Source organism: Burkholderia sp. BCC1998, from assembly GCF_905339875.1.
Lineage (GTDB): Bacteria > Pseudomonadota > Gammaproteobacteria > Burkholderiales > Burkholderiaceae > Burkholderia.
Genome location: NZ_CAJPHE010000026.1, coordinates 1 through 57671 on the forward strand (window position 1 = coordinate 1; position 57671 = coordinate 57671).

Annotated in this window: 50 protein-coding genes and 1 pseudogene (1 of these 51 running past the window's edge); 12 read left to right on the forward strand and 39 right to left on the reverse strand. The window is 57.2% G+C overall.

The features are described 5' to 3' along the window. Window positions 1-281 precede the first annotated feature (281 nt). The 14 genes from U5A56_RS31550 to U5A56_RS31615 form a co-directional block, all read right to left on the reverse strand. Entirely contained in the window at window positions 282-1853 is a 1572-nt protein-coding gene (locus U5A56_RS31550) for a methyl-accepting chemotaxis protein (protein WP_321926388.1), read from the reverse strand. A 33-nt stretch (window positions 1854-1886) separates the two neighbouring features. Then, on the reverse strand, window positions 1887-2915 hold the full coding sequence (locus U5A56_RS31555; protein ID WP_321926390.1) for an FAD-binding oxidoreductase: 1029 nt from the start codon (window positions 2913-2915) through the stop codon (window positions 1887-1889). A gap of 4 nt (window positions 2916-2919) precedes the next feature. Continuing rightward, the gene (gene dmpG, locus U5A56_RS31560) at window positions 2920-3957 is read right to left on the reverse strand and encodes a 4-hydroxy-2-oxovalerate aldolase (protein ID WP_124523229.1); all 1038 of its coding nucleotides are present in this window, start codon (window positions 3955-3957) and stop codon (window positions 2920-2922) included. 13 nt (window positions 3958-3970) lie between these two features. Further along, window positions 3971-4921, reverse strand: coding sequence for an acetaldehyde dehydrogenase (acetylating) (locus U5A56_RS31565; protein WP_321926392.1), 951 nt, complete (start codon window positions 4919-4921; stop codon window positions 3971-3973). Window positions 4922-4942: 21 nt separating this feature from the next. Continuing rightward, window positions 4943-6802 carry a feruloyl-CoA synthase gene (locus U5A56_RS31570; protein WP_321926394.1) on the reverse strand — a complete coding sequence of 620 codons (1860 nt, stop codon included), beginning with the start codon at window positions 6800-6802 and terminating at the stop codon, window positions 4943-4945. Then, window positions 6799-7587, reverse strand: a complete 789-nt coding sequence (locus U5A56_RS31575) for a 2-keto-4-pentenoate hydratase (RefSeq protein ID WP_124523223.1) — start codon at window positions 7585-7587, stop codon at window positions 6799-6801. Before U5A56_RS31575 ends, U5A56_RS31570 begins: the two co-directional genes overlap by 4 nt. A gap of 39 nt (window positions 7588-7626) precedes the next feature. Beyond that, on the reverse strand, window positions 7627-8634 hold the full coding sequence (locus U5A56_RS31580; RefSeq protein WP_062883981.1) for an NAD(P)H-dependent flavin oxidoreductase: 1008 nt from the start codon (window positions 8632-8634) through the stop codon (window positions 7627-7629). A 31-nt stretch (window positions 8635-8665) separates the two neighbouring features. Continuing rightward, on the reverse strand, window positions 8666-9475 hold the full coding sequence (gene hcaB / locus U5A56_RS31585; RefSeq protein ID WP_175926053.1) for a 3-(cis-5,6-dihydroxycyclohexa-1,3-dien-1-yl)propanoate dehydrogenase: 810 nt from the start codon (window positions 9473-9475) through the stop codon (window positions 8666-8668). Between the two features lie 2 nt (window positions 9476-9477). Next, window positions 9478-10029, reverse strand: coding sequence for a 3-phenylpropionate/cinnamic acid dioxygenase subunit beta (locus tag U5A56_RS31590; RefSeq protein WP_208453251.1), 552 nt, complete (start codon window positions 10027-10029; stop codon window positions 9478-9480). Continuing rightward, window positions 10026-11348: an aromatic ring-hydroxylating dioxygenase subunit alpha gene (locus U5A56_RS31595; RefSeq protein WP_221624318.1), complete on the reverse strand. Its 1323-nt coding sequence runs from the start codon at window positions 11346-11348 to the stop codon at window positions 10026-10028. Before U5A56_RS31595 ends, U5A56_RS31590 begins: the two co-directional genes overlap by 4 nt. 92 nt (window positions 11349-11440) lie before the next feature. After that, complete coding sequence (locus tag U5A56_RS31600) at window positions 11441-11785, reverse strand: non-heme iron oxygenase ferredoxin subunit (RefSeq protein WP_124523219.1); 345 nt, start codon at window positions 11783-11785, stop codon at window positions 11441-11443. Window positions 11786-11804: 19 nt separating this feature from the next. Further along, complete coding sequence (locus U5A56_RS31605) at window positions 11805-12644, reverse strand: protocatechuate 3,4-dioxygenase (RefSeq protein ID WP_124523217.1); 840 nt, start codon at window positions 12642-12644, stop codon at window positions 11805-11807. A 6-nt stretch (window positions 12645-12650) separates the two neighbouring features. Next, window positions 12651-12947 carry an extradiol ring-cleavage dioxygenase gene (locus tag U5A56_RS31610; protein WP_062883976.1) on the reverse strand — a complete coding sequence of 99 codons (297 nt, stop codon included), beginning with the start codon at window positions 12945-12947 and terminating at the stop codon, window positions 12651-12653. Further along, on the reverse strand, window positions 12944-13774 hold the full coding sequence (locus U5A56_RS31615) for an alpha/beta fold hydrolase (protein WP_208453250.1): 831 nt from the start codon (window positions 13772-13774) through the stop codon (window positions 12944-12946). Before U5A56_RS31615 ends, U5A56_RS31610 begins: the two co-directional genes overlap by 4 nt. A gap of 189 nt (window positions 13775-13963) precedes the next feature. On the opposite strand from U5A56_RS31615, the gene U5A56_RS31620 reads away from it, so the two are divergent. Then, window positions 13964-14572: a TetR/AcrR family transcriptional regulator gene (locus U5A56_RS31620; protein WP_062883975.1), complete on the forward strand. Its 609-nt coding sequence runs from the start codon at window positions 13964-13966 to the stop codon at window positions 14570-14572. 418 nt (window positions 14573-14990) lie between these two features. Here U5A56_RS31620 and U5A56_RS31625 read toward each other — a convergent pair whose 3' ends face one another. From U5A56_RS31625 to U5A56_RS31700, 16 genes are all read right to left on the reverse strand, one after another. Continuing rightward, window positions 14991-15926: an electron transfer flavoprotein subunit alpha/FixB family protein gene (locus tag U5A56_RS31625; protein WP_321926402.1), complete on the reverse strand. Its 936-nt coding sequence runs from the start codon at window positions 15924-15926 to the stop codon at window positions 14991-14993. A gap of 16 nt (window positions 15927-15942) precedes the next feature. Continuing rightward, complete coding sequence (locus tag U5A56_RS31630; protein ID WP_321926404.1) at window positions 15943-16692, reverse strand: electron transfer flavoprotein subunit beta/FixA family protein; 750 nt, start codon at window positions 16690-16692, stop codon at window positions 15943-15945. Window positions 16693-16769: 77 nt separating this feature from the next. Then, window positions 16770-18563, reverse strand: a complete 1794-nt coding sequence (locus U5A56_RS31635; protein WP_321926406.1) for an acyl-CoA dehydrogenase — start codon at window positions 18561-18563, stop codon at window positions 16770-16772. A 66-nt stretch (window positions 18564-18629) separates the two neighbouring features. Further along, window positions 18630-19448: an SDR family NAD(P)-dependent oxidoreductase gene (locus U5A56_RS31640; protein WP_208453249.1), complete on the reverse strand. Its 819-nt coding sequence runs from the start codon at window positions 19446-19448 to the stop codon at window positions 18630-18632. Next, window positions 19445-20470: an NADP-dependent oxidoreductase gene (locus U5A56_RS31645; RefSeq protein WP_062884025.1), complete on the reverse strand. Its 1026-nt coding sequence runs from the start codon at window positions 20468-20470 to the stop codon at window positions 19445-19447. The genes U5A56_RS31640 and U5A56_RS31645 overlap by 4 nt, the downstream gene beginning before the upstream one ends. A gap of 23 nt (window positions 20471-20493) precedes the next feature. Beyond that, window positions 20494-22050, reverse strand: a complete 1557-nt coding sequence (locus tag U5A56_RS31650; RefSeq protein ID WP_321926410.1) for a class I adenylate-forming enzyme family protein — start codon at window positions 22048-22050, stop codon at window positions 20494-20496. A gap of 41 nt (window positions 22051-22091) precedes the next feature. Next, on the reverse strand, window positions 22092-23372 hold the full coding sequence (locus tag U5A56_RS31655) for an acyl-CoA dehydrogenase family protein (RefSeq protein WP_321926412.1): 1281 nt from the start codon (window positions 23370-23372) through the stop codon (window positions 22092-22094). A 76-nt stretch (window positions 23373-23448) separates the two neighbouring features. After that, window positions 23449-24297 carry an enoyl-CoA hydratase/isomerase family protein gene (locus U5A56_RS31660; protein WP_321926414.1) on the reverse strand — a complete coding sequence of 283 codons (849 nt, stop codon included), beginning with the start codon at window positions 24295-24297 and terminating at the stop codon, window positions 23449-23451. A 78-nt stretch (window positions 24298-24375) separates the two neighbouring features. After that, entirely contained in the window at window positions 24376-25599 is a 1224-nt protein-coding gene (locus U5A56_RS31665) for a thiolase family protein (protein ID WP_321926416.1), read from the reverse strand. Between the two features lie 17 nt (window positions 25600-25616). Further along, window positions 25617-26732 carry a saccharopine dehydrogenase family protein gene (locus tag U5A56_RS31670; protein WP_062883967.1) on the reverse strand — a complete coding sequence of 372 codons (1116 nt, stop codon included), beginning with the start codon at window positions 26730-26732 and terminating at the stop codon, window positions 25617-25619. 100 nt (window positions 26733-26832) lie between these two features. After that, window positions 26833-27747 (reverse strand): SDR family oxidoreductase, encoded by a 915-nt coding sequence (locus U5A56_RS31675; protein WP_080465461.1) that lies wholly within the window; start codon window positions 27745-27747, stop codon window positions 26833-26835. A gap of 66 nt (window positions 27748-27813) precedes the next feature. Then, complete coding sequence (locus U5A56_RS31680) at window positions 27814-28551, reverse strand: OmpW/AlkL family protein (protein ID WP_080465472.1); 738 nt, start codon at window positions 28549-28551, stop codon at window positions 27814-27816. A gap of 292 nt (window positions 28552-28843) precedes the next feature. After that, a complete protein-coding gene (locus U5A56_RS31685) occupies window positions 28844-31531 on the reverse strand; it encodes a LuxR C-terminal-related transcriptional regulator (RefSeq protein ID WP_321926420.1) in 2688 nt (895 codons plus the stop codon). A 199-nt stretch (window positions 31532-31730) separates the two neighbouring features. Further along, window positions 31731-32906: an acetyl-CoA C-acyltransferase gene (locus tag U5A56_RS31690; protein ID WP_062883965.1), complete on the reverse strand. Its 1176-nt coding sequence runs from the start codon at window positions 32904-32906 to the stop codon at window positions 31731-31733. A gap of 15 nt (window positions 32907-32921) precedes the next feature. Then, window positions 32922-35048, reverse strand: a complete 2127-nt coding sequence (locus U5A56_RS31695; RefSeq protein WP_321926422.1) for a 3-hydroxyacyl-CoA dehydrogenase NAD-binding domain-containing protein — start codon at window positions 35046-35048, stop codon at window positions 32922-32924. A 403-nt stretch (window positions 35049-35451) separates the two neighbouring features. After that, window positions 35452-36477, reverse strand: a complete 1026-nt coding sequence (locus tag U5A56_RS31700; RefSeq protein WP_230391218.1) for a LysR substrate-binding domain-containing protein — start codon at window positions 36475-36477, stop codon at window positions 35452-35454. A gap of 321 nt (window positions 36478-36798) precedes the next feature. On the opposite strand from U5A56_RS31700, the gene U5A56_RS31705 reads away from it, so the two are divergent. From U5A56_RS31705 to U5A56_RS31725, 5 genes and pseudogenes are all read left to right on the forward strand, one after another. Then, complete coding sequence (locus tag U5A56_RS31705) at window positions 36799-38589, forward strand: FAD-dependent oxidoreductase (RefSeq protein ID WP_080465459.1); 1791 nt, start codon at window positions 36799-36801, stop codon at window positions 38587-38589. Between the two features lie 141 nt (window positions 38590-38730). Next, complete coding sequence (tnpA, locus tag U5A56_RS31710; RefSeq protein ID WP_080410267.1) at window positions 38731-39093, forward strand: IS66-like element accessory protein TnpA; 363 nt, start codon at window positions 38731-38733, stop codon at window positions 39091-39093. Then, window positions 39093-39440 carry an IS66 family insertion sequence element accessory protein TnpB gene (gene tnpB / locus U5A56_RS31715; RefSeq protein WP_321926492.1) on the forward strand — a complete coding sequence of 116 codons (348 nt, stop codon included), beginning with the start codon at window positions 39093-39095 and terminating at the stop codon, window positions 39438-39440. Before tnpA ends, tnpB begins: the two co-directional genes overlap by 1 nt. Window positions 39441-39469: 29 nt before the next feature. Beyond that, window positions 39470-41033 (forward strand): annotated as a pseudogene (gene tnpC, locus U5A56_RS31720) (IS66 family transposase). Between the two features lie 39 nt (window positions 41034-41072). Then, complete coding sequence (locus tag U5A56_RS31725; protein ID WP_321926426.1) at window positions 41073-41669, forward strand: plasmid pRiA4b ORF-3 family protein; 597 nt, start codon at window positions 41073-41075, stop codon at window positions 41667-41669. Between the two features lie 435 nt (window positions 41670-42104). On the opposite strand, the gene U5A56_RS31730 is transcribed toward U5A56_RS31725, so the two are convergent. From U5A56_RS31730 to U5A56_RS31745, 4 genes are all read right to left on the reverse strand, one after another. Continuing rightward, on the reverse strand, window positions 42105-43274 hold the full coding sequence (locus tag U5A56_RS31730; protein ID WP_321926428.1) for an MFS transporter: 1170 nt from the start codon (window positions 43272-43274) through the stop codon (window positions 42105-42107). A gap of 276 nt (window positions 43275-43550) precedes the next feature. Next, a complete protein-coding gene (locus U5A56_RS31735) occupies window positions 43551-43961 on the reverse strand; it encodes a PaaI family thioesterase (protein ID WP_321926430.1) in 411 nt (136 codons plus the stop codon). A 201-nt stretch (window positions 43962-44162) separates the two neighbouring features. After that, entirely contained in the window at window positions 44163-45728 is a 1566-nt protein-coding gene (locus tag U5A56_RS31740; RefSeq protein ID WP_062883961.1) for a bifunctional 3-(3-hydroxy-phenyl)propionate/3-hydroxycinnamic acid hydroxylase, read from the reverse strand. Between the two features lie 39 nt (window positions 45729-45767). Next, the gene (locus U5A56_RS31745) at window positions 45768-46637 is read right to left on the reverse strand and encodes a fumarylacetoacetate hydrolase family protein (protein ID WP_062883960.1); all 870 of its coding nucleotides are present in this window, start codon (window positions 46635-46637) and stop codon (window positions 45768-45770) included. 1253 nt (window positions 46638-47890) lie between these two features. Between U5A56_RS31745 and U5A56_RS31750 the strand changes: the two genes are divergently transcribed. Beyond that, window positions 47891-48031, forward strand: coding sequence for an ATP-binding protein (locus U5A56_RS31750; protein WP_409364209.1), 141 nt, complete (start codon window positions 47891-47893; stop codon window positions 48029-48031). Window positions 48032-48197: 166 nt separating this feature from the next. Here the strand turns inward: U5A56_RS31750 and U5A56_RS31755 are convergent, their stop codons facing one another. Further along, on the reverse strand, window positions 48198-48890 hold the full coding sequence (locus U5A56_RS31755) for a GntR family transcriptional regulator (RefSeq protein WP_062883959.1): 693 nt from the start codon (window positions 48888-48890) through the stop codon (window positions 48198-48200). A gap of 194 nt (window positions 48891-49084) precedes the next feature. Next, complete coding sequence (locus U5A56_RS31760; RefSeq protein WP_321926433.1) at window positions 49085-50311, reverse strand: acyl-CoA dehydrogenase family protein; 1227 nt, start codon at window positions 50309-50311, stop codon at window positions 49085-49087. A gap of 89 nt (window positions 50312-50400) precedes the next feature. Here U5A56_RS31760 and U5A56_RS31765 point away from each other — a divergent pair, with 89 nt between their 5' ends. Continuing rightward, complete coding sequence (locus tag U5A56_RS31765; RefSeq protein WP_321926435.1) at window positions 50401-50724, forward strand: hypothetical protein; 324 nt, start codon at window positions 50401-50403, stop codon at window positions 50722-50724. 43 nt (window positions 50725-50767) lie between these two features. On the opposite strand, the gene U5A56_RS31770 is transcribed toward U5A56_RS31765, so the two are convergent. The 3 genes from U5A56_RS31770 to U5A56_RS31780 all read right to left on the reverse strand — a co-directional run bounded on the left by U5A56_RS31770 (window position 50768) and on the right by U5A56_RS31780 (window position 53071). Continuing rightward, window positions 50768-51148 (reverse strand): nuclear transport factor 2 family protein, encoded by a 381-nt coding sequence (locus U5A56_RS31770; protein WP_080465456.1) that lies wholly within the window; start codon window positions 51146-51148, stop codon window positions 50768-50770. A 110-nt stretch (window positions 51149-51258) separates the two neighbouring features. Next, window positions 51259-52140 (reverse strand): 3-keto-5-aminohexanoate cleavage protein, encoded by an 882-nt coding sequence (locus tag U5A56_RS31775; protein ID WP_062883958.1) that lies wholly within the window; start codon window positions 52138-52140, stop codon window positions 51259-51261. 145 nt (window positions 52141-52285) lie between these two features. Further along, window positions 52286-53071 carry a VOC family protein gene (locus tag U5A56_RS31780; RefSeq protein ID WP_321926438.1) on the reverse strand — a complete coding sequence of 262 codons (786 nt, stop codon included), beginning with the start codon at window positions 53069-53071 and terminating at the stop codon, window positions 52286-52288. Between the two features lie 725 nt (window positions 53072-53796). On the opposite strand from U5A56_RS31780, the gene U5A56_RS31785 reads away from it, so the two are divergent. From U5A56_RS31785 to U5A56_RS31800, 4 genes are all read left to right on the forward strand, one after another. After that, window positions 53797-54666: a fumarylacetoacetate hydrolase family protein gene (locus U5A56_RS31785; protein ID WP_321926440.1), complete on the forward strand. Its 870-nt coding sequence runs from the start codon at window positions 53797-53799 to the stop codon at window positions 54664-54666. 116 nt (window positions 54667-54782) lie between these two features. Beyond that, window positions 54783-55874: a porin gene (locus U5A56_RS31790; protein WP_321926442.1), complete on the forward strand. Its 1092-nt coding sequence runs from the start codon at window positions 54783-54785 to the stop codon at window positions 55872-55874. 89 nt (window positions 55875-55963) lie between these two features. Next, a complete protein-coding gene (locus U5A56_RS31795; protein ID WP_321926444.1) occupies window positions 55964-57163 on the forward strand; it encodes an acyl-CoA dehydrogenase family protein in 1200 nt (399 codons plus the stop codon). A 3-nt stretch (window positions 57164-57166) separates the two neighbouring features. Then, window positions 57167-57671, forward strand: the 5' portion of a protein-coding gene (locus U5A56_RS31800; protein ID WP_062883954.1) for a flavin reductase family protein. The gene runs 8 nt beyond the window's last position; the window shows 505 of its 513 coding nt (coding positions 1-505); its start codon is at window positions 57167-57169; its stop codon lies beyond the right edge, outside the window.

Below are 57671 nucleotides of genomic sequence, written 5' to 3' on the forward strand. Positions count from 1 at the left end.
TCCTTCAAATCGCCGATTGGATTGAACTTCGCTAATACCTGTACTTGCTGCGTACCTCGATCGTGATGTTGCCGCTGCCAAGACCGATCGCTCTATTGAACGCCTTACTGCATCGCGCTTCACAGTCGCTGCCCGGCTACACGTCTCATCATTCAGCACCATAGTCTTTCGCCAGCGCCGGCTTACACTGACACCAAAAGAGAATCTATCAAGTGCAACGTCGCTGTGATACGGCCTAACAGCTCATCAATCGAGACGCCATTACGTAAGCAATGCCGTACTCATGCAGATACGGTCACCAACGATTCTCGCCCCGAAATCCGAAACACCGATACGGCTGACTCCAACGTCTTTGCCTGCCCCTCAAGCGATCGCGTTGCTGCTGCAGCTTGTTCGACCAGTGCGGCGTTTTGCTGTGTAACGCGATCCATTTGAATGACAGCCTGGCTGACCTGTTCCACGCCATGACTCTGCTCTTCTGAAGCCACCGCGATCTCGCCAATAATATCCGACACCTGTTTGATCGCCAGCTTCACATCCAACATCGTGGAACCAACCGCCGTCGCTTGTTGAGCGCTGTCCCGAATCTGAGCGACCGACGTCCCAATCAGTTCGTTGATTTCCTTCGCCGCCGCAGCAGCGCGTTGTGCCAAACTACGCACCTCACTCGCCACAACTGCAAAGCCACGCCCCTGCTCGCCTGCTCGAGCGGCCTCTACCGCGGCATTGAGTGCAAGTATGTTTGTCTGAAAAGCGATGCTCTCGATGACGCTAGTGATCTCTGACACCTTGCCAGAACTGGCGCTTATCCGGCCGATCGACGTAACCATCCCTTGTACTGCTTCGTTCCCGATATCAGCGAAGCCAGTGGCCCGTTCCGCGAGCGTATTTGCCATCCGAGCGTTATCGGCATTTTGTTTCACTGTTTCGGTCAATTGCGTCATGCTCGCAGCGGTTTGCTCGATGGACGCGGCGTGCTCTTCCGTACGCGCAGACAAGTCCATATTTCCGGCAGCGATCTCGCGCGATGCACCTTTGATATGCTCGGCTGCCACCTGGATTCCCCGAACCGTTCCTTCAAGCTGTTGATCCATTCGCGACAGAGACGTCAGAAGACGGGCCAATTCATTGCGAGATGCGATCGCAACGCTGTTTCCCAATCTTCCTCCTGCTATCTCGTTCGCGACCTCCACCGCGCTTCCTAGGGGCCCCAGCATTGTCCGCATGCCGTAGATGGACGATGCCAATGCCACCAGCACGCTGGCCAGAACCAAACTCGCCACAACGAAACGTGAGGTGCGGAACGCTGATTCGCCCGCTGCAACAAAATCATTTGACCGTGAGTCGATCAGTCGAGCCTCCGACTCCAATGATTCATTCAATTTCCCGACTGCGGCGACGAACTCCGGCACGGCGAGGCGGATGACATTGATGTCGCCTGTATCAAGCACCTTTCTCAGTCGACTCGTTAGAGTCAGGAATTGGTCGAGATTGGCCGCGGTCGCTTGAGTGACCTCACGCGCCTGGGGACTAGCTTCGCGTTGCAAATAGAGAGCACGTGTATGTTCTATTTTCTCCTCGTCAGCGTGAATCCTTTCGATGGCTGCCCTCATTCCGCCCAAATCGCCAGCTAACGTTAGCGTATGCAATTGCAACAACAGATCGACCTGTGTGGCACGGACTTGTGATAACTCACCGATCGACGCCGCACTTTCCGCGCGCAGATCGGCCAGATAAGATCTCACTTTCGAAAGGCCATGTATTCCCGAAATACCGATACCAATCACAAATAGCAGGAATATAACGGCACAAATCGCCATTTCAATCTTGATACTGCGCGACACATAGCCCATCTGATCCTCTGATGCTCGATTCGGAAAACTAAATTACACGCTGACGCCAGCATCCGCTTTTCTGGAATTTGCGTGACTGACAAATGCATCGCTGAAGAAGCTTGTCTCTGGCAGGCCGTTGTGCTGCGTGAAGGTTTCGCGAGCAGCATCCACCATCAGCGGATTTCCGCATGCATAGACCTCATGATTGGACAGATCGGGGAAGTCCATCGCAACCACTTCGTGGACGAATCCGGTGCGTCCGGCCCAGTCCGGTTCATTGCCGGACAGTACCGGAATGAACCGAATACCATCATGATCTTGCCCCCAACCTAGGGCCTCATCGTACGCGTACAGATCCGCCAGCCGAACTCCTCCCCAGTACAACACTGCGCCCCGACGCTGGATGGCCGCTCGATGAGTCTTGAGCATTGCTGCTATCGGCGCATAGCCCGTTCCAGATGAAAGGAAGATGATCGGTGCGGTCGAATCACGCAACGAGAATGTTCCAAAGGGTCCCTCTATACGGAGCATATCCCTAGGCTTGAGCGTGTTATATACAAAATTGGAGAATCGCCCACCCGGAACCGCACGTATATGCCATTCGACCACTCCTTCTTCGTCAGGCCCATTCGCCATTGAATAACTACGGCGCGAGCCATCACGTAGAATCACTTCGACATACTGCCCGGCTTCGAACGAAAAACCCGACGTGGGCGGAACGCTCAATACGACGCGCGCCACGTCGGCACTGACGCGCTCGACTCCCGTCACTCTTGCGCCAATTTGGATGATACGCCGCCCCGGTGTTCCAAGAACCTCAGGGGCGTCTATCGTGACGTCCGTCATTGGCTGAGCGCGACAGGTCAAAATATGACCATCGCGAACGCCCTCCGGCGTGAAGTCATTTGGATAACTTACTTCTCCTGAAACGACTCGGGTTTCACATGCGTTACACTGACCTCTACGGCAGCTGTGGCGCGGAAAATAACCCGCAGCCAACGCAGCATCAAGGAGGCTGGTCTCAGCGGAGCACGGAATCTCGACGCCGGCGGGCTCGATCTTTAGTTTGAATTCTGTCATCAGGCTACCCGATCGTGTGAACAGTCTCGCGGGCCTTGAGCAAGTCAAGTGCAACGTCGACGATCATGTCCTCCTGACCACCGACCATACGGCGACGGCCAAGTTCAACCAGAATATCGACAGTCTTAAGGTCGTACTTCTTCGCTGCTGCCTCGGAGTGGCGTAGAAAGCTTGAGTAAACGCCGGCATAACCGAGCGCTAGCGTCTCGCGATCGACCCGGACCGGTCGATCCTGCAATGGGCGCACGAGATCGTCGGCGGCGTCCATCAACTTGTACAAGTCACATCCGTGATTCCAGCCGAGCCGCGCAGCCGCGGCGACGAAGACTTCGAGCGGCGCATTGCCGGCACCTGCGCCCATACCGGAGAGGCTTGCATCAATGCGGTCACATCCCTCCTCTACTGCGACGATACTATTTGCTACCCCCAGACTCAGATTGTGGTGAGCGTGGATACCGGTTTGTGTTTCCGGATTCAGCACATCCTTGAACGCCCGGAAGCGCTCGCGCACATCATTCATACCGAGCGCACCGCCGGAGTCGACAACATAGCAGCACGTCGCGCCGTAGCTCTCCATCATCTTCGCCTGCTGCGCGAGATGCTGGGGGGTCGTCATGTGACTCATCATCAGGAAGCCGACTGCCTCCATCCCGAGCTCGCGTGCATATTCGATATGCTGCCGTGATATGTCGGCCTCGGTACAGTGCGTCGCGACACGAACAATGCGCGCACCGGCGTCGTATGCGTTGCGCAAGTCGTGTGTCGTTCCGATGCCCGGCAACAGCAACGTAGCGACTTTCGCGTGTCTAACCACTTCGGCTACGGCCGCGATCCACTCAATATCGGCATGCGCGCCAAATCCGTAATTGAAACTCGAACCCTGCAAACCATCGCCGTGGGCCACTTCGATTGAGTCGACTTTGGCTTCGTCGAGAGCTTTGGCAATCTCGGCAGCTTGCTCGATGCTGTATTGGTGCCGAATCGCATGCGAGCCGTCGCGCAGGGTGACGTCGGAAATATAGAGTTTTTTGTCGAATGTCATGTCATCTCTCCAGTCAGGCAGGGGCGTTAGCCAGCATTTCAGCAGCCATCCGTTCAGCGCAGGCTTTGGCCGCAGATGTCATGATGTCGAGGTTGCCGGCATACGACGGCAAATAATGTGCAGCCCCTTCCACTTCGAGGAAAACTGATGTCCTGAGGCCGCTCATGCGCTCCCCGACACCAGGAATATTCAATGGTGAGTCGGGTTCAATTCGGTCGAACTGCACCGCTTGCTTGAGACGGTAACCCGGTACATAGCGGTTAACCGCTGCAACGGTCTCCTCGACAGAGCGAGAGATCGCATCCTCGTCTGCAAAGTCGGACAGGCAATAGACAGTGTCACGCATGATAAGCGGAGGCTCTGCAGGATTGAGGACGATGATCGCCTTGCCTTTCGTCGCCCCGCCGATCCGCTCGATCGCCTTCGACGTCGTCTCGGTGAACTCGTCGATATTCGCCCGCGTGCCAGGCCCTGCTGATTTGCTAGAGATTGAAGCAATAATTTCGCCGTAATGCACCTTCGCTACGCGCGATACCGCGGCTACGATCGGAATCGTTGCCTGTCCGCCGCAGGTGACCATGTTGACGTTACGTGCATCGATATGCGCGTCCAGATTTACTACCGGTACGCAGTACGGCCCGATCGCAGCTGGAGTTAGGTCGATCATCCTCACATCAGGCTTGAATTGCCGCAGGAACGCGTCGTTCCGAACATGTGCGCTGGCGCTAGTCGCATCGAACACAATGTCGATCTCATCGAAAGTCGACAAACGCGTGAGACCCTCCCCCCCTTCGTGCGTGGTCGCCACGCCCATGCGCTCGGCACGCGCCAAGCCATCTGAAGCCGCGTCGATACCTACCATTGCTCCCATTTCGAGATGTTCACCATGCCGCAGAATCTTGATCATAAGATCGGTGCCAATATTGCCCGATCCGATGATCGCAACCTTGATTTTCTTTGCCATCGCTCGTCCTTCGCTAGTGCGTTAATTTATGACGGGGGTTATTACGGAACAGCCATCGCCAAATAGCCGTGCAACTTCATTCGTACGTGAAACCAAGACTTGCCGTTGGTTCACGTATCCCTTGTCCGTGATTTCACCGTCAGCAAGACACGGTGGGGCACCCAGAATCACAGCGCGGGCGACGCACGCCGACGAACTCCTACCGACATTGATGTGGGCGAGAGCGACTGCCACGCATCGACGAACTTCGGCGTGCAAGGACAACTGCTCGCCCGTCATCACATTCTTTTCGTCACCGGACAGCGCACGTAATGCCGGGGACGGGAAAATCAGGATGCCGACCTCATCGCGATCGTGGCCCGCGATAACAACATCTTGTGCATAGGGTGCCAGCGCGGCTACGGCGCGCACGCGCAGCGTGCCGACCGAGACCCAGGTTCCCGTTGTCAATTTGAAGTCCTCGGCTACGCGACCATCAAACAAGATGCCCTGACTTGGGTCCGCGGGATCGGCAAGCCGGCCGGCATCGCCGATGATGTAAAAACCGTTCTCGTCGAATGCGCTATTAGTAAGAGCGGGGGCCCCCCTGTATCCGGGAAAGACTTGTTTGCCGCGAACGCGCATCTCGAGCTTCTCGCCATTCGGAACGAACTTAATCTCGGTTCCGGGAATCGGCACGCCGAGATTACCGGGCGTCTGATGATGAAAATGCACACTGGTGACGAGTGGAGATGTCTCCGTCGCCCCCCAACCCGAACTAAACAACAATGGCGTAATGCAGTACCGATCTGCGAGCGCGCGAATGCGATCCCACGACGACTGTGGCAACGCGGCGCCTGCGAAGAAGATCGCGTTCAGCCCGCCAAAAAAGTGCGACGCGAGAGATTCGCTCTGCTCCAGGTACGGTAGCAACGCGTCAAAGCCGCGTGGCACGTTGAAATAGAGCGTCGGAGAAAGCTCACTCAGATTCCGGACAGACTTTTCTATCGATCCGGGCATTGGGCGTCCGTCGTCGATATATAGCGTGCCACCATTGCGCAGTATCAGATTGAAGTTGTGATTGGCGCCGAAGGTATGGCTCCATGGCAGCCAGTCGAGTACAACCGGGCCGGTCAGATCGACGAACGGCCAGATCTGAGCGATTGCCTGTTGGTTTGCGCACAACATCCCATGCGTATTGATCACCGCTTTCGGCGTCCCGGTCGACCCCGATGTCAGCAGATATTTGGCATGTGTGTCCGGAGTGATGCGCGAGAAAGCCTCCATCACAGCGGCGGTCTCGCGTGTCTTGAGCAGCCGGCAGATATCCAGCGCGCCTATCGGTGCATTGCGCGAGAAAACCCGTGGACAGTCGGTACCCCCCGCGTCCATCGCGGCTGCATGAACCAGACCGTCTTCCGCATATAGAAGTTGCGGCCCCAGTACCGTCAACAGTGCACGGAGTTTTTCATAATCGCCGTTCGTACGCGCGTATGCGGATGAAATGACGGATACGGGCAAGCCAATGTGCATCCCGGCCAGCATTAGAAGCGCGCCGTCGACACTGTTGTCCGACAAAATGACGATCGGCTTTGCCGGCGTCGCATCTAAATCAAGCAGCCCTTGTGCGATCGCACCGACCGCTGCGCGCGTCTCGCCATAGGTGATGCGGCGCCATTCACCCGAGTCGGCAACTCGTTCAGCCAGGAACACACGGTCCGGCGCACAGCGATTCCAGTGCTCGAGCCACTCCCCAATGCACCGAGCGCTCGGTCGAAGGGCATCGCGCGATCGCAACACGAAACTACCGTCGGGCGCATCGATCCGTTCAATATTGGGTGCGGCCAAGGAGAGATCGAAAGGGGAACGACCCAGTCGACCGGGAATGGAAAAATCGTTCATCGCGCATCGCCCAATGAACACGTCACTCGGCCCAGTCCGCTGATTTCGACCTCGACGTGATCTCCCATCGTCACCGGGACCATAGGTCCAAGCGCTCCCGACATCACAATATCGCCCGCTCGCAGCGGCTGGCCAAGCTCCGCCATTTTTTTTGCCAACCAGTAAGTCGCCGTCAACGGATTCCCAAGACATGCAACACCGGCACCGACCGACGCCGTGTTACCGTTTTTACGGAAATCCATCCCGCATCCAGCCAGGACCACATCTCCTATGCGACGCGGTTCGAGGCCTAGGACATAAACACCGCACGACGCATTGTCCGCCACGGTGTCAACGAGCGTAATGTTCCAGTCGTTAATCGCGCTATCGACGATTTCGATGGCGGGCAACGCATATTCGAGTCCGACCAGGAAGCGCCCCCAACTCAGCTCAGTCTCATCGAGATCGCGACCAACAACGATTGCGATCTCGCCCTCGGCCTTCGGCTGAATCAATGCATTAGCCGGCAGCATGGCACCGCTCACGAATTCCATGTCGGCAAATAGCACGCCATAGTCGGGTTGGTCTACACCAAGCTGCTGCTGCACAGCCTTCGACGTCAAGCCGATTTTCTTTCCGCAAACCCTCGCGCCACCGGCAATCGAGCGTGCGACGTTTGCTTCCGCAACCGCATATGCATCCTGCACCGTCCGAATCTCAAACGTCTCCGAGATGCGAGCGATGGTCTGTCGCGTCGCACGCGCCTGCCACAATGCATCGGCAGCCGCCTGGATGTTCTGTTTCATGCTTTCGTCTCCTCGTTTTGTTAGCCGACTCGTAGCCCGCTACCTTGCCGCCGCATGCCAGGCATCAAGCAATGCATCAGCGTGGGCGTGCTCGATACTCAACGTGTCGAGATACTCACATTCGAGTTGCCCCACGATCTCGTCGACCGTACTGACACGATCGATCGAGCCGAGCCCCTGACCCGCAGACCACACATCCTTCCATGCCTTCTTGCCTGCACTAATATCTCCCGAGAAATCAATCGCCTTGGATGCGCTACCGCTGGACGCATCGATTCCAGCCGCATCGAGCGTTGGTCTGAGCCAGTTCGCCAGCACGCCAGAAACTGCTTTAGACTCCACGAGATCTTCGATATGGCTCTGCACTACGAGATCGCGATATTCGGGCGAGGCCATGCTTTCTCGCGCAGAAATAAAGCGAGTGCCCGCGACGACGAAATCTGCACCCATCAGTTGTGCGGCACGAATGTCACGACCATGCGTAATGCAACCTGCGAGGCCGAGCGGACCGCTCCAGAAGCGTCGCACCTCAGCGATGAACGCGAAGGGGTTGTAATAGCCAGTGTGGCCGCCTGCGCCTTGCGTCACCAGGATTAATGCATCCACTCCTGCGTCGATTGCCTTGCGCGCAAGCGTTGGTGTTACGACGTCGGCCATCACGAGGCCACCGTATTCGTGCACGTGGTCACGCACCCGCGCAGGACTGCCCAGTGCGGTAGAGACGATCCTTGGGCGATACTTCGCGATCAAATCAAGCTCACGACCGAAGCGGTCATATGTTCCGTGCACGATCATGTTCAGTGCCCAAGGTGCGGCGTCTGATGCATCGCCGAGCGCCTCGGACACCTGCGCAAGCCACCCGTCGAGAATGTCGACGTTGCGCGCGTTCGGAGCTGGAAAGCTGCCGACGATCCCGGCCTTCGCACAGGCAATCGCCAGCTCTGGCCCCGACACGAGAAACATCGGCGCGGCCATCAACGGCAATCGGCCTGTCGGAAACAAAGTTTCGAGGCATCCGCGGTTAAATCCGTCTTCCATATCGATCATGTCTCCCGGTTGAATCACGCCACTCGTTGAGTCACGCGTTGCGCCGCGGCCGACCGCGCACTTCCCAACCACCATCGCTCTGCAAGATCGCCGCGGTGGTCGCAGGTGAGTTGGTCCGCGACGCGAGCAACACGTAATGCGCTGCGTGGTCCTCGGGCCGCGCTATGAAACCCAGCGGCACTGCGTCTGCGACCGCATCTGAAAAGCCGGGAATCTCGGAAAGCTTCGCGTCCTGCTTGCCTAACGATTCCGGCCCCTTCAGAGGTGTCACGGTACCGCCCGGTGCGACGCCATTTACGCGGATTTCGGGGGCAAGCTCATACGCGAGCTGGCGGATTACTCCCACGCATGCGTGCTTCGACGCGACATAAGTTGGCCCGCCACCTCCCGCATAGAACGCCGCATTCGACAACGTGAAGATCATGTTGCCCCGCGTCTCGCGAAGTGACGGTGCCGCCGCATAGGCTGCGAGCAGATACGCCATGACGTTCACGTCGAATACCTCGCGGAAGGTTTCGGTCAACTGTTGCCCACTCACGAATCGGCGCAGCGATGCGAAGTGATCCCACACACCTGCGTTGCCAACGAGGGTGTCGAGTTTGCCGAACGCCTTCACGGTCGCCGCAACCGCCTCCTCGTTGGCCTCTGGTGAACGGACATCACCGACCGTCACCATCACGCGGTCGCCAAACATCTGGCGCAGTTTGTCAGCGCCGTCACCACTCCGCACCAGCGCTCCGACCCCCGCGGCCCCTTCATCGAGGAAGCGCCGCAGTACTGCGAGCCCGATACCTGAATTCGCGCCCGTGACGAGCGCCACATCGTTGACTAGCCAGCCCATGGTCACAGAAATGTATTGAGGTTCTTGGACATCAGCAGCGACTGCGTGATGACGATCTTGCGACGTGCGACACGGAAGTCCCCGCCGACCTCCCGTATCAAGTCTTCCCGCCGCCCGAGCAACAGATCGTTGTCCGCTTCGCCCCGACTACGGTAGTTGACGAATACTGAATGCACGAGATACTCGCCCGCTTGCGACCCGTGCAGTGCCTCGACGTTGCTGATGACATGAACATGCCGCGTCGGCGGATCCTCGGCCCATGCGGACGGTTGCTTGAACCGCGCGACGCGTCGCTCCAAATCATGAAGGCTGTCGTCGAAATAGGCTCCGCGACCAGGCGCATACGCACCTAGCTTGTCGGCACGCCGACGGTTTTCGATTGCCGGCATCCAATAGTGGATATCTTCAGCCATCAACCCCAACCACTCGTCCCATGCCTCACTGTCCAGCAACCTTGCCTCGCGATATAAGAACTGCTCGATGCGGTGAGCAGTTGCGTGCTCGACCGGGCCAATACCATGTGCCTCCAAGGCCTGCATCGCTACGGCGTTCATGCGTCCTCCTTAGCGACCGTTTCGTGGTCGAAAGCACTATCGTCCAGACGTGCTACATCTCGCCGAGGCACATCACCCCACGCCCGCGCCTGCATCAAATCGAGCCAGCGCCGATAGAAGGCGCGATGATTCGCTTCGTTAACTTGATTGCGGTAGACGTTGCCGGGCAGGCCGCTGCCCTCGAGTCGCGTCCCGCGGCCGAGCCCCATGTACAGATCTTGCTGACGTGTAACGAATCCAGAGTTGGTTCGGGTCGAAAACTCGAAATTCTCGCCGTCGTCCATCTCGAACACGCCGGTAGGCGAGAACGTCATCATCGTCCCTTTCAACCACCGATCTTTGATTTCCTGCGGGGCGCTCTTGTTGACAATCGTCCAAGTGTGAAGCTCAATCTTGCCGGGACCGCGCGGGTGCCAGACACGGAACGTGTTCTGTCCGGGCAGAAACGACAGGTTCGGGAAGACGCTAACCGACGAGATTGAGCCGATCATTTTCGATCGGAACTCGCCGAGCCGCTGCGCGACCTGAGGCTGAATGCCATACAGGTACTTGCGGATATCCTTGTCGCCCAGCGTAGCGGCGTTGCCGACCACATCGAGGTTGAATTCCCACCCGTGGCCGTTGAAATTGACGTGATAAGAATCCGGGTCCTTATAAACTTCAGCAACCGGCCCACCCAGCATCGCACGCGCAGCAGAATCATGCGTCCACAGCGCGTGGTAAATGTCACCGATGAAATTCTCCACCGGCACCTTCCAGTTGCAGTTGATTACCGACTTCACGCAGCCGCCGATAAACTCGGTTCCCTGCCCGTCCATATCGAGGATCACATCGAGGTAGTACCGAAAATCTCCGAGGTACTCCGCCAAAGAGGGTGCGTCGGGGTCCATGTTTCCGAATACCAACCCCTTGTAACTGGCAATCTGTGCGACCGGATGCAGACCATGCTCGGCACGGTTCATGCCGCTACTCTCGAATAGTTCCTGGCCCGCCATACCGCGAAGCGCACCATCGATCCCGAAAGCCCACCCATGGTAGTTGCAGACAAACGTGCGTGCGTTTCCGGCGTCCGTAAAATTCAGCTTGTTTCCGCGGTGGGGACAAGTGTTTAGGAATGCCTTGATCGATCCATTCTTCTGACGCACCACAATGACGTTATCTTCTGCCATGTAGGTGGTAAGGTAATCGCCGGAATTGGGAATCTGCGACTCATGCGCAAGAAACAGCCAGCTCCGCGCAAAGATCTTCTCCAGCTCTTGATCGTAAATTTTCTGATCCCAATAGAGCCGCCGCGACATGCGCCCTACTTCGAGATCCACAAGCCGCTCCAATCCGGGCAACGGCTCACCGGCCGGCTCCTTATGAAGGCGTGTACAGCTCCCGGTACATTCGTCAGTCATGACAACTCCCCTCAAATCGCCGATGAAGCTGATTCGGATTCCTGATCGAGATCGGCATAAATTTCATCACCCTCTTCGATCACCTTGTACGTCCTCAAATCAACCGTGCATGGAAAAGCCATGGCTTGCCCAGTCGGGATATGAAACTGCCCGTCATGGAGCGGACACGCGATCATGTCGCCATCGACGATTTCCCCATCGGACAACGATGCCGTCGCATGTGTACACGTATCGGAAGTTACGTAGAATTCTCCGTCGACGTTATAGACCGCCAAGGGACAATCCGACGACTCAACCTTACACACCTGACCAGGCCGCAATTGGTCACGCTTAATCAGAAAAATCTTGTTGCTCATTTCGAACTTCCTTCCCACATCACTTCGGATGCAGTTGCATAAAGCCTAGCCCAGTCACCCATTCGGGTACGGCTTCGTACGCGATCAGCTCGCCTCGTGCCCCTTTCAGTGCCCCCATCGCACACGCCCAATTGCGGATTTCCATCGCACCTTCTCCACCGCATTCAAGGATGTAGCCATCCGATAGCGCGCACATCCCGTCCAGATCTCCTCTCTCCGTATAGCCGATGATTTTCCGGTCGAACATTTCGTCGACGCGCCCCATCTGCGCGGACCCGACCCAATGACTAATGCCTCCGCTTCCGATGATGACGACACGCTCACCGTCATCACACACTTCCACCGACTTGCGAATCTGTTCACCGAGTTCACTGGCGCGCCGCATCGTGATATAAGGATCGACTCCGCACGCCAAATAAACGGGGATTGTTTTAACGTCAATGCCATCCGCCCGGAGGGGATCGACGATGAGTTGCTGAGGTATTGCCACGGAATGGTCGACCGTGAACGCGCGCGCGACAGTCCAGTCGAATCCATTTTCTCTTCCATGACTCGCGATATGTATCGCAAGCGCCTCGTTGTTTTTAAAGACCCCGCGCTTCAGTCCCGGAAGCTGGTCAATCGGTCCATCGACATCGCCGGTCGCGATCAGATAGCTCGGCAGACATTGCGGCCCGAACAAGATGTAGTGATCACACCCGACGATGACGACCGTGGTAGGCTCGAGCGCCTTGAGACGCTCCGCGCATTCCCGGTAAGCCCCCCACACGGCATCGCGCTGTTCCTTTGGCGGCGCATCAGGCGCAACATACATGACCGGATCATGCGGAACCAGAAATGCACCTACGATTTTTCCCATGATCGCTTACCCTTTCAGTGCGGCAGAAAAGACTGCTTCGCCGCGGTCGACGCTGCGCAGTTTGGCCATGTAGGTCCTCATATCGCGCTGCGGCGAAAGCTCTTGCCAATACCCCATGGTCAGCATGCTGTTGACGCCATGTTCTTGCAGCCCCTTCACGTCGAACGACACGATCATTGCCCGCTCCGCGTCCGTCAGCTGGAACCGGTCGAGAAACTGCTCGGCAGCCTCCTTGAAACGCTGCTTTGCAGCGCGATCGACGCACAGCTGGTGAAGGACGCGCTCAACCGTATTTCGACTCATGACGGTTGACCGATGAAATCGGCAACGAGCCGCAGAAAATCGGCCCGGCGCTCTGTCTGAACCCAATGACCACACTTCGCGAACAAGTGCAGGTCGGCATTCGGAATGTGTTGCGCGAGAAGAAAGCCACACTCCGGCGGCACGACCTTGTCCTCGCGGCCGTGCAACACCAGCGTTGGCGCCTCGATGCCAGCTACTGCGGAAGCGGGGAATCCGCGGACGACCGTCGCCCCCTCGTCGCTAGGCTTTGGAATCAGTTTGCGCAAGGCATCCTGTGCGCCTGGCCGCGCGCTTGCTTCATAGCGCGCTCGCACCATTTCTTCGGTGATGATCGACTGGTCATATGGAAACAGACGCATCGTCTGCTCCATGTTTTCGAGCGAAGGTTCATACGTCCAGGCTGACCGCAGCCCAGGCGTCTGCTCGAACTCCCCTGCCGGCGTACCCAGCAAGACCAGGCGTTCAACCCGCGTCCTGTCGAACAGCGCGAGTCCAATCGAGAGAGCACCACCGAAGGAATTCCCGACGAAAGACGCTTTTTCGATACCAAGCGCGTCCATGATCCCGGTCAGATGGCGCACCCACAGCTTGATGTCGTATTTGTTGCCTTCCTTGAATTCGGTGAATCCAAAGCCAGCGATGTCGGGCACGATCACGCGGAAATGCCGGCCCAACTCGTTCATCACACCCTTCCAGTTGGTCCAACCCGAAACACCCGGACCAGAACCATGCAGCAGAAACAGCGGCTTTCCTTGTCCGACCTCGTGATAGTTCGTCTGATGATCTGCCGCTACCAGCATCTTGCCAACGCCCGCCAACCCGTCCATGCCTGCGCTCCTCTTACGATTCGTCCATACACATACGTATGTGTATGGACGAATCGTAGAAGATGGACGAACACATGTCAATCTCTTATCCAAGAGAGGTTTACCGGTGTAAACACCAAGTCAAGAAACAAGACATATATGTATGTTCAGATCGGCTAGAATACGGATTTCGACACATCCAACACTCCGATGGCCTCCGCCTCCTCATCGCGCGCGACAGAAGCATCCAGCAAGATTCAACTCACCCCTGACGACTGGATACACGTTGCGGCCGAAATTTTGGTCGACAAAAGCGTCGAAGCCGTCAGGGTTGAGGTCCTGGCTAAGAATCTGGGCGTAACGAGAGGCAGCTTTTACTGGCATTTCAAGGACCGCGATGACCTCTTGCGCCGGCTGCTCATCTCATGGCGCGATACCGCGACCGAACAAATCATCGATCGATTTGAAAAGCGCAATATCAAACCACGCGACTTGCTTCGCGATCTGTTAGCGCTCCCCTTTCACGGCGAGGCCGCACAAACGGCCGCGGCGACAGAGTTGGCTATACGGGGATGGGCACGACGTGACGAAATGGCACGCCAGTTCGTCGACGAAGTCGACGGCAAGCGCTTGTCTTACATCGCGCAATGCTTTAGCGCACTTGGCTTTGATGTTGCAGAAGCACGTATGCGTGCGTTCGCTCTTTATAGTTATGAGCTCGCGGAATCCATGTTGTCCAATCAAGGAACCCAGAAACAGAAGGACGAACGCCGCGCATTCATGGAGCACATTCTATTGCAGGATACCCAGGACATTTAGCAAATACGCAGCACGCGTCCGACCATGCTCACCTCGAGCAAGATGCACGAGGCCAGAAGGCACCCGCAATTGCCGGGGAATACTTTAGGTGACTCTATTTCGTCTTGGTTGCACTTTGGATACGACTAGAGTCACGCCTTATCGGGTGTACCTTGGACTGCATCAAATTCCAATCTCGAGCGTCCGCGGTAGCCTTTGCCTCTCGAACCGCACGATCGAAGGTCTCCTCGGTCGCGACATGGGTTCGATCGACATACACGAGCCAACTGTTGAACTGCCACCGCCAGCGAATGCGTCTTTCTTCCAAGAGATAAGCAAACCACCGCCAAAGCGACGCATCTTCAGCGTTTGCGGCCAATGCCGCCTGACGACGGACCTGTTGCATTACATCCATAAGCCGTACTTTCTGTGCAAGGAATCATGACAAAGCATCGACGAACTCCGGCACGAGCGCGAACAGATCGCCGACGAGGCCATAGTCGGCCACGCTGAAGATCGGCGCGTCGGGATCCTTGTTGATCGCGACGATCACCTTCGAATCCTTCATGCCGGCCAGATGCTGGATCGCACCCGAGATGCCGACCGCGATGTACAGTTGCGGTGCGACGATCTTGCCGGTCTGGCCGACCTGGTAGTCGTTCGGCACGTAGCCGGCGTCGACTGCCGCGCGCGACGCGCCCAGTGCTGCCGACAGCTTGTCCGCCAGCGGTTCCAGCACTTTCGTGTAGTTCTCACCGCTACCCAGACCACGGCCGCCCGACACGATGATGCTCGCCGACGTCAGTTCCGGACGGTCCAGCTTCGTCACTTCACGGCTCACGAACTGCGACTTGCCTGCGTCCGCCGCGGCTTCGATCTTCTCGACCGCTGCGCTACCGCCTTCCGCTGCCACCGGATCGAAACCCGTCGCACGCACCGTGACGACCTTGATCGGGTCGCTCGACTGCACCGTCGCGATCGCGTTGCCTGCATAGATCGGGCGCTCGAACGTATCGGCACTGTCGACCGCCGTGATGTCCGAGATCTGCGCGACGTCCAGCTTCGCGGCAATGCGCGGCGCGATGTTCTTGCCGTAGGCCGTCGCCGGCGCGAGGATGTGCGAGTAGTCCTTCGCGATGTTCAGCGCGGTCGCTTCGACGTTCTCTGCGAGGCCCGCTTCGAGTTGCGACGCATCGGCCAGCAACACCTTCGACACACCTGCGATCTTCGCTGCTGCATCGGCCGCGCCTTGCGCGTTGTGACCCGCGACCAGCACGTGAATGTCGCCACCGATCTTCGCCGCCGCTGCCACCGTGTTCAGCGTCGCGGCCTTGATCGACACGTTGTCGTGTTCTGCAATCACCAGAATCGTCATTTCTTTGCGCTCCCTCTTACAGCACCTTGGCTTCGGTCTTCAGCTTCTCGACCAGCGTCTTCACGTCCGGCACCTTCACGCCGGCCGCGCGCTTCGGCGGCTCGGCCACCTTCAGCGTCTTCAGACGCGGCGCGACGTCCACGCCGAGGTCTTCCGGCTTCACCGTTTCCAGCGGCTTCTTCTTCGCCTTCATGATGTTCGGCAGCGTCACGTAACGCGGCTCGTTCAGGCGCAGGTCCGTGGTCACGACTGCGGGCAGTTGAAGCGACAGCGTTTCCGCGCCGCCGTCGACTTCACGCGCAACCGTGGCACGGCCGTCGGCGATCGTCACCTTCGACGCAAACGTCGCTTGCGGCAGACCTGCCAGCGCGGCCAGCATCTGGCCCGTCTGGTTCGAATCGTCGTCGATCGCCTGCTTGCCCAGGATCACCAGTTGCGGCTGCTCCTTGTCGACCAGCGCTTTCAGGATCTTCGCGACGGCCAGCGGCTCGACGCTGTCGTTCGATTCGACGAGGATCGCGCGATCCGCGCCGATCGCCAGCGCCGTACGCAGCGTTTCCTGCGCTTGCGCGACACCGACCGACACAGCGATCACTTCGGTCGCGATGCCTGCTTCCTTCAGGCGCACGGCTTCTTCAACGGCGATTTCGTCGAACGGGTTCATCGACATCTTCACGTTCGCGATGTCGACGCCCGTGTTGTCCGACTTCACGCGGACCTTCACGTTGTAATCGACCACTCTTTTCACTGGCACCAGCACTTTCATCTATTTGCTCTCTTGACTTACAAGTTCCTCGACCTATCCTAATCGTTCGACAATCGGGCAATATGCCGTTCGATAATCTAGCAGTCGCAAAAGGCGGTTCCGCTCAACGTCGCAGCCCCTCCGCACACCACCGAAGTGGCTAACGCGGGAACCTGCGGGAGTATATGAGAGGAATAGAAATGTGCACTCGTCAGTTTGGCTTGAAGAAAGCGCGAATTATCTGCCTCGGTTTTCAATGCCCGGTACGAAGCAAGCGCAGCGCGCGCCATTTGCCATCCGCCGGCGACGATACCCATCATGCGCAGGAACGGCACTGCCCCGGCAAGTACCTCGAGCGGTCGCTGTTGATATTCTTCAACAATCCACTTCGCCACGCATCGTAGTGCAGTGGTGCCTTCGAGAAGCCGCAAACCGATATCGCCGAGCGTCGGCTCAGCCTCCAGTTCGGCTTGCGTCAGTTCAACTTGCGTAAGCCAGTCACGCAATCCGGCACCACCATCGCGTAGGATCTTTCTCGAAATAAGGTCGTTTGCTTGAATCCCAGTCGTCCCTTCGTAGATTGGACAAATCAGCACATCGCGTAACGGTTGCGACGCGCCACTTTCCTCGACATAACCCAAACCACCGTGTATCTGGACTGAAGTCCGCGTAACCTCTACCGCCGTCTCTGTCGCCCATCCCTTGAATACCGGAATCATGAGATCGACAAATTCTCGGCGCTCATTGCGCACCGCCGGGTCTGGGTGGTGATGTGCGAGATCCTGAGCGGCGGCAATCAGGTAGCCGAGTGCTCGCATCGCTTCGATCTGACTCCGCATCGACAACAGCATGCGCCGTACGTCGGGGTGTCGAATGATAGGCACTGCCTCGTCGCCACCGTCAGCCGCCCTGCCCTGAACCCGCTCTTCCGCGTAAGCAATTGCCTGCCGATATGCACGGTCGCTGACCGCCACCGCCTCCATGCCGACATGGAACCGTGCTTCGTTCATCATGACGAACATTGTCTGCAGGCCCTTGTTCTCTTCGCCGACCATCCAGCCTATGGCGCCATTTTCTTCCCCTCCGTACACCATTGTGCAGGTCGGACTGCCGTGGTTGCCGAGCTTATGTTCTATTCCAGCGCAACGAACATCATTGCGCGCACCCTGATGGGATTGCTGAGGAAGAAACTTTGGTACCGCAAACAACGAAATACCACGGGCACCTTCAGGCGCACCGACGATTCGTGCAAGCACGAGGTGGACGATATTCTCGGTCAGATCGTGCTCACCGAAACTGATGAAGATTTTTTGACCGAACAAGCGATACGTACCATCGCCACCCGCGACCGCACGCGTACGCAACGCCCCGACGTCGGACCCCGCATGCGGTTCCGTGAGGTTCATCGTGGCAGCCCAGTCTCCGCTGACCAACTTCGGAACATAGTACGATTTCAGAGAGTCGTTAGCCGCCAGCAAGAGGGCCTGGACCGCGGAGTCGGTCAAATCTGTACAAATGCAGAACGCCTTGTTGGCCCCCGTGAAAATCTCGCGCAAAGCAGTGCACATCAGAATCGGCATACCGTGTCCACCGTATTCGGGAGGCATCGACAGCTTGTTCCAGTCCGCCTCGACAAACTGCCGGTAAGCTTCTTTGAAGCCCGGTGCCGTTGTGACGCCGTCCTGCGTCCAATGCGCTCCCTCGCGATCCCCGACAGCATTAAGAGGTGCCAGGACCTCCTTGGAGAAATGAGCGGCTTGCGACAAGATGGCTGTGGTCAACTCGGCGTCCGCGAGACATTCCACGTTCGGTGTCTGAAGCACTCGCTCGATGTCCGACAACTCGCGCAAGACGAATTGCATTTCTTCGAGGGGAACAATATACGAATCCAATGAACGACTCCGATCGGTAAAAGCACAGTCCACATGAGGCCGTCGAGGCACCCAAATCAGGATGGGTCACACGCCCAGTTTTCGGCGCACAAGTGCGCCGTAGTTATTCGGAAACAATCTCGATATCCAATGCAATGCCGTCGCACCGTTACCAACTAGTAGCCGTTTTTCTCCACGCAAGAGACCCATTACGATTTCATGCGCGCATTGTTCCGGTGTGGTAGTCATTTGCCGGACATTCGCGGCTTTGAGCTTCCGCTCTAACTCGCTTTCATTGGCCGCGTCCGGAACCTTGCTGATGTTGGTGTTAATTCCGCCCGGATGGACGAGCACTGCTCGCACCCCCGTACCCTCGAGTTCCTGCCAGAGTGTCTCGGTCAATCCCCGCACGCCGAATTTGGAGATTGTGTATGCTGCCGAACAGGGTGTTGCGACGAGACCGAATACGCTCGATACATTGACAATGCACCCCTCACGCTGGTCAAGCATCTTCGGCAAGAAGGCTTTCGTTCCGTAAATCACGCCCCACAAGTTGATCGCTAGCACTCGTTCGATTTCATCGAGCGTCGCATGTTCAACGGTGGCCAACACCGAAGTACCCGCATTATTAATAACGTAGTGCACTTCCCCGAAGTGCGCGACGACTTCCTCAGCGTGTCGGTAAACGGCATCTCGGCTCGATACGTCAAGCACGTAGGTACAAACTCTGGTTCCAATCGGCAAACGCGCCACCGTGTCGGCCAAGCCATCGGAACTAATATCTGACAGGGCAAGTTGTCCGCCGCGACGCGCGATCTCCACAGCCAGAGCACGGCCGATCCCAGAACCGGCCCCTGTTATCACGACAACCTTGTTGTTGAACACAATTCCCTCATTCATTTTCATGACGGATCAGCGATCTTCAGGATCAGCTTCCCGGGGTTCTTCCCACTAAACGGAAGAGGCAAAAGGCGTGGCGCATGCTCGAATCCCTCCACGACTTCCTCTTCGACGTGAATCTTGCCTTCCGCAATCCAGCGAGCCAGAGTCTCGATACCTGTTTGTAGGCGGTCGCGATAGAAGAGCAACAAGATGCCTTGTACGTGAAGCATCTTCGTGCAGATGTTCATGTATTTCTTCGGCCCCGGCACATCCGGACTCGTGTAGCCCGACGCCATCGCACCGCAAATAACGATGCGTCCTCGCGGCGCCATGTGTTCGAGCAGTGTGTCGAGCATGTCACCGCCGACGTTGTCGAAGTAGGCATCGACTCCGTCCGGACACAGTTCATGCAACCTCGCGACGAAATCCGGACTCTTGTAGTCCACGGCCGCATCGTAGTGGGCTTTTTCAGTAATCCATTTGCACTTTTCCGCCCCTCCGGCGATGCCGATTACACGCTTGACACCCATCGCCTTGCAAATATCGCCGGCGATTGAACCGGTAGCGCCAGTCGCGGCCGAAATCACCACGGTATCGGTTGGTTGGACCTTCAATACGTCGGTCACCGCGAAGTAGGCTGTCAACCCGCCAACACCCAGTACACCGAGATTCCAGGACAGCGGATAGTCGGCCTTGGGAAGAACTTGCAGCGGCATAGGACCGTCGGCACGCGCGATCACATAGTCTTGCCAACTCAAGAAGCCTGTCACGAGATCGCCTTCCGCATAGTGCGGATGCCGAGATGCGACGACCTGCCCTATACCCATCGTCCGCATCGGTTCCCCGATTCCTACCGGAGTCATATAGCCGCCGTGCTCCGTAATCCAGATTCGCTGACTGGCGTCGTATCCAAAATACAGCGAGCGCACCAGCACCTCGCCGTCCTGAGGTGTGGGAACCGGCGCTTCCCTGTATTCAAAATCTTCGATGCCGACCATACCTTCAGGGCGGCGACGCAACAGCCATTGTCGATTCGTTTCAGCCATGTCTCGCTCCATTGGTTATTTGTTTAGATTGTGCGTTGCGCGTTCTGCCAATACCGGGCGCGAATATCCTTCTTCAACACCTTGCCAGCTGTGCTCCGCGGCAATTGGTCGACGATCTCAACGCTTTTCGGTGTCTTGACCGGACCGAGCCTCTCGCGGCACATCGAAATCAACTCATCCGGCCCGACCTCTCCGCCCGGTACAAGTTCAACAACCGCCTTTACCGCCTCTCCCCATGTATCGTCCGGCACGCCGATTACGGCACAGTCCTGAACCGCCGGGTGCGACCAGATCACCTGCTCGACTTCACTCGGGTAAACGTTGAAGCCGCCGCTGATGATCATGTCCTTCTTGCGATCCGTGATGTGGAGGAAGCCGTCGTCGTCGACGTGTCCGATATCACCCGTATGGAGCCAACCATCCACGATAGTCTCGGCAGTACGCTCGGGCTGTTTGTAATACCCTTTCATCACCAGGTCCCCACGCACACAGATCTCGCCGCTCTCCCCGATCGGCAATACGTGGCCCTGGTCGTTCAGGACGGCAAGGCCGTTCGACGCACAAGGCAGACCACATGCGGTCAGTCTTGTTTCCGAAGCAACCTGCCCGTCGATAAAATGGTCGCCCGGCCGCATGAACGCGATTGCCCCGGGGGCCTCCGTCTGACCATAACCTTGGAACATGACCGGTCCGAACACGCCCAGCGCCTTTTTGAGCTTTTCCACCGACATGGGCGCGGCGCCGTACATGAAATAGCGCAACGACGAAAAGTCGCGCTTCTCGATGCCAGGAATTTCGAGCAAGCGATAGATTACGGTTGGTGGCAAGAAGAACTCCGTGACCCGGTATTGTTCGATGGCATCGAGAAGTGCGGCCGGGTCTGGCTTCGACAGGATGACCACCGTTCCTCCGCGAGCAGTTGCGGACAGCGACAGGAAGCCGGCACTATGAGTCATCGGCGCGGCTGCCAAATTGACTATCGGCTCGCCTGGCGCGTAGTTGACGTTCATCATCGAACTGGTAATCGACACGCCGAGGTTGCGGTGCGTTTGCATCACGCCTTTCGGCGCACCGGTGGTACCGCCCGTCGGCATGATCGCCACTACGTCGGACATGGCGAAGTCGAGTAGCGGCGGCGTCGAGGGTTTGCCCTCCAGCCACAAGGCGAGCGGATCACTGCCCGGAACATCGCCGTCGATGCAGATGAAACGCTTCAGCCCGGGGCATGCAGTGCGCACGGCATCAAGCATCGGCGCGAATGCTGCTTGAAAAAACAACACCTCGGTATCGAAGTTCTGCAACAAGGCTACATTCTCGTCGACGCTGCTTCGCGGATTCAACGGCACCCACGCCAGACCAGCACGCCACATGCCGAGAACGCACATCCATGCTAACGGATGGTTGCCCGCGAGTACCGCCCCTTTGGCCTCTTTCAAGAAGCCGGCATCGATCAGGCCGTGCGCGACCTGGCATGTCAGACGATAGGTCTCGTCATAGCTCCACCGCTGACCGTCCATCACGTACGCAGTACCGCGCCGGTTCAGCATCCATCCGCGGTCAAAGAAATCAATCATTGCCATCTTCGGTCATCCAATTTCGAACTATTGCCCATTTCGCTCACTCAAGCGCGAGCCCAGCCTTCCTGCTGATGAAGTTGACTCAGGAGGTAGCCGTAATGTGTAAGAAGGATGTTGTTCTCGCCGTCCTCAATTTGCATCGCACGAGCGTCACGCAGGAGCTTTTCAATCGGAAACTCGCGTGTCAGCCCTACACCGCCGAACAGCTGCAGCGACTCATTGACGACCGTCAGTAATTCACTGGTGCAGAAAGCCTTGCCTGCCGCAGTGAAGTATGGGTGCGGACGCGGAGAACACTTTGTGTACTCTGCTACATGCCGAGCCATCGCACGAATGGCCTCCACCTTCGTTCCAATCGCGCCCAGTCGATACTGCGTGAGCTGATGCTGTGCCAGCATCGCGCCGCCTTGGCGGCGCTCATGGACGTATACCAATGCAAGTTCGAAAGCTGCACGCGCCAATCCGGCTGAGATGTGGCTCATCGCCGTACCGGCATGGGCCCATGCGTAAGCGTGCTTCAGCTCATAGTCGTCGCGCGTCGCAATCGAAAAGCGACGCGGGACGCGTACGTTGTCGAAGTAGATTTCACCTTGCGGCAGCGGTCTCTTGCCCAGTTTTTCGAGGGGCCTTCCACGCGAGATTCCCTTCATGTCAAGCGGCACGATGATGTTGCAGCCGTACGTCGTGCCGTCAGGGCCGTAAAAGCCATCGCCGTAATCGGCCACGATGTCTAGCAACGCTACCTGCGCCACCGCCCCATTGGAAACCCATGCCGAGGTTTGACCGTTGATGACGATCTCGTCCCCCACGAAACTTGCCTGCAGATTTCCCTTGTTGCCCTGGGATCCCGGAAAGCGCTCATCGGCATAGAGAATCAAACCATCGGAACCGCGATCCGGTTGGGTTGCTGCCCAACACCCCAACTTGCCAGTGCAGATGTCGATCAATTCCTGGTTGCCGCTCGTCTGAGCCATCAGTATGGGCATTGCGCCGGCTCCGGTGGACACAGCTAACCCGGCATCCCCCCATCCAAGCTCCTCCATCACGATCGCTTCCATGCGGGCGGCGGCGGCGGGCTCCAGGCCAGCCAATGCGTCTGGCCCCAGTCCGAGCTTGGCGACCTCATGGTGGAATTGCCAAAAAGGTGACCCAGGTAGGTAGGCTTCATCGGCTGGAAGCCGATCGAGTTCACGCCCGATCGGGCGCATGACTTCCGCCGCAAACCGATGCAATGCAGCTTGCGCGCCCGCCTCCTCTTCCGACAGATGTGCCTCGAATCCGGACAGACCGACGACCGGCAGCGGGACGTGAAGGGACATGCTCATGATTCAGCTCCTGATTACGTTGCAATCGCGCCGGAATGAATCGACGTCCGGGCTCCGCTCCTGCGCGACGAATGTTTCACTTCGCGGACAGCGATTCGAGGATGCCGTCCATCGTACGAGGCAGATCAAGCTCGCTTTCCCTTGTCTGTCCGGTCTGCAGCAGCGCGTGAATCGACCGGGACATCTCCGGCTGTTGCATGCTTGCACGCCATGCGTCGTTTTCGTATGCAAATCCGTCAAACAGCGCATCGGCCATTGCCGCGAACGTCCGCTTGATGACTTCCCGGTTGATTGCAATGGTGTGCTGGGAGCGTTGCGCGATCCGCTGGGCGAGCGTTTCTACGTACGTGTGCAGTTCGTTGTCGGGCAACACACGATTAACGATCCCGTACTGTTGCGCCTCCTCCCCGCTAAAGTCGCGTGCACTCAACGTAATCTCAAGTGCACGCGCGGGGCCGCACGCCATCGCGAGACGCGTGGACCCGCCACCACACGGCAGGAAGTCACTGCTGGCCTCCGGTGCACAGAATCGGGCTGATGCGCCGGCAAAGCGCATGCTCATGCCCAAAATCAACTCCAGCCCAGCACCGCGGCATACGCCCCCAACCTTGGCGATCGTCACCTGCGGCACGCTTTGCAAACCGACGCTCAACGATTGCAGGATATTGATGTCGTCGAATTTCCCTTTTGCGGCCGGGTCGTCCGCGGCAACCAAGAGGTCGTTCAAGTCGAAATGCGCAATGAAGAACTCCGAGATCGCGCTTTCGAATATCACCACTTTGATTGACGAGTCAAAATTCAGACGCCCGACCAGACCGAACAATTCTTTGACCATTTGAATGGTCATTAGATTGACGGGGGGGTTGTTGATCGACACGTGCATGATTGCACCGTCTGTACGGATAGAGAGGGTTCCTTCGTTCATGTTCGTCTCCTACAGGTTCTTTTGGTGGCCGCTCGATGTAAATCGAACGAGCATCTGACGTATCGCGCTCTCGATATGTCACCGGCCCAGAATGGTGATGGCTGCGACGGCTTCTTCACCCCCATACATTCCGCCGCCGTTCTCCGCGATTGCGAACCGGGCGTTCGCAACCTGCCGTGGTCCCGCTTCGCCGCGCAGCTGCAACGCCAGCTCGAACAGTTGAGCGATTCCAGTCGCCCCAATCGGGTGTCCCTTTGATTCGAGGCCACCAGACGGATTGATTGGAATTCGACCGCCCAATGCCGTTGCCCCCGAATCGACCAGAGCACCACCGCCACCGATCTCGCAGAAGCCAAGCGATTCACTTTGCAACAGCTCTCCGAATGCTGTCGCGTCGTGCACCTCCGCGACCGACATGTCGTTCGGACCGACCCCAGCCTCTTCGTATGCCCGGAGCGCGGCGATCCGGGTCAACGAGCGGTCCCATGCATTGAGCGGGCGGTCCGTTCCGGTACCTACAACTGAGGCCAGGATTCTCAGGAACCTGCTTGCGCGGATTTTCCGCAAGCCTTCCGCGTTGCAGAGGACAAGTGCCGCCGCTCCATCCGTCATCGGTGCACACATCGGAACTGTCAGCGGAAAGCCAATTGCCCGGGCCGCGAGCACCTCTTCGACCGAAAACTCTCGGCGGAAATGTGCCGCGGGATTGAGCGTGGAATGCCGGTGATTTTTTGATGCGATCTGCGCAAGGTGCCGCTGCGTCGTACCGAAATCACGCATGTGCGCTCGTGCAAGACTTGCATAGACTTCCATAAACGCACTGCGATGTCCTGTACCGCCATCGAATCGATCGCCGCCGAGTTCGGTCAGAATGCGCTGCAACCCTTCGCGATCGTGCACGTCGTAGCCACCATCGAACAAGCCAAGCACCTTGGCCATGTCCGGGAAATTCATCTTCTCGACACCAACCGCTAATGCGATGTCGGCCATGCCGGACCGGACATAGCTCACCGCCATGTGGACGGCAGTGGATCCGCTCGCGCAAGCATTCTCAACGTTCACCATCGGTATGCGCTCGAAGCCCATCGACCTGAGCGCGACTTGGCCAGCCACGACCACCTGACCTTCGAGAATGTCTTGGGCTGTATTCGAAAAAAAGGCGGCCTGAATATCGTGTCGTTCCGCGCCGGCGTCAGCCAATGCGCCTTCGACAGCTTCACGCGTCAGGTCCTTGATCGAGCACTCCGGAAACACCCCAAAGCGGGTCATGCTTATGCCTGCGAGATAAACGGGCTCTGTCATTTTCGCTTCCCGGTTGCTCACACAATGCGTTGATGCGTTACGCTGGCAAGCCCCTGTGCCTGCAATGCGCCGATCAGCTCGCGATGGCCGAATACTTCCGACGGAGAGCGGAACCCCGTCACATGCGGAGTCCCACGAATCAGTCGCATCGCACAATATGCCTGCAGCACTCCGGTCATAAGGTAACCACCCGTTCCGTAGATTGTGCAACTCGAGGCAACGTTGTTTCCTCGGCCGTGGCACCAGTCAATCGAACGGTGAACGTTCCTCGACTCCCTTGGCGGCATGGATGGCGTCATATTCGCGGCAAGCTTGTCGAGCAACGGAATCAGTTGCTCGTCGGGGATCCACTGAAGCTGGACCTTGTAGGCCCGCTCCAACTCCATGACACGCTTGTAGATGTCCTGGTTCGATAAGGCCACCGCCATCTTGCAGTTGCGCACCCGTGGATCATCGTGAAACCAAACGGGATTTGCCGTACCGCCCCAATGCGTTGCCTTGAGTACTGACCCACCCGGAAGCTGAATATCCCGAACCTCCACACCGCGATACTCGACCAGCTCATGGTCGGCGAGATATCGCGCTTTGTTTCGGACGATGTCGAAAATCGACTGAGTGGACGCTTGCGTCGGGACGGCAACGCCATAAGCAAACATGTCGAGCGAGTCGACGCCTTCGGTTTCCAGGCAGAAGCGCGCAGAGATTTCACTAACGGCGTACATGTATGCGAGCGATGGCACGAGTACAAGTCCAGCTTTTGCAAACTCCGCACCGAATTGTTCCTTGGCGTCAAGCATGTATGCTTGCTCGCCCGTGGTATCGAGATAGTGAATGCCCGCTCGTAGAGCGGCCTCGATCACGATCGGCCCCTTCCGGGTGAATGGCCCAACGGTGTTGCAGACCACGCGCCGCCCCTGGAACAGTTTCGTCAGCGATTCGACATCATGCTCGACTTCGACGATCTCGTAACGCGCGTCCTCGATACCAGGCACCGCACGCATGGCCTCCTCGACGCGCGCCCGGCTTCGACCGGCCGCCACAAACGGGACGCGGGAATCTCGCAAATATTCGGCAATGAGCCGGCCGGTATAACCGCTCGCGCCGTAGATCACGACGGGGTAATTGCTGCTCACGAGTTATCTCCTCGACGTTATGTTTTGCACCGACGTTTCGGTGCGTCTCCTGCCACAAGCCCTCATGCATCTCCGGGCCGATCGAGCTTCGATCTGTCATTCATTTTGGTATATCGCCTCGGGCATTCGCCCCTCCCATCGAGAGGGGGGCGGTTCGACGCATATCTCGCAACGCACGTGTGAGTCCGAGCGCCCGGAAAATCAGTCGATCAAATTGACGATCGGACAGGAGCTTGCCGATCCACCATAGTGAATCCAACGGATAACGCGTCTTAGGCTTTGCGACCTTCAATGCTCGATGAACCGCGGATACAACTGTACTTGCGTCTCCTGCTTTATCCTCCATTCGCGCCATTTCGCGTTGGAACGACTGCCAAAGCGGCTCGTACGCAGTATCGGAAAAGCGCGACCTAGGGCTCTTTGCCTCAGTCTTTTTGAACATCGATGTCTTAACGAAGCCTGGTTCGATCGCAATGACATCGATTCCGTAGATCTTCAGCTCGCGGCGAAAGGCCTGCGTCACGGCCTCCAACGCGTGCTTCGTCCCGGCATATGCGCCGAAGAACGGCACGGTGACAGCACCACTCACGGAGCTGACATTCACGATGCGTCCAGGTCGGTGAGGTGAATCTGCCTTCGCACCGAGCAGTGGGAGAAACGCTTGTGTAACCTGGATCACACCGAGCACGTTTACCTCGAACAGCGCACGAATCTCGTCGATCGGTAAATGCATCAGCGGACCACAGACGCTGATACCCGCGTTGTTGACAAGCGCACCTAGTCCCTCCTCGCCCACAACCGCTTGCACCTGCTGCGCCGCAGACTGCACCGCTTCGAGATCCGTTACGTCGAAACACAGCGGCACGAACGACGGCCCAAGTTCAGCAGCCAATCTCTGTCCGTCTTCATTACTGCGGACACTCCCGAATACCCGATATCGGCGCGAGACGAAGTATCGCGCGAGCTCATAACCTATTCCGCTCGATACTCCTGTCACCACAATAAAATTACTCATTCTCGCTCCTGTCAAAAACGTCCGTCGACGTGGCCGAATGACACGATTTCAGATCGACCTACGTCTCTAAAACGTGTACGAGACATTGAGAAAGGTCATGAGGGGGCGCAGCCGTACCTTGGTTTTACTCACGATTTCCGTGCCCGCGGCGGTGCGTCCCGTTAGGGTGACATTGGTATCTGTCGGTACATACGTAACCGACATGCCAGCCGCCCAATGCTTGCTGATTCGATAGTCGAAGCCGGCTTGAAATACCGGGCTCCACGAACTCGACGCTGATACGCTTGCCGACCCACCGGGCCCGAAGTTCTGAGTGACGAACGAACTATTCGTCACTCGGGCGTTCGAGAACCACGTGTAATTGACCCCCAGCCCCGCGAAAGGACGGAACCTGCTTTGTGGTAGACCGAAGTGATAGCGCAGCACGACCTCCGGCGCCCAGGTGTGCGCGTCTCCCAGCACACCATAACTCTCAAGCGAGCCCCGGCCTTCGAGTCTTGTGCGCCCCGGCCAACCACCTAGAACCGAGACGCCGATATGGTCGGTGAAATAGTGTTCGATAGTGAAGCCAGCCGTATCGCTGCTTCGCGCACCCGCGCCGGAACCCGACAGGGTCGTGTCTACGGCCGTCCCTCCGATACTGGTAATCCGAAGAGGATCGCTGCCAGTCTGCGGCGCGCTGTGCACCCATCCCACGCTAAGTGTATTGTCTCCCGCACCTTGGGCATGGGCGCCCCTTCCGGTTGCCACGATTAAAATCGCAGCACCCAGGCGAATTGCCTGGGCACATGTGCACCGCTGCATCGTTGTCTCCGTGTATTCGTTAGTTTTTTGGCTTGAGATATGCAAGCCTGACGACCGATTCGCGGAGGTCATGTCCGGGCCCCGCACGAATCGTGAATACACTGTATGCGGCCGACGAACCGTGTCGCCCCTCCCACGAAGGGAGGGGAACTCGGTAGCGTATGTCGGAAGCGCACGCGGATGCGCACGGTGGATCAATACCGTCGGCCAGTGGCAGTCCCCTACTCGGTGGAGACCGATTGGCCTGGAGAAAATTAGGGATCAGCCGACAGAACGAACTACGTTAGTTTGCTTATAGGATTCCCAGCAGGTTGGCGCGCTTGACTGCATGGGCTCGCGTTCCGGCGTCGAGCTTGGCGAATATGTTCTTCACGTGCCATTTCACTGTCCCGGCACTGATATCAAGGGCAATGGCGATCTGCTTGTTCGACATGCTCCTCGCGATCAAGTCCAGAATCTCTCGCTCCTTCGACGTCAGCAACGCATTGGCGTAAGTGCCGCCGTGCTTCGTCTCGGTGTCAGTTTCAACGGGTGCCGGGCGATCTACGGAGCGCCCCTGAATCAGATCGCCTACCCGGAAGTCGGTTTCCTTTGAAACTTCCCTGAGACTGTCCAACGCGTCCGGATGAGTGTCGAGTAATGTCCGCACCATGCCGCACGCGCGCGCCAGACTCAGCGATTCCATGAACAATTCGGACACGTCGCCCTCGGTGCTGCACCGCAATGCGACTGCCCGCAATAGCCGAATCTCAACACTGTCGCGCCCAAGAGACATTCTGTCGGCACACGCCGCGCTTACGGTCAAATGCTCGAGCGCCGCAGTCCAGTCACGCAAAGCAAGCGCCTGATATGCCAGAGCGCGCGAGCGATGAAGCGTCACCCATGAGTCGATGGCCGTGCGACTCACGACGTTGAGCCCATGGCAGACTTCGTCGAGCTTCCGGCACAGACGGGCGACCGTCTCAGGGCGGGCCGCTCGGGCGTGTAATCTGACTTGCTCGCAAACGGCTGCAATTTGCAGTCTCGGCATAGCGCGCGTTTCCCCCAGAACCGCCATAGCATCGAGATATTCGAGCGCGCGCGGCTCCTGTCCAGCCTGCATAGCAAGCCGCGATAGGGTAAGGTAGGCAAGCATGATAGCCTCCGGCACCCCGGCTCTTTCCAGAACGTCGAGTCGATACGAAAGAATGGCTTGGGGTTCCTGCGTCCCGCCCAGTTCCCACAGTGCGGCGGCAAGCACGGCCGCCATCATGCTGCACACTGGATTACGGCGGCCCATCTCCTGCTCACATCGCGTCAGAGCTGCACGCATATACTGCTCGACAGTACGAAACTGGCCTTCCCATAGATATGACAGGCCGATTCCGAATTCTGCAAAGCCGCTCGAATAATCGGCGGCATCTGAGGACCTGGCTTGGGCAGCCTGAACCCAAAAATGACGGGCTTTACCGAGATCTCCCTGCTGAAAGCTAAGAAAACCCAATACATTTTTGTAAATGCGCCCGGTCTTCTCATCGAGCGCCGGGGGCGATTGTATGATTGCCGGACCGATCGATTCAAGGAAGCGCTCGGGTTGGTCGTCAAAGCTGGCGGCAACGGCCTTGATCAATGCAGCCTCGAATTGCTGCTGCGCGTCGTCGCCATACTCCGAAACGATGTATTCGACAACCCTCTCTGCCTCACGGCGCCTGTTGGTTAGCGCCAGCGACCATGCAGCTGCAGTCCATAGCGCTGGACGACGGCGCAGTTCAGGAGGCGGGAGCCTGTCCACCCATTTGAGAACCTCCGACAGATTTCCCCTGTAGCCGATCTGGTAGAGCGTCTTCTCGGCCAACTCGTACGCGACATCTTCTTGCCCCGCCAGCAGTGCGTGCCTTGCCGCCTCTTCATAGAACGCGTGCGCAGTCAGCCATGTGCATGCCCGTTCCGAAATCTGGCGCTGTTCCTCCGTCGGCAGCGCGTGGAAGCGCGTCAGGAGAAAGTCACGTGCGAGAGCATGCATACGCATCCACGGAACGCCTTCGGCGTGCATGAAGACAGGTGTATCCCGCTCTAGACGTACGAGCATGTCGGATACATCGCGCCCGGGGAACACCGCCGCACACAATTCCGGGTGAATCATGTCGAAGATCGCAATGCGCGTCAGGAAATCGCACAAGTCCGGCGCCAGCCGACCGATTAGGTTTTCCACGAAATATCGCTGCACGTCGCCGGCGCTGGCCGATATCCCACGAATTGCAGCGTGAACGTCCAGGCTCTTTTTAAGCGTGGCAATGACGAGCTGGAGACCGAGCGGCCATCCTTCCGTCTGCTCATGCAACCGACCTGCTGCCTCAGCACCAACCTTATTGCCGAAATGCTTGCCGATAGCAGCAATCGTTTCGTCGTAGGTGAATGTCAGTTCTTCGTTCGAAAGCCGTGCAACGATGTTGTGGTCAGCGATCTCCGGGATATCGAGCACGGCACCGGTACGCGCGCCGATGATGACCTGGAGGTTTGCCGGCGCATTGCGAATCAGATAGGCGAGCGCGTCGTGTAAGCCGTCACCACCGGAACGCTCGGCATTGTCAACTATGACGACAGTGTCGAAAGGCTGATCGGAGATCTGCGCAAGCAAGCCCGTGAGCGCTGCCATACCAGACTCCTGATCACGTAGCCATCGCAAGAACGTCGGCTCGCTCCCCTTCTGAGTCTTCGCGTTCGTCAGTCCGTAACCAATGGCTCGTGCGAAACGCTTCGCATCGTCGCTTTCATCAGCCGTGAACCAGATGACGACGGCCCCAGCACCTTGAGCACTACGCCGCCATTGCATCAACAGTGATGTCTTCCCGAAACCCGCTGGTGCTTGAATGACAATTGCCGGCTTATGAGACAAGCCCAAATGATCCAGCGCAAGTCGACCGCGCGGAATCAACGAATCGCTCATGCGTGGAGGCGTTGTCTTTAAGACAAGCTGCGGATCCAATGTCTCGAAATCCATTCCCGTAGCGTTTACCGGATGCAAACATCCAATTCTGCAGGAGTAGAATGCGACTATGTATCCGAAAATGCCCGTATGTCGGGCCAAAGTCACGGCGGGGATCAGAGGCTGCGAATCGGCAAATCCAATGCAGAGTCGCTTGCCGATTGCTGCTGCAGTTCGGCAAGCGAGTGCTGGTTAGATGAGGGGTCGGGTAGCATCAAAGAACTTCGAAAATGGCGGCCGCCCCCATCCCACCGCCGATGCACATGGTGACGCCGACCCGCTTTGCGCCACGTCTTTTTCCCTCGATTAAGGCGTGGCCAGCGAGCCGCTGACCGCTCACTCCATATGGGTGGCCGAGAGCAATCGCACCGCCATCTACATTCAGCCTTTCGTCCGGAATCCCGAGCTTGTCGCGACAGTAGAGCACCTGGACAGCAAAGGCCTCATTCAATTCCCACAAGTCGACGTCATCCACCGACAGCCCCAATCTGCCCAGCACTTTCGGAACTGCATATGCAGGCCCCACCCCCATTTCTTGAGGCTCGCATCCGGCAACGGCATAGCCAAGAAATCGACCCAAGGGGATGAGACCCTTGCGTTCAGCTACTTGCTCGTCCATCACGACGCACGCACCTGCTCCATCCGAGAACTGGCTCGCGTTGCCCGCAGTGATGACCCCTCCAGGCAATGCGGGACGAATCCCCGCCAACGCCTCCTTTGTGGTGCCGGTCCGAATACCCTCATCCTGGGTGACGGAGACCTTTTTCGTGACGAAGCCGAGTTCCTTATCGATGACGCCCGCCGTGACTTCGATTGGAGCAATTTCCGCATTGAAATGACCTGCAGCTTGGGCCGCGCAGGCCCGTTGCTGGCTCGCAGCGCCATACTCGTCCATCCGATCGCGTGAAATGCCGTACTGCCTCGCCACCTGCTCTGCGGTCTGCAGCATCGTCCAGTACACTTCAGGTTTGATCTCCGCCAATATCGGATCGATTGCCATGTGGCGATTCATCTCACGCTGCACGCAGGAAATGCTCTCTACTCCGCCAGCCACATAAATTTGCCCCTCTCCGGCCAAGATGCGCTGCGCGGCGAAAGCGATCGCCTGCAGTCCGGATGCACAGAAGCGGTTGATTGTCACGCCTGCTACGCTGGTTGGACAGCCAGCTGCCAGCACGATCTGGCGCGCGATGTTCGAACCAGTGGCCCCCTCGGGATTTGCGCACCCCATGATGACATCCTCGACCTCGCACGCGTCGACTCCCGCTCTCAGCAGCGCATGCCGCACCACATGGCCACCGAGCGTCGCACCATGCGTCATATTAAGCGCACCCTTCCAGCTTTTCGTAAGCGGGGTACGCGCAGTCGAAGCAATAACAATACTTGTCATATAAAAGCGGTCCTGTCAGTGCTTGTTGTCGATGCCGAACACCTGCCTCGCGTCCGCGAGTTGGTCAATCAGCGGTGCGGGTTGCCAGAAGCTAACATCGTCAAGCGGATTGCGTGCGTAGCGCTTCATGTCTTCACGAACAGACCAAATCCCGACCTGGTTTGCGTAGTGCATAGGGCCACCACGCCACGCCGGGAATCCGTACCCCGTCACATAAACAAGGTCGATATCGCTCGCCTTGCCCGCAATTCCCTCTTCAAGGATCCTCGCCCCCTCATTCACGAGGGCGTAAACCAATCTACCAACGATCTCCTCGTCAGTGACCACTCGAGCCTGGACTCCCAACGAATGTCGATGTTTGCGTAACAATTCGTCGACTACTGCGCTGGGGACCGCATCACGCCTGCCCGGCGCATAGTCATACCAACCTGCTCCCACCTTCTGTCCGAATCTGCCCATTTCGCAGAGCGCGTCGGCGGCCCGGCTGTATTTGATGTCCGGTCGCTCCATGTACCGACGCTTCCGAATATGCCAGCCAACGTCGTTTCCGGCTAAATCGCTCATGCGGAACGGACCCATTGCGAACCCAAACTTCTCGAGTGCCGAATCCACTTGTTGCGGGGTGCATCCTTCATCGAGCAAAAAGCCAGCTTGGCGTAGATACGGATCGATCATTCGGTTGCCGATGAAGCCGTCGCATACCCCTGCAACTACGCAGACTTTGTTGATTCTCTTGCCAATCGCCATTACGGTGGCCATCACGCTCTTATCCGTCCGCTGGGCGCGGACGACTTCCAGCAGCCGCATCACATGGGCGGGACTGAAGAAGTGCATGCCGACCACGTCCTGTGGACGACGAGTCAACGCCGCCAGCCAATCAATGTCGAGCGTCGATGTATTGGACGCGATGATTGCGCCGGGTTTCAGCACTGCATCCAGCTCCCGAAACACGGCTTCCTTGACCGCTTTGTCTTCGAAGACGGCCTCGATGGCTAGATCCGCATCTTCAACGTCCGCGTAGCTGCGGGTGGCGCGCAATGCCGCCAATCGCCCTTCATACGCGTCGGAATCAATGACACCCGTCCTAACCTGCATGCCATAGACCTTCCGCATGTCCTCAACGGCTACATCCAAGGCATCCTGCTTCGCGTCGACGAGCGTTACATGAAATCCGGCTTGCAAGAAATTCATGCAGATTCCCCGCCCCATCGTGCCGGCGCCGATCACGGCGACATGTTTCACGTCACGAATAGGAACGTCTGGTCCGACGTCAGCGATCCGAGCAGCAGCCCGCTCGGCCAGGAACAAATGACGTGCCGCCTTGCTGTGTGGCGAGTTGAGCAGTTGCTCGAACAAGCGCCGCTCTGTGGCGATCCCCTCGTCGAATGGCACCGACACTGCTGCCTCAACGGCATCAACGCAGGCGTTTTTCGCGGGAGCATTCTTCGCCTCATTCTCGACCATGTTTCTGACGAACTGAAAGTAGGCGTCACTGTCGTCATAACGACACGACATGTCGCGAATCCGCGGCAACGGCTCGCCGCCCCTATGGCGCTCCGCAGCTTCGCGTGCCATGAAGATCGCCTCTTCCAGAGGCGCCTCCTGCGAAACGACCAACTCTTCGATCAGCTTCTGACCATGGAATCCTGCCAGCACCTTGGCTGCAACAGCCTTGCCACTGAGAATCATATTGAGTGATGACTCCGCGCCAAGTACACGTGGCAATCGTTGCGTACCCCCAGCGCCGGGTACGAGCCCAAGCCTTACTTCCGGCAGTCCGATCATGCAACCCGCCGCTGCAACACGGTAATGACAAGCAAGTGCGAGCTCCAAGCCGCCGCCCATCGCCATGCCATGTAGCGCTGCCACAATCGGCTTGCCGATGAGCTCCATAAAGCTGATCACCGTGGGCAAGTCAGGGGCATGGAACGCCTTCTGCGACGGAAACTCGTTGATGTCTGCCCCGCCCGAAAACCCACGCCCGGAGCCGTGCAGAACGATCGCTGCAACGGTGGTATCTTCGGCTGCTCGACCGAGCGCGCACAAGAGATCGGAGCGGGTTCGGAGGTCCAAGGTGTTTGTTGGGGCATGGTCAAGGCTGATTACAGCTACGTCTTGATGGATTCGATATTGCACTGTCATATAGGGCTCGGGGGCGCTGTCGCTCGTCGGCTTACCAATACTCGTCTCGCGGCAACGTTACCCAAAGCAATTTCCTTTCGCCCCTCCCAGCAAGAGGGGGTAGTGCCCGAGAGGCCTATCATCGAATACAACCGTCTGTCGGTGCGCGACCACGGCACCCACGGCATCTCGAGACGCACACGCGATTGGAAGTGTTCGAAAATCGGCACTGCGCATCTCGCCGATATGTACATCGAGACGGAAGTCCACAGACGCTTCAGCAAAACGCTGCTGGCGCGGAGACCGTCGTGGCAATATTCCGCAACACGACTTGACAACGATTGCGACGGTCCTGCGGGCACTCGAAATGCTGGACCAAGTGTGCTCATGCTCCGTCTGCGGATACGAAGAGTTGACACTGACTCTATGTCATGTCGCGCGACCTCGAAGCGGCTGGTCCTGATTTCCGTAGTCGCTCCGCTCCAACCCACGTCCCCTGCGACAATATCGAATCCATAATGTGGTGGACAAGCTTCTGTCCTTCCCGGACCGCGGAAGAATGCGATCTCGCCACATTCTCGCAAAGCGCCCAAGTTATGTACATGCCTCGAATAGGACTCCATTCGATAGCATCCCTCCAGTAAGCATGGCCGTTCACCGCACAGCAAGGGGTAACCGTGTCACAGATACCTTGGCGAGCTAGATCTATCGAGAGGCTCATTGCGTCGATCTCAAAGAGAGGCTTGAATTCCAACCCTCGGCGTTCCAGAGCGTTTTCGATCTGACTGCGAATAACGTTCGGCCGTCCTGGGAGTGCCAGTTTCAAATCTTCTAGGCGCGAAAGTGAAACGGGATGATCCGGCGTTAGTTTTCCTCCCTTTTTCGTGACTAAAACGAGCGGCTCGCGAACAAGAGGCGTATGGACATATCCATGAGGCGGTGTCCCTTCGAATGGAACGATTGCAAGATCGAGCATGCCGGCGTGCATGACCTCGCGCAGTTCATGACTTGCGCCTTCATGTACTCGCAAAGATACGCCCGGAAATTTCTCCAGGAGCGTTGAGACATATGTCGCTGTAAACATGTGCTGCCATGAAGGCGCGACTCCTATGGACAATTGCCCTGCGGCGCAATCGCCGACGTCTTCGACGAGCTTGGCAAGTTGCCGCAGAATCGGACGGGAACGTTCCAGCAGCAGCGTGCCAGCTTCTGTCAATTTGACTCCACCTCGAGTGCGCGCAAACAGCCGCGCGCGCATCTGATGCTCGAGCGAGACGATATGTCTTGAGAGTGCAGGCTGTGAGAGTCGAAGGTCTGCGGCAGCCTTGTTGATGCTTCCAAGCTCCGCCACGCGCAAAAAGTACTCGATTAAAGATGAATCCACCGGCCTTCCCTCCTGAACGAAGACAATCGTCTGACCGTTGCCATCCGGCTGCCGGATCGTCCTCATACGTTACATCTCAACCCGCCGACTTAGTAGCCTCGACGCATTTGACTCGTTATGCAAAATTCGGCTTACCGCTATGACGATCCAGCATTACATACATAACGTCGTTCTCGCTAGCATACATGAATGACGGTCGCTGCCAAACGGCAATCCGGCATCTCCGCACCGCTAGTTACGCACCTAGGTACAACAATCATTTGCCCATGGCATTGCTACGGAGAAGGAGCTGCCTTATCCCTTCTCAAACCATGCGTTAATGACTATGAGACCTTTGCCGATCAGCGTGCGAATCCACCAACCTCTACCAGAGTTCTTGACGTGCATATGGGTAACAAGACCGATTTCGAGACAGATGTAGTTATTGTTGGTGCGGGTCCGATGGGTGCAACCACCGCGTTGGCACTCGCCACATATGGTGTAAAAGTTCTGATGGTATCCAGATCAAACTGGCTTGCGGACACTCCCCGCGCTCACATTACTAATCAGCGCACAATGGAAGTCTATCGGGATCTGGGTATCGAACAGGAAGTGCTTCGCAACGCGACACCGTGGGACCAGATGGGCGACAGCCTCTTCGCGACCAGCCTTGCCGGGGAGGAACTCATTCGCATTCGCGCATGGGGAACCGGTGAAGAGCGACACGGCGACTATGTTGCGGGCAGCCCTTGCCCCTTGGCGGACATCGTGCAACCAACCATGGAGCCCATTCTCGTAAGCAACGCAGCCGCACGGGGCGCGTCATTCACGACCAATACGGAATATTTGTCACATGCGCAGGATGGCACTGGAGTGACGGTTCGACTTCGTGACCGCCACAGTGGACGCGAGTACTGTGTCCGGTGCCAATACCTCGTTGGTGCAGACGGAGCACGCTCCACTATTGTCGACCAACTCGGTCTCAAAATCGAAGGCGAAATGGGTCGCGCAGGCACCGTGTACACCCTCTTCAACGCTGATCTCAGCCGATACGTCGAGCATCGGCCCAGTATTCTTCACTGGATTGTGAGCCCCAATGCAAGCTTTGGAGAAATCGGCTTGGGCCTCTTGCGTGCGGTCAAACCCTGGACGCAATGGATCGCTGGGTGGGGCTTTGACATTTCGCAGGGCGACCCCGATCTCACTGAAGAAACCGTTATCTCGAAGATCCGTATCCTCGTCGGCGACCCCGATCTGAAGATTGACGTTTTGCGAAAATCAGTCTGGTACGTAAATCAGGCATACGCCGTAACATACTCGACCGGCCGCGTCCTTTGCGGCGGAGACGCGACGCACCGCCATCCGCCTTCGAGCGGCTTAGGATCCAACACGTGTGTACAGGATGCATTCAACCTCGCTTGGAAACTTGCATACGTCGTCAACGGGCACGCGTCGCAAAAGTTACTTCAAACCTATTCCGACGAACGGGCTCCGGTAGGCAAACAGATCGTATTACGCGCCAATCAGTCGCGACGTGATTACTCGCTCATCAAGGAAGTGTTTTCGGTGGTCGGCGCCGAGAATCCAATTGCCGCAGGGATCGAACGGTTCCGTGATCGCGGACCTGAGGGCGTACGTGCACGTATATTGGCAGTTGATGCACTTGAGTTAAAGAATCGCGAGTTTAATGCACAAGGTGTCGAAATGAATCAGCGTTATGCCTCGTCGGCTGTGCTTGTTGATAGCGATCTGCCTCCTGAGAAGTGGACACGTGATCCTGAACTCTACTTGCAAACTAGTACTCGCCCGGGCGCTAAACTCCCGCACGCATGGCTCATCGATTCCCGCGGTCACCGCGTTTCGACACTCGATGTCGTAGGCAAGGGAAAGTTCACTCTCGTAACCGGTCTCTCAGGCGCCGCATGGATTCACGCAGCTACCGAACTGCGCATCCCATTTCTGCGCGTGGTGGTCATTGGCGAGCGCGATTATCAGGACGTCTATTGCGCATGGCAGCGGCTGCGCGAAATTGACGAAGGAGGAGCTCTTCTCGTTCGCCCTGATGGATATGTGGCTTGGCGCGAGCGATCATTTCTATCAGATGGCATGAAGGCCGCTCAGATGTTACTCGGAGCGCTTGAATCCATCCTTGGCAAACGGCCAATCCCCGCCATCCGCCCTTCGCATACACTTCCATAGATGTAGTAGTCACTTGCGGCTTCATCAATGCACAAGGCCTATCCTTGATAGCGTCGTAAGCGCTTCCCCAGCACCGTCTGTTCATGAAGGTTCATAGGCGGCAATCTGGTTCCCACCAGAATGTAGTGGGAACCAGAAAAAATGGAAATCAAGGCGCAGGGCCGCCGACGAGGCTCCAAGAATTACACGAATGAGTTTCGCACGCAGGTCGTGGCGGAAACACGAGACCCGACCCGTTCACTGGCGGAAGTTGCACGCGCGCATGGGTTGAACGCGAATCTCGTGTCGAAGTGGCGTCGGGATCAGGAGCAAGAGGCGACGTCCGCATCCGCGCCAGTTGAATTATTCCTGCCTGTTCAGATGGCATCACCGCCGATACCGGAACCGGTCAGATCATCCGGGCTGGTCATCGAATGTCGTGGCGTGCGCGTGTGTTTCGAAGGCAAGCCGGAGTCTGATGTCCTGCGGCTTGTGCTGACAAGCTTGCTGGAGGTGGGTTCGTGATGCTGGGCCTTCCCGCTGGGACGCGGGTGTGGCTGGCTGCTGGTGTGACCGATATGCGTTCCGGCTTCAATAGCCTGGCCGCGAAGGTGCAGACCGTGCTCGAGCGGGACCTGTTCAGCGGACACGTGTTTGTGTTCCGCGGCCGACGCGGCGATCTGGTCAAGGTGCTGTGGTGGAGCGGTGACGGCATGTGTCTGCTGATGAAACGGCTTGAACGCGGCCGCTTTGTCTGGCCGCGTGCGGATGGGGGCGTCGTCAGCTTGAGCCAGGCGCAGTTGTCCATGTTGCTGGAAGGCATCGACTGGCGGCAGCCGGTGCGCACGGCGGCGCCGACCTCAGCGTTGTAAACCCGCCCACCGGCGCGTAGACTGCGGGCATGACGACGGCGAACGCGTACCCGGACGACATCGAAGCGCTCAAGGCTCTACTGCTCGAGCGCGATGCCCGCATCGGGCATCTGGAAGACGTGGTCGAATCGCACAAGGCGGCGACGGCAACCGACAAGGCGGAGATCGAGCATCTCAAGCTGCTGATCGCAAAGCTGCGCCGCATGCAGTTCGGCCGCCGCTCGGAGAAACTGGACCGCCAGATCGAGCAGCTCGAGCTGCGTCTGGAAGAACTCGAGGCCGACGAAGGCGCTGCCCCCATCGAGATTCCCAGGACGCCACGCACGGCACCGGAACAGGTACAACGCAAGCCGTTGCCGGATCACCTGCCGCGCGAGATCCAGATCCATTGGCCCGAATCACGTGAAACCTGCACGGCGTGCGGTGCGCCGATGAAGCAGCTTGGCGAGGACGTCGCCGAACAACTCGAGTATGTGCCGGCGAGCTTCCGGGTCATCCGCCATGTGCGGCCGAAGCTGGCATGTTCATGCTGCGATCACATCGCCCAGGCTGCTGCGCCGAGCCGTCCCATCGAGCGAGGCATGGCTGGCCCGGGACTGCTGGCTCACGTACTGGTCGCGAAGTTCGCGGATCACCTGCCGCTCTACCGGCAGTCGGTGATCTATGCGCGGGAAGGTGTCGAGCTGGATCGCTCGCTGCTGGCGAAGTGGGTTGGTCACACTGCGGCGCTGCTGCAACCGCTCGTCGACGCACTGCGTCGCCACGTCATGGCGGCGACGAAGCTCCATGCCGACGATACGCCAGTGCCGGTGCTTGCGCCAGGGAACGGCAAGACCAAAACCGGACGCCTGTGGGTATATGTGCGTGACGATCGGGCGTCCAGCGACGCCACTCCGCCGGCCGTCTGGTTTGCCTATACGCCGGACCGCAAGGGCATCCATCCGCAGCAGCATTTCGAATCGTTCAATGGCACGTTGCAGGCCGACGCCTACGGCGGCTACCAAGCGATTTACGAAACGGGACGCGTTGCCGAAGCAGCATGCTGGGCCCATGCACGGCGGCAGTTCTACGAATTGCATGCGGCTCGCCCAAATGCATTGAACACCGAGGCGCTGGAACGTATCGGCGCGCTCTACAAGGTCGAAGAGCAGATCCGTGGCAAACCGCCCGATGAGCGGCGAGCGCACCGACAAACTCGCGCCAGGCCCTTGCTCGATCAACTCCATGCGTGGCTGAGCGCCACACTGGAGACGCTCTCGCGCAAATCCGACACGAGTCGGGCGATCCTCTACGCGTTGAACCGGTGGGAAGCGCTCACGCGCTACTGCGACGACGGGCATCTCGAAATCGATAACCTGCCGGTCGAGCGCCGCGTTGCGCGGAGTGGCTATCGGGCGCCGAAACTACCTGTTCGCCGGCGCGGACTCAGGTGGGGAGCGTGCTGCCGCGATCTACAGCCTGATCGGGACGGCCAAGCTCAACGGCATCGATCCCGAGGCGTATCTGCGCGTCGTGCTTGCGCGCATTGCAGACCATCCGATCAACCAGGTCGAAGGCCTGCTGCCCTGGAAAATAACCACCCCGGCATCGTAAGGCGATAATGCCGCTGGCTTCCCGTTCCCCGGAGATCAGATGGCGAAATCGTTCCAGCGCTTTACCCTGCACGTGCAGCTTCAACACATCGAGCCGCCCATCTGGCGCCGGCTCGAGGTCGAAGGAACCGAGTCACTGCGCAAGCTGCACCATATCCTGCAGGCGGCCTTCGGCTGGGAAGACTCCCACCTGCACGACTTCCTGATCGACGGCATGACCTACGCCATGTTCGAGGTCGATGACGTGCTGGACTTCGCCGATCCGGGCACGACCGCCGATGACCGCAAGGTTCGACTGCAGAAGGTCCTGAAACCTGACTCACGCTTCCTCTACCGGTACGACTTCGGGGACGGGTGGGATCACGCCATCGTCGTTGAGAAAGTGGAAATCGTTGAAAGCGAACCGTGGGGCGCGGCCCAGGTCATCGATGGTGCTCGCGCGTGCCCGCCAGAAGATGTGGGCGGCCCGCCTGGCTACGACGCGTTCCTGAACACGCTATCTAACGATCCGAATAGCGAAGAGGCAGAACATTACCGAAACTGGGTTGGCCCCGGCTTCGATGCCGATCGGTTCGATATGCGTGCGGCCAATGCCACGCTGCTGCGCATGGCATCCAATCGTTGGGGAAACCGGTAACTCACGCCGTCAAGACGGTATCGGCCCCACGCTTACATAGCGTCTGCAGCGGAAGCAGATGGTTAAGGTGGCCCCCCAGACTTTTTCATCCCCGAGCAACTAAGTTCCATGGGTTGGACGCCATTTCGGGAGACAAGGTGAATGTCAGTTGATTCGGTACGATCGAGTTGGTGCCTTGTACTTCAATTGAAGGCGAGGAACATCGGCAACAAGGGGGATGACCTAATCAGCGCGCGGATGGGATAGCAACGGCTCATGGGAGGCCGTTGCGCCGCGGGAAACGCTAGGGTCCGGTGTGCTGACTAGATAAAGATGCGCGCCACCGCGTCCACCAGTGCGATCTCAAATCGCTCGATATGTGGATCTAGGTGCTTTCGCGTTACGCACCGACCCACATTCAGCTGGCCGGAGAACAGCCGCCGCCTGAGCTCACTATTAATGCGCAATTCCCATCAGCGTATGTTCAGCCTCGCTATAAGCGTGGGGAATGCGCCAGACAAAGAACGTGGACACGACTGCAACCAGCACGACGCCGATTCCTATTGCTCCATATCCTGATACGAGAGCCAATGTGCCAGCAAAGAATGGACCGACCGCAGACCCACTCATTACCATCGCCGGTGTCGACGCAACCGCACGACCGCTTTTATCAATCCGAGCAATCAGACCGAACAGAAATGTATGCGCAAAAAGCGTCACAAACGGATAAATACTTCCGGCCAAGGCATAGGGAAAGAAACTCGCTGCATTCGTCACGGTAAGGGCGAGCACTGCCTGCGCCCAAGGAGCAGTTAGTGCCACGGTACGGGCATTCAGCCGTCGCTGAAGGACCGCAGCAATCAACGCCGGGAACAAGCCAACAATTCCTGTAGCGAGCAGAACCGAATTCACTCTCTCGGGACCGAAGTGTCTGTCAATACCGATGCGCTCCAAAAAACTGAACATCATGGCCTGATTAAGAGTGAGCAACAGAACTCCCGCTACCGCGAGCCACGTTGCACGCGGAACGTGGATTTCAGCCGGACGCATGCTTGCTTGGATCACAGATGTTCGATTGTGCGACGGAAATCCTGCAGCTGCACATGTCGCAGCCAATGTCATAACCCCGGCGAATACAATAAATAGTGCTGAGCCACCAGACGCCGATAGCACCCGGGGAACGACACCCAGGAAGCCAATGGCAAATAGGCCGAGTACAGCCTGACCATAGGCAAAAATTCGATGGGGATTTTGACTGCGACCCATCGTTCCATGAGTAAACGACAACCCGCTTCCAACGCCTAGTCCACTCATCACATGTAGCGCAGCCAAGGGACCAAACTCCCTAACCAGGGACGCACAGAGAAAAGAAGTGGCAGAAATTCCGTACCCAAGCGCGGGTAACCATCGACGCGAGAGGAAACCAAAACGGGGGGCAACCACTATGCTGGCCAGAACCACACCTATTAAGAATAGCGTAACGAGTCCGCCCGCCTGCTGAGAGTTAAACCCGTAGCGCTCCACGAAATTCCCCACCCATACAGGTAGCGCTACCATGTCGATCATTCCCGCGACATGACATACGATCAGTACGGCCCGAGTGCGCCAGCTCTCTACCTTTGACATCGCCCCCTCCTTTGACTGTCACATCTGGGTAAAATGATTCGCCGCTTCAATTAATTATCGATACCTTATTAAATACAACAAAGCGCCATGGAATTTCCTACGATTTCCCCTACTTCGATACCACTTTCGGCCAGAGTTCCTACCAATTTCAGAACGGGAAGACATTAGCCACCTTCGTTTGGTAGTTACTCATTTAAATTGCCTGACTATAGTGTGTCGGACCGGCCGCATCGGATCGGAATGTTATTGTCAGAAGCGAAGCCTCTACGCCCCTCTTTATGACCGAACGATCGCACACACTGCTCTTGCGGTCGCAATCAACGTCCCTTCTTGCCAAAGCTCACCTTCTACATGACAGACTATTCGTCCCCGACGAATCATCGTCGCACGTCCTTGAAGTTGGCCAGGGATTGCAGGGCGAATGAACGAGGTAGTCAGACTTAGCGTTGCACAACGCGCGGACTTGTCGATCCCGACAGTAACCAGCCACGCCGTGAGATCGTCCAGCATCGCACTGAGCATACCGCCCTGCAAATTCCCCGCGGGATTCCTGAACTCCTCCGTACCAATATAGTCGCATTCGAGCCGGCTGTAGCTGTCGTCGATACATCTGATCACGCCCCCGAGCATCGCTGTCACGGGCGATTCTCTCAGTCCTTCGATACCTTGCAGATTTAAGCTTTCCATACTAATCGTCCTTTTCTTCAATGCGGAGCGAGTGCCAGCTGATGTATCGACAGCTTCAATTCAACGCTCAAAGGTTTGCATTACGTAACAACCATTGCTCGTTATTCAGCGAGATGTAAGCTCAAAATGACACTCGAAATACGATATCCCGACTCGCTAACTGTGAATTTCTGGAGGACCCAAACAATACTGCGAATGATCTCACTTACTGTCTGAATCCAGCACATGCGGTCGAATCCAGTATCCGGCGCTCGCAAATTCATTCACAAGCTCGGCAGGCGCACCTCCACCGAAAATATAAAAGTCTGGGCGGATGAGAACGGCCTCACAACCGAGCGTCGAAAACCATTCGCGATAGCTTCCATCCACATCTTCGACGGGGCCACCCTGCTCCATCGAAACCGATTGGACACCCGCAAAGAGCATAAACGCCCGTTGACTTGGGCTGAGCTCTTTCATTGAATGGGAATTCAGTGAAAGAAGAACAAATCCGCCGCCCACCAAGTCATCGAAGCGGCCAACTTGTTCGCCAACCCGCACACGGGCCTGAAGCGAAAGCTGTCCCGCCAGTGGATCACCGTATCTCAGGCAATCAGAAGGAGGAAGCCTCGGATTAGGAAAGCGGTCTTCGTCGTGAGCTCCTTCGCCCAGCAGCCAGGCGTCACGTTTAGCAGCCGTGACCGGGTCTAGCACACAAATAACTTTGCCTAGTTCGATCGCAAACTCAATGAACTGACGTACGTGGTAGCTTCGCTCGGTCCCGTACGCATCGAGAATGTCTGAATGAACGCGCTCCTTGAGCAGTAAGTCAAGGCGCCACGTCAAGGAAGCCACGTCGCGGATCCCCGCACATAACCCTTGCCCGGCAAACGGTGGCGTGAGGTGGGCGGCGTCGCCCGCGATCATTATCCGATCGTTGCGCCACTGCGTTGCAACACAACCGCGGAACGTATAAACCGCGTGGCGCTCCAGCACCGCACTCTGGGGTGTCCAGCCATAAGGGGCGAGAAGCTTCCAGGCTGTACTTTCACTGTTCATGTCATCCTTGGATTCCCCTTCCAGAAGCATGAACTCGAAGCGGCGCCGGCCAGGTCCGCCAGAAACGTTTGTCGTTGGTCGAGCAGGATCACAGATCTGAATGAGCTCATTCGTCCACCGCTCTGGGTCAACAGGCAACACATCGACAACGAGCCAGTCTGATGAGAAGCCGAGATCCTCGTACTCACTGCCCATCGCGCGGCGCACGAAGCTGCCAGCCCCATCGCAACCGACGATGTACTTCAGAAGGTACCGTTTCGGCGGACTTGTCGGGTCTTTCGTTTCCGTGGCCTCGAGCACGACGCCATCCTCAACCTGCTCCAGTGCGGTGACCTGCCAACCCTGCAGAATCGAAATCTGGTCGCCAAAGGAACGGGCTCTCTTATCCAGCGTCCGCTCAAGATACGGTTGGCTAAACCCTAACCGCTGCGGCCAGCCTGAAATACCGAGCTTATCAAGCCCATTGAAAACCTTCAGAGGTTCGCCTTGCGCGTTCCGCCATTCGTAGCTCGAACTCAGCGCCGTGTGTGGCGCCAGCGCATCGGCCACATCCAGCGATTGGAAAATGCGTGCGATCTCATGGTCGTATACGATCGCCCGTGGCAACGGATACAGCGACGGCCAGCGTTCGAGCACGAGCACACTATGCCCCAACTCCGCCAACCCGATCGCCATCGCCTGGCCGACCGGCCCATAGCCAACGATGGCCACATCGGCATCAAACTCCATTTTCGTCTCCTGATTATCTTTTTTCCGTAGTCGATCGAACTATACCGCTGACTCTTCCACGACCCGGTTCTCGATGTGGCCGAGACCGTCAATCTCGACACGAACGACATCCCCTGGTTGAAGAAACCTATTCAATGCAATACCCACGCCTGCACAGGTTCCCGTTGCGATCAGGTCGCCCGGTTCGAGAGTCATGACTTGCGAAAGATGATGAATCTGTTGCCAAATGTTGTAGATCATGTTTCCCGTAACCTGCCGCTGGCGAAGCTCTCCATTCACAAACAGGCGCATTTCAAGGGCATGAGGATCGCCGACTTCATCATCCGTCGTAATCCAAGGGCCGATGGGACCATGGGTATCAAACGATTTTCCCAATGTGAACGTGGGACTGGCCGCTTGCCAATCACGTGCCGTCACGTCATTCGCAACAAAGTAGCCGCCGACGACGCTGCGCGCATCCGCCTCGCTCACGTAGCGGCACCGCCTGCCGATGACCACTCCGAGTTCGGCCTCGTAGTCAAGCTTGTCAGACACACGCGGCCTTTGGACATCGGCATAGGGTCCCGTGATGCAAGTGACTTGCTTATTGAACCAGAGCTGCGTTTTCGGTATCGGGATGCCGGCAGCGCGCGCCTCCTCCGCATGGTCCTGATAGTTCATGCCGATAGCCAGGTATTTCTGGGGGTCGGGAATCGGTGCATCGAATTGAATTCGGTCGATGCTGTACCCCTCGGTTGCCACTGCAAGCGACTTCTCGATTTTGGACCGCATGGACGAACCTGCGGCCAGAATCTCGCGAATCGACGTCGGGGCATCGTCGCCGAGAAGCATGTTCATTTCGTAGACCTTGTCGGCCTTGATCGCGCCGATCACGGTGCGGCCGTCGATGCTAAATCGAGCGAGTTTCATTGTGATTTGATATATCAGTGAAGGGATGATGTCGGGGGCTCGTCACTCAAAGTATTCCGGTGTCCGCGGCGGCGCCCACTGCTGCAGTTCGTTATTGGAAATCGGTACGCGCCCGGCACTACGATCAAACCTCGCTTCGCCAACACTGCTCGAGACGATACCAACGGTGTGATGATCCACTCGCTGCCCAGTCCGCAGCGCGTTAGAGCGCCATCCTCATTCGACGGGGCAATCTCTCTCCCCGGGCATGACCATAGAATATCCGCGTTTTTATCGATAATCAATGCAAATATAGATTCATCTTCCTCCTCCGGTCTGCCCCGTACGACGTCTGCCCTCGCGTCAGTCGGATCGCAAGCTGTACCCAACGCTTCCTGACTTGCCCTCACGACGAACAGGGCCAGCGGGAACCAATAAAGGTCGTCCTCGAAGAGCACGACGAACATTCTGAATGTGCCTTACGGACGAGAAAAATCGTCGGTCTTCGGACGGAAGCGGAAGCCCGCGTGGGGATCAAGGAGTGTTTACGTCGACCGAATACTGAGCTGAGTCATCAGCCTAACCCGCCGGTTCTTGGTTGGAGTTTTCAGGGATGTCTCGATGGCAATGATTGGAAAGGTGTGACGGATTCCAGTTCATTGCATCCAGCATCGCGGCTCGGCAAACTCAGAACGGGAAGCCGGCACCAGCCTAGCCGCGGGATGGATTCGCCAGACGTTTACTGCAGAGCGCACGTATTGGCATGCGATGGCGTCGCCTGAGGCAACCTCGGATCGATCCTCGGTGGCATTGGCACGCTGCGCGTTCGCGAAAGCACGTCCCCCACGATCATCCACCTTGAGAGCTGTGCCTACTCCAACGCTAGTTCGCCCGCGGCCAGAACGACATCCAGGCCGCCCTTCGGGACAAGTGCGAGAACCTTGCCATGATCCGGTCTCCGCCTGCCTCGCGCGGCGCAACCGTTGCAATAGCGGTACCGCGCCGGGTTTGCGCAGGACAGACGGGATTGCCAACAGCTTCAAGGTACGGGAGGCCGGTCATTCGTGATCTGACCGCAGAACTTAAAACAGGTACGACCGAACGGCATAGCGGCGGCCTAGGAGAACTGCTCGGGCGGTTGCTCACCGCTGACAATGCCGACTCGTCAACGCATTCGAACGGAGAGAAAACGCAAGGCCGAACCGCACCGATCTCGGCGAACCTGCTGCGTCTCACCCCGGCCATCCTAGACCAACTTGGGTATTGTCCGCAGGGTGGGTGGAGCGCCGCTGTTCCAACTGCTCAGCCGCCTGTATGAGCACGAGAGCGTAGCGAATACGACCAGTCTGGACTTTGATGAATTGTCGAGCACGTTCGGCGACGCACAGATGACGATGCGCTGCCGGAACGACTAACGCATCATTGCCATATCTCGGAACCGGCGACCAAGATCTTCGCTTCCGCCGAAGCAGCATCCGGCGAAAAAGCGCACTCAGTCGCGCGAGGTCCCATGTCGGGGCAACGGGCTAGCGCCCCGTCTGCAATCGGACCATCTCGCTCGGCCCACCGGCGGGCCAGCCTTCACGTCGACGACCGGTCGAATCCTGCCTTCAGAATGATTTCCGTCGTAGTCCGAAAATGTACACCAATCAATGCACTCAACTTCTCGATATCGCGCTCCAACGCCGCATCGAGTAGCGCCTTGTGTTCCGCGAACGTGTCGCGCAAATCCGGCGCCGTACGCATTTCGAGTTCCGCAAGATTGCGGTACCGCTCCGCTTGGTCATAGAGCAATCGGCACAAGCGCTGCAGCCATGGCGATGCACATCCCCCGATAAGCGCTTCGTGAAATTGCCGGTGTACTGTTGCCCACGCTTGGTGCTTGGCCGGATCGGTCGGCACAGGTGTCCGCGACAAACGATGATAGGCACTCACCATGTTCGTCTCCCATTCGACATCGCCATGCAAGATCGACCGAGAAAGCGCAAGGCGTTCTACACCAATCCTAGTTTCTGTAAGGTCCAGAAGTGCTTCGCGAGATACCGGTGTTACGCAAAATCCCCGCTGATCCTCGACATCAACGAGGCCCTCGGTCACAAGGCGAGAGAGTGCTTCGCGAATTGCCGTCGCCCCAATGCCGTACCGCTCGCTCAGAACCTGAACGCGTAGGCGCTCGGAGGGCAGCAGCTTGCCCATCAGGACGTCCGCCCTGATTAGCTCGAACGCCGTTGTCGTCAGGCTCTTGCCCGCCGCGCCGGAAGTTTCGAGATCCATTTTTGTGCTCCGTAGATGCCTTCGCAGCCAATGGCGCGCGCATCCTCTGAACTTGGTTAGAAAACGCAGCGGCCCGCTGCAAATTTACGATTCTACCACGAATAATCGATTATTCTCTCGCAAATCTGCTATGCTGCGGGCCCCCGTCGCCTTCTTGCAATGCGCCGGCGCAACGCATCGTTATCGTTCGCGGTTCAGACGAGCGGCGTAATGTTGGGCTCGACCCCCAACAGCGCCTTCCCGTAGATCTCCAAGTTCACAATCGGCATAGCAATCGCGTGCCGCGCACCTGTGTTCGAATCGCGCCAAATGCGCTGCAGCGGATTCGACTGAGCAAAGGTTCCGGCTCCGTGAGCACTGACGAGAATTTGCAACGCCTCGGTCACTTGCTGAATCGCATAGCCGGTGTCGGCGCGGCATCGTGCTCGTGTAAGCAAATCCAGTTTATCCCCCTCCTTTGCTGCTGCGTCGATCGTATCCGTGCAGCGCCAGGCCATGAGGTGGGCCGCGTCAATTTTCGTTGCGGCTTCCGCGACCTGCAGTTGAAACGCGGTCGAGTCGGACTGCTTCATGTAATCGGTGTAAGCAATAGGCCGCTTCCCCGCAGTCTCCATAACGTGGCGCAGCGCAGCGCGTGCAAGACCCAGTTGCGGACCAGCCAGAACAATCGTCGCGACGGGAACAAAAGCCGCCCGGTAGACGTACTCGTCTTTGAAGGGTGTCGGGTAGTCTCCAGCGAGCGCGTCCGCAACGGACAAGATCCGATGCGCGGGCACGTATACGTCATTTGCGATGAAACAATTGCTACCGCTGCCGCGCATACCCACCGTGAACCACGTGTCTTCGAGCGTCATCTCTTCCGCGCGGACGAGAGCCATATATTGCCCAAGCGGCCGGTTGTCCTGGTCCACTTCCGTGAAACCAACCAAGCCCCAATTGGCATGCAGTGACCCCGAAGCAAAATACCATTTCCCTGTTACGCGAACGCCGCCGTCAACACGTCTGCCCGAACCGGAAGGAGTCAGCACGCCGGCAGCGCGGGAGTCCGGATTCGCACCGAAAACGTCGTCCTGAGCACGCCGCGACATCAGTGAAATGGCCCAAGCATTGATCGAAGTCAGATTAAGCACCCACGCAGTCGAGCCGCACCCTTCAGCAATTGTCGACGTGACTTCGAGATTGGTTCTGAAGTTCGCCTCGTAACCGCCGTAACGCCTCGGCACCATCATCCGGAAAAGCCCCGCGTCTTTCAGTGCCTCTACGTTCTCCTCGACGACGCGGCGATCCGCATCGGTACGCTCCGCGTTCTTGCGGAGAAGCGGAAACAGTTCCCTTGCTCGCGACACGAGGTCATTGCGCAATACCAGTTCGTCATCGTCTGCTCGCTCGCGACGAGGATTTTCGTTATGTCTTTGCAGCATATCATCTCCAATATTTGATTAATGCAGATCTGAGCAGCTGAGCTTACGTTGTGAACTCACCAACCGCTCATCCGTGACAGATATAAGATATGGACATCCATAAAAAAGCGACTCCTGCCGAACAAACCGCCATCCATATCGCACCCTTTTACCGGATAAATTGGAAAATTGATCGTTCGCACCAGCTTCAGCACGCACCCTCTTCAAGCGCGCCATCACTTTTCGATGATCCAATTCGATTACAATTGAATTTTCTGTTAAACCAAGTTCGCACATTAATTAACTTTCTTCTTCGAATGACGCACAGACATCCGCCCGAAATCCAATCCGATTTCCATCTTGGCGCGTATGGAAAAGCGACAAAGTTAGGTCATCTCGAACGCATCAGTAATGTACATCCATTACTCTATTGATGAAATCCAATTTACTAATGGTGTGCCAACAAACCATCCCGGATCACACATTGACGACCGCCGTCGATTGCCACCCTACCATTTGCCATACCTGCCGCTCCCTCACCCAAATGTTGGTATAGCGATTCTTCAATTCATGTTCCTGCCCTTCTGCTAGGACTCGCATCTGAACCAAACCAGTAATGACAACCGTTTGATCTCCATGAGCGCGACACTCACCAGTTCGCTCGATCGACAGATAAGTCACCCGACCTGCAGCCATTCGCTCGAGAAACTCCTTTTTTCCTTCGCATTGCCCCGATGAATGTATCCAGGTAACTCGATCGTTCAGCAGCGCGTCGAGGCGATCAATATCGGCCGTCATCATTGCAGCCCAACGGCTTTCCTCGAGCTCCTTAACTTGCCCTACCACATTCGAACTCATTTACGTCGCCTCCGACAATTTAGCACTCCAAACTGCATGAACCAAATGACCGCTTATCGATAATGAGAATCAATCTCGGTACAGGAGCCGACGATGATCTCCCAGATGGTCTAGCGCCCGGCGAGCCCGAGCAGAGCACGCGCCTCGGCGGGTGTCGCGATGGACGGCCCGATCGCCTCGACCATGTGCCGCGCTTTCGTCACAAGCTCGGCATTGCTAGTTGCGAACGCGCCTTTCGAGATGAACACGTTATCTTCCATGCCGACCCGCACTTGTCCACCCAGCAGACATGATTGCAGTGCCATCGGAAACTGATTGCGGCCTATCCCGAACCCCTGCCAGATTGCGCCGTCTGGAAGCAAGGATTTGATATAGATCATCGTCTCGGGAGTAGCTGGCATGGTGAAATTCAGTCCCATTACAAAGGAATAAATCCCTGGACCATCAAGCACGCCTTTGGCTATGAGATGCTTCGCGAGCACAGCATCGCCACTGTCGAAAAGTTCGATTTCTGGCGTGACGCCTGCTGCACGAATGAGGTCAGCCATTCTAGTGAGGACTGGCTCCAAGCTGATCACGACACCTCCAAAGACCTGTGCGGTAACGAGGTCAAGTGTGCAGATTTCGGGCTTCAGCTTGACGACATGCTCGACCCGCTTCTCCGCCGCCCAGATGTGCGACTCGGGACCGGCAGAATCCGGCTTCATCGGGTCCGCCGGCATGAAGCCTGCACCGAGTCCGGTGGTCAAATTTAGAATGACATCTTTATTCTTCGCGCGGATGCGCTCGACGACCTCTTCATACAAATCCAATTCACCTGAAAAAGATCCGGTTTTTGGATCCCGCACATGAATATGAAGGATCGCGGCACCGGCATCCGCAGCGGCGAGGCCTGAATCCGCGATCTGCATCGGCGTAACCGGCTGATTGGGGTTCGCCGACAATGGACCGGCCCCCGTCAGCGCACACGTTATGATAATCTTGTCCTGCATTTCTAATTCCTCTGCAATGTGGGTTCCTGAATACACAATTAAACTTGTCACGAAGGCCGAATTAATCGCTGATTGGAAACCTGTTGGAGACGGCGCTGACCGCCCCGCTCTTGCAGCGCGGTCGTATCAATGCTTGAGCTACTCGCTACTCGAAAAACTCTGGCGATAACGGCGGAGCCCACTGCTGCAACTCGTTACTCGATACTTGGGACCGACCAACTGGCGTGGTGTCGTTTACGAGATCGCCATCAGTCCAGTGCTCGATTTTGTTTCCGAACGGATCGCGCCAGTAGTCGAAAATCTGGCTTCCCTGCACGTGCCGACCGACACCCCAAGAGTGCTGACGGCCACGTGCTTTGAGATATTCGCCGCCTAGCATCACGTCATCGAGATCGAGCACTTCGAATGCGCTATGATCGAACCGTGCTCGCCCGTCCGACGCAGCGATGATCGCCACCGTATGGTGATCCGTCCAAGTTTCGCCCAAACCACAATGCATGAACGCGGCGACTTCATTCGTCTCGGCTCCAGCGAAATAAATATCAGACGGACGCATGCCGAAAATTTCAGAGTAAAAAGTAAAACTGGCCTGAAAGTCCGGTACCAACAATGCAACGTGCCCAAGTCTCAATACATGGGACGGCTCAGGCGTCAAACGAATCGCTGCTCCGAATCGAGTCCGCTGCGTCCCAATATTCATCGAAATTGATGAACGATGGGGCAAAGGTTCGAGCGTTTGTTGTCCGAAAATCAGATCAACGACAAACCCCGCCGGATCGGTTATGCGCACCCGCTTGCCTCCGCCTGGCTCCGGATTGTCCTCCACTGCCGCCCCGAGCCGCTCCCCAAGTTCGTGGAGCGCCTTTTCGCTTTCCACGTACAAGCCAAAGCCGACCGTCCCATTCTGTTCGCCGAGCTCGGTGATATGCACGTGATGCGCTCGTCCGTTAGCGCGCATATACAGCGCCCGGTCACTCCTCGCGCTGCACCGCAGCCCAAAGTCCTGCAGAAAGCTCTCCATCCTATCTAGGTCCACAGCCTGATATCGGACGAAAGCAATGTCTGTAACCCCTGCCATCGAATCTCTCCACGTTGCGGTTTACTCCGACGTCCCCAACCGGCCGTCCACTTTCGTAGATTAAATTCATTTTTATCGATATTCAATAGGGAAATCCAGTATGTGCCGACGAACCGTTCGCTGGGGTCAACCATGCCCAGCTGTCATACCAAGGCGCCTCCCTTGGGGCAACTTGGCCGCCTGCAATCGCACTCTAGGGAAGGACTGAGCCGACTAGGAAAGCCACGCAGCAACGAGCCCTCACCCACTGCCGGCACACCCTAAGCCCCTCCTTACGACCTCGGGAACGAGGCTGCGCCCCAACATATTATCGATTTCCCTAGTGTTTATCGATAATAACGCAATCTATCCTTCAGACATCCCGACATCCACCCGCCACGTGCAGACCAGTTGGCGACAACTGAACAGGAGGTCGGGCCGCAAGCAAGTGGGACGTCTGACGCTCTAAAACCGATCGGACCTCTGTCAGTCGGGCAAGGCAATTGACCCTCACCACGATGCGGCGACGTCTACAGTCGGTCCGGTGGGGCTACGCGACGGCGCCCTGTCATTTAGTGACATCACATACGGATACTTTCATGAAACTCGCACGCTATACCTACCTCGGGCAAACGATGATCGGGGTGGTTCGAGATCAACAGGTTTTCGATCTTGGGCCGTTCCTGCCGCCGGTGTTGACCACGATCCGCGAACTCCTGTCGGCCGGCGCCCCGCTGCTCGCGGAGATTGAAAAAGCAGTCGGAACTTCGTCAAACGGCACCCCGCTCGAGGATGTACGACTTGAATGCCCTGTTCCCGACGCGCAGAAGTACCTTGCAATCGGAATGAATTATCACGACCACGCCGAGGAGGCAGCGCGTGCCGGCGTTCCGATGCCGAAAAGTCAGGTCTGGTTCAACAAACAGGTGACTTGCCTCACAGGCCCATTCGATCCAATTTTCAAACCTCGCGTATCGGACAAGATGGACTATGAAGCTGAACTCGGCGTGGTGATCGGTCGCCGGTGCCGATACGTCAGTATCGAAGAGGCTCGCAACGTCGTGGGCGGCTATTTCGTTTCCAACGACGTTTCAGCGCGTGACTGGCAACTCAAGAGCCCTACGTTCACGCTCGGAAAATCCTTCGACAGTCACGGCCCAATCGGTCCGTGGATCACTACTGCCGATGAGGTTCCGAATCCGCACGCATTAGAGATGAAATTGTGGGTCAATGGCGAACTTCGCCAGCAGACTAATACCGGCAAGATGATTTACAACATCTGGGAGCAGATCCATGAGCTCTCACAGGTCATGACGCTTGAGCCAGGCGATCTCATCGCGACTGGCACATGTGCGAACGTCGGTATCGCCCTTGGCAAGTTCCTCCAGCCAGGTGACGTAGTTCGCGTTGATATCCAGCAACTCGGTCATATTGAGAATATGGTTGCGGACGAGCCGATCCTCGCCTGACCTGACCAACGCTTTAACTGACCGATTCGAGCTGACCTATCAAACTGGTCGGCCACGTTTCTACTTTGCCCCGACGGCAAAGTCCTAACAAAAAGACGAGAATCCAGGAGACGGTGATGCGAAAAATTCTTTCAATAATCTCATTAGGAATACTATTTAATCAATCGGCTAGCGCACAAAGCAGCGTAACGGTTTACGGAATGATCGATAGTGGTATCTCGTACATCTCAAACGAGGGCGGTCATGCAACCGTAAAGTTCGCAGACGGCATGTTCGCGCCAAATCTGCTGGGATTTCAAGGAATAGAAGATCTGGGCGGGGGAACAAAAGCGATCTTCAAGCTCGAAGATCAATTCCAGCTCGGTACCGGAAACATCCTAATGCCCGGCATCTTCGGACGCAACGCGTATATCGGACTCGAAGATGCGCGGCTCGGCACCCTGACTTTCGGGAATGTCTATGAGTTTATGTTCACCGCTCTAACATCGGCTGGCAACAGTCCCGGCCTCCCAACCGGCGGCCTCCACAATTTCCCAGCTGGCCCCTTCCAGAAACTGAATTTGCCCGGAAATCCGACCGGTTGGTTCGACTGGAGCAATACAAGTGGAACGCCGGTCCCAAACGCAGTCAAATATCAGTCACCTAAGTTCGCAGGATTGTCGGTCGGTGCTCTGTACTCGTTCGGAGGAGTCGCAGGATCTTTTGGCTCAAACTCAGCCGAAAGCGTCGGGGTCAACTATGACGCCGGGCCTTTTGGCATCAGCGCAGCATTCACTGAACACAAGTATCCCGGGACAGTCGGGGGCTCACCGCAAATTTCAATCCGGAACTGGGGACTCGGCGCGCACTACGTAATTGGTCCGATTCTAGTCACGGGAAATTTTGTGACCGTACGCAACGCGTTCAACGGTGCTTACGCCTATGCAGGACAATTGGGCGGCAACTGGCAAATTGCGCCGGAATGGTCGTTCGGTGCGAATTATATCTATATGAAAGGAAACGAGGAACTAGATAACAACCACGCACACCAGTTCGGTGCCCTTCTCAGCTACGCGCTTTCCAAGCGAACCATCGTCTATGCAGAATGCATCTATCAACGTGCAAATTCCGGGGCTCATGCATCGATTAATGGGATTACTGATGCAAATGGATCCTCTAGTACGTCAAATCAAGCAATTGCCAGAGTGGGTATTCATACCTTGTTTTAAGAAGCAATTCGCTGAACCGACGCCCACCGAACCCGTCATGATCAACGGCATCGCTATTGACCGACTCTCCCATCGGAGGAGAATAAAATATGAATGCACCGATTACCTTTGAAATCGATGAAGAACTGGTTGCTGCGGCGGCCGCTATTGTGCCGGCTCTGAAGCAGCGCACAAGCACAGTAGATAAATTGGCTCGCTTGCCGCAGGAAACTATCGATGACCTCGACGCAGCAGGCCTGTTTGGGCTCACTACACCGCAACGCTACGGCGGCAAGCAGACGTCACTACGAACGTTCCTCGAAGTTGTCGCCGAACTCGGCCGCGGCGACGCATCGGCGGCGTGGGTCGTGGCGCTAACGAACGTCAGTACCTGGGGCGTCGCTGCGTTCTTCGACAAAGACGTCACCGACGAGGTCTTCGGCGGTGCGACGCGCGCGCGCGTGGTAGGGGTACTCTCACCACGCAAGGCGACGGTAAAAAAAGTCGCGGGCGGCTACATCATCGAGGAGGGCATCTGGGGATTCAATTCCGGGATCTATCACGCAAACTGGGATTTGCTTGGAATTCCGATCGTCAACCGCGACGGAAAAGTCATCGACCAGGGCGTAGCACTGGTCCGCGCGAGCGACGTGAACACGCTTGACGATTGGAATGTCATGGGATTGCGAGGAACCGGCAGTACGAGCGTACGCGTCTCGAACCTGTTCGTTCCGGACACGCATGTGGTATCGATGAATGAGCAAATTGAGGGTAACTATGTCAGCAGGCACGCTCCCTCAGATGCCCTATACCGCATCGCTTGCATTCCTATGCTATCGATCATTCTGGTTTTTCCAGCGCTCGGCATTGCCCGCAATGCGCTCGACACATTCCTCGAACTTCTGCCGCGACGCGGGATTCAGTACACGTGGTACGTGAACCAAATCGAAGCCGCCGTTACGCATCTTCAGGTTGGCGAAGCATCGGCCAAGTTAGATGCCGCGCGCACGATTATCGAAAAGCAAGTGAACACCCTCGAAGCGTGCGCCGCATCGGCTCGATACATGGCGCATATCGACCGAGCCAGGGTTCGCCGTGATGTAGGCCTAGCAGAAAAACTCATCTGGGAAGCGGTTGATTTGCTGGCAACCGCTTCGGGTGGATCGCTTGCATCGCATGGCAATCCGTTTTCGCGAATTTGGCACGATGCTCGCGTCGCTTCGCTGCACGGCATTGTTACCCCGACGACGAACTTCGAAACCTTCGGACGCCTTGCCTGCGGACAAGTCCCCGACACACCACTGATCTGAGCCATGACCACAGCTATCAACTTGGACGTAACGCGCTTTCGCCAAGCCATGGGGAAATTCGCCACTGGGGTAACCATCATCTCATTTCGTCACCAGGAGGCAAGCGCCGGCATGACTGCAAACGCATTCATGTCGCTCTCCGTCGATCCTCCGATGATTCTCGTTTCCGTACGCACACAGTCGCGTTTCGCCCAATCTGTGGGAATCGGTGAATTGTTTGGAGTAAGTATCCTCAGCGAAGATCAAGAAGAGCTTAGTCGCCATTTCGGCGGGAAACCACAAGATGGCCTGAGTGACCCGTTTCAGGTCACCGGGAACGTGGTCGTTATCCGGAACGCATTGGTGCAGATCGCCGCGCGGGTCAACGCGGTCCATGTAGGCGGCGACCACCTAATCTACACTGCCGACGTCGAAACACTGACCGAAAGAGATGGACCACCGTTGCTGTTCTTCAGCGGAAAATACAAGCAGATTTTCGCTCACGACCCACTCCAGTGTTGGAATGACC

Bases quoted from the DNA above. Each gene is read 5' to 3' on its own strand.
- U5A56_RS31620 (WP_062883975.1), top strand. From the start codon at position 13,964: ATGGCCTCCGCCTCCTCATCGCGCGCGACAGAAGCATCCAGCAAGATT.
- U5A56_RS31760 (WP_321926433.1), bottom strand. From the start codon at position 50,311: ATGCTGCAAAGACATAACGAAAATCCTCGTCGCGAGCGAGCAGACGAT.
- U5A56_RS31640 (WP_208453249.1), bottom strand. From the start codon at position 19,448: ATGAAAATGAATGAGGGAATTGTGTTCAACAACAAGGTTGTCGTGATA.
- U5A56_RS31765 (WP_321926435.1), top strand. From the start codon at position 50,401: ATGGACATCCATAAAAAAGCGACTCCTGCCGAACAAACCGCCATCCAT.
- tnpB (WP_321926492.1), top strand. From the start codon at position 39,093: ATGCTGGGCCTTCCCGCTGGGACGCGGGTGTGGCTGGCTGCTGGTGTG.
- U5A56_RS31700 (WP_230391218.1), bottom strand. From the start codon at position 36,477: ATGAGGACGATCCGGCAGCCGGATGGCAACGGTCAGACGATTGTCTTC.
- dmpG (WP_124523229.1), bottom strand. From the start codon at position 3,957: ATGACATTCGACAAAAAACTCTATATTTCCGACGTCACCCTGCGCGAC.
- U5A56_RS31770 (WP_080465456.1), bottom strand. From the start codon at position 51,148: ATGAGTTCGAATGTGGTAGGGCAAGTTAAGGAGCTCGAGGAAAGCCGT.
- U5A56_RS31695 (WP_321926422.1), bottom strand. From the start codon at position 35,048: ATGACAGTGCAATATCGAATCCATCAAGACGTAGCTGTAATCAGCCTT.
- U5A56_RS31655 (WP_321926412.1), bottom strand. From the start codon at position 23,372: ATGAGCATGTCCCTTCACGTCCCGCTGCCGGTCGTCGGTCTGTCCGGA.
- U5A56_RS31575 (WP_124523223.1), bottom strand. From the start codon at position 7,587: ATGAAACAGAACATCCAGGCGGCTGCCGATGCATTGTGGCAGGCGCGT.
- U5A56_RS31755 (WP_062883959.1), bottom strand. From the start codon at position 48,890: ATGGATCTCGAAACTTCCGGCGCGGCGGGCAAGAGCCTGACGACAACG.
- U5A56_RS31650 (WP_321926410.1), bottom strand. From the start codon at position 22,050: ATGGCAATGATTGATTTCTTTGACCGCGGATGGATGCTGAACCGGCGC.
- U5A56_RS31590 (WP_208453251.1), bottom strand. From the start codon at position 10,029: ATGAACGCCGTAGCGATGCAGGCCTTGGAGGCACATGGTATTGGCCCG.
- U5A56_RS31775 (WP_062883958.1), bottom strand. From the start codon at position 52,140: ATGCAGGACAAGATTATCATAACGTGTGCGCTGACGGGGGCCGGTCCA.
- U5A56_RS31735 (WP_321926430.1), bottom strand. From the start codon at position 43,961: ATGGAAAGCTTAAATCTGCAAGGTATCGAAGGACTGAGAGAATCGCCC.
- U5A56_RS31680 (WP_080465472.1), bottom strand. From the start codon at position 28,551: ATGCAGCGGTGCACATGTGCCCAGGCAATTCGCCTGGGTGCTGCGATT.
- U5A56_RS31690 (WP_062883965.1), bottom strand. From the start codon at position 32,906: ATGACAAGTATTGTTATTGCTTCGACTGCGCGTACCCCGCTTACGAAA.
- hcaB (WP_175926053.1), bottom strand. From the start codon at position 9,475: ATGGGCTGGCTAGTCAACGATGTGGCGCTCGTCACGGGCGCGAATTCA.
- U5A56_RS31685 (WP_321926420.1), bottom strand. From the start codon at position 31,531: ATGGATTTCGAGACATTGGATCCGCAGCTTGTCTTAAAGACAACGCCT.
- U5A56_RS31615 (WP_208453250.1), bottom strand. From the start codon at position 13,774: ATGGACGGGTTGGCGGGCGTTGGCAAGATGCTGGTAGCGGCAGATCAT.
- U5A56_RS31555 (WP_321926390.1), bottom strand. From the start codon at position 2,915: ATGACAGAATTCAAACTAAAGATCGAGCCCGCCGGCGTCGAGATTCCG.
- U5A56_RS31645 (WP_062884025.1), bottom strand. From the start codon at position 20,470: ATGGCTGAAACGAATCGACAATGGCTGTTGCGTCGCCGCCCTGAAGGT.
- U5A56_RS31605 (WP_124523217.1), bottom strand. From the start codon at position 12,644: ATGGGAAAAATCGTAGGTGCATTTCTGGTTCCGCATGATCCGGTCATG.
- U5A56_RS31600 (WP_124523219.1), bottom strand. From the start codon at position 11,785: ATGAGCAACAAGATTTTTCTGATTAAGCGTGACCAATTGCGGCCTGGT.
- U5A56_RS31630 (WP_321926404.1), bottom strand. From the start codon at position 16,692: ATGAAAGTGCTGGTGCCAGTGAAAAGAGTGGTCGATTACAACGTGAAG.
- tnpA (WP_080410267.1), top strand. From the start codon at position 38,731: ATGGAAATCAAGGCGCAGGGCCGCCGACGAGGCTCCAAGAATTACACG.
- U5A56_RS31785 (WP_321926440.1), top strand. From the start codon at position 53,797: ATGAAACTCGCACGCTATACCTACCTCGGGCAAACGATGATCGGGGTG.
- U5A56_RS31790 (WP_321926442.1), top strand. From the start codon at position 54,783: ATGCGAAAAATTCTTTCAATAATCTCATTAGGAATACTATTTAATCAA.
- U5A56_RS31725 (WP_321926426.1), top strand. From the start codon at position 41,073: ATGGCGAAATCGTTCCAGCGCTTTACCCTGCACGTGCAGCTTCAACAC.
- U5A56_RS31565 (WP_321926392.1), bottom strand. From the start codon at position 4,921: ATGGCAAAGAAAATCAAGGTTGCGATCATCGGATCGGGCAATATTGGC.
- U5A56_RS31705 (WP_080465459.1), top strand. From the start codon at position 36,799: ATGGGTAACAAGACCGATTTCGAGACAGATGTAGTTATTGTTGGTGCG.
- U5A56_RS31550 (WP_321926388.1), bottom strand. From the start codon at position 1,853: ATGGGCTATGTGTCGCGCAGTATCAAGATTGAAATGGCGATTTGTGCC.
- U5A56_RS31570 (WP_321926394.1), bottom strand. From the start codon at position 6,802: ATGAACGATTTTTCCATTCCCGGTCGACTGGGTCGTTCCCCTTTCGAT.
- U5A56_RS31660 (WP_321926414.1), bottom strand. From the start codon at position 24,297: ATGAACGAAGGAACCCTCTCTATCCGTACAGACGGTGCAATCATGCAC.
- U5A56_RS31675 (WP_080465461.1), bottom strand. From the start codon at position 27,747: ATGAGTAATTTTATTGTGGTGACAGGAGTATCGAGCGGAATAGGTTAT.
- U5A56_RS31745 (WP_062883960.1), bottom strand. From the start codon at position 46,637: ATGAAACTCGCTCGATTTAGCATCGACGGCCGCACCGTGATCGGCGCG.
- U5A56_RS31740 (WP_062883961.1), bottom strand. From the start codon at position 45,728: ATGGAGTTTGATGCCGATGTGGCCATCGTTGGCTATGGGCCGGTCGGC.
- U5A56_RS31730 (WP_321926428.1), bottom strand. From the start codon at position 43,274: ATGTCAAAGGTAGAGAGCTGGCGCACTCGGGCCGTACTGATCGTATGT.
- U5A56_RS31625 (WP_321926402.1), bottom strand. From the start codon at position 15,926: ATGACGATTCTGGTGATTGCAGAACACGACAACGTGTCGATCAAGGCC.
- U5A56_RS31580 (WP_062883981.1), bottom strand. From the start codon at position 8,634: ATGATCGATATGGAAGACGGATTTAACCGCGGATGCCTCGAAACTTTG.
- U5A56_RS31610 (WP_062883976.1), bottom strand. From the start codon at position 12,947: ATGAGTCGAAATACGGTTGAGCGCGTCCTTCACCAGCTGTGCGTCGAT.
- U5A56_RS31665 (WP_321926416.1), bottom strand. From the start codon at position 25,599: ATGACAGAGCCCGTTTATCTCGCAGGCATAAGCATGACCCGCTTTGGG.
- U5A56_RS31795 (WP_321926444.1), top strand. From the start codon at position 55,964: ATGAATGCACCGATTACCTTTGAAATCGATGAAGAACTGGTTGCTGCG.